The 54612-nt window shown below is 54.4% G+C and carries 62 protein-coding genes and 1 pseudogene (2 of these 63 only partly in view); 20 read left to right on the top strand and 43 right to left on the bottom strand.

Annotation, left to right across the window (positions count from 1 at the left end; genetic code table 11):
* The 13 genes from ACYQ04_RS05020 to ACYQ04_RS04960 form a co-directional block, all read right to left on the bottom strand.
* On the bottom strand, positions 1-136 hold the 5' portion of the coding sequence (locus tag ACYQ04_RS05020) for a hypothetical protein (protein ID WP_460127824.1). 107 nt of this gene lie to the left of the window's left edge; only the first 136 of its 243 coding nucleotides appear in the window; the start codon lies at positions 134-136; its stop codon lies off the left edge, out of view.
* The gene (locus tag ACYQ04_RS05015) at positions 114-293 is read right to left on the bottom strand and encodes a hypothetical protein (RefSeq protein ID WP_460127822.1); all 180 of its coding nucleotides are present in this window, start codon (positions 291-293) and stop codon (positions 114-116) included. Before ACYQ04_RS05015 ends, ACYQ04_RS05020 begins: the two co-directional genes overlap by 23 nt.
* Positions 294-339: 46 nt before the next feature.
* Positions 340-3006 (bottom strand): valine--tRNA ligase, encoded by a 2667-nt coding sequence (locus ACYQ04_RS05010; RefSeq protein WP_460127820.1) that lies wholly within the window; start codon positions 3004-3006, stop codon positions 340-342.
* 4 nt (positions 3007-3010) lie between these two features.
* Positions 3011-4156 carry an MFS transporter gene (locus ACYQ04_RS05005; protein ID WP_460127818.1) on the bottom strand — a complete coding sequence of 382 codons (1146 nt, stop codon included), beginning with the start codon at positions 4154-4156 and terminating at the stop codon, positions 3011-3013.
* Positions 4157-4269: 113 nt separating this feature from the next.
* Entirely contained in the window at positions 4270-5016 is a 747-nt protein-coding gene (locus ACYQ04_RS05000) for a class I SAM-dependent methyltransferase (RefSeq protein WP_460127816.1), read from the bottom strand.
* 30 nt (positions 5017-5046) lie between these two features.
* Complete coding sequence (locus ACYQ04_RS04995) at positions 5047-6021, bottom strand: aminotransferase class I/II-fold pyridoxal phosphate-dependent enzyme (protein WP_460127814.1); 975 nt, start codon at positions 6019-6021, stop codon at positions 5047-5049.
* 113 nt (positions 6022-6134) lie between these two features.
* Complete coding sequence (locus tag ACYQ04_RS04990; protein ID WP_460127812.1) at positions 6135-6713, bottom strand: hypothetical protein; 579 nt, start codon at positions 6711-6713, stop codon at positions 6135-6137.
* Positions 6714-6718: 5 nt separating this feature from the next.
* Complete coding sequence (locus ACYQ04_RS04985; protein WP_460127810.1) at positions 6719-7423, bottom strand: hypothetical protein; 705 nt, start codon at positions 7421-7423, stop codon at positions 6719-6721.
* A gap of 216 nt (positions 7424-7639) precedes the next feature.
* Positions 7640-7924, bottom strand: a complete 285-nt coding sequence (locus ACYQ04_RS04980) for a hypothetical protein (RefSeq protein ID WP_460127808.1) — start codon at positions 7922-7924, stop codon at positions 7640-7642.
* Positions 7903-8088, bottom strand: coding sequence for a hypothetical protein (locus ACYQ04_RS04975; RefSeq protein ID WP_460127806.1), 186 nt, complete (start codon positions 8086-8088; stop codon positions 7903-7905). Before ACYQ04_RS04975 ends, ACYQ04_RS04980 begins: the two co-directional genes overlap by 22 nt.
* Positions 8055-8342 carry a hypothetical protein gene (locus ACYQ04_RS04970; RefSeq protein ID WP_460127804.1) on the bottom strand — a complete coding sequence of 96 codons (288 nt, stop codon included), beginning with the start codon at positions 8340-8342 and terminating at the stop codon, positions 8055-8057. Before ACYQ04_RS04970 ends, ACYQ04_RS04975 begins: the two co-directional genes overlap by 34 nt.
* A gap of 57 nt (positions 8343-8399) precedes the next feature.
* Positions 8400-9281 carry an adenosylcobinamide-phosphate synthase CbiB gene (gene cbiB / locus ACYQ04_RS04965; protein WP_460127802.1) on the bottom strand — a complete coding sequence of 294 codons (882 nt, stop codon included), beginning with the start codon at positions 9279-9281 and terminating at the stop codon, positions 8400-8402.
* Entirely contained in the window at positions 9269-10015 is a 747-nt protein-coding gene (locus tag ACYQ04_RS04960) for a uracil-DNA glycosylase family protein (RefSeq protein ID WP_460127800.1), read from the bottom strand. The genes cbiB and ACYQ04_RS04960 overlap by 13 nt, the downstream gene beginning before the upstream one ends.
* 42 nt (positions 10016-10057) lie before the next feature.
* Between ACYQ04_RS04960 and ACYQ04_RS04955 the strand changes: the two genes are divergently transcribed.
* Positions 10058-10711 carry a PAB0415 family putative ATP pyrophosphatase gene (locus ACYQ04_RS04955; RefSeq protein WP_460127798.1) on the top strand — a complete coding sequence of 218 codons (654 nt, stop codon included), beginning with the start codon at positions 10058-10060 and terminating at the stop codon, positions 10709-10711.
* On the opposite strand, the gene ACYQ04_RS04950 is transcribed toward ACYQ04_RS04955, so the two are convergent.
* The gene (locus ACYQ04_RS04950; RefSeq protein WP_460127796.1) at positions 10695-11681 is read right to left on the bottom strand and encodes a hypothetical protein; all 987 of its coding nucleotides are present in this window, start codon (positions 11679-11681) and stop codon (positions 10695-10697) included. The genes ACYQ04_RS04955 and ACYQ04_RS04950 overlap by 17 nt on opposite strands.
* Positions 11682-11719: 38 nt before the next feature.
* Between ACYQ04_RS04950 and cobZ the strand changes: the two genes are divergently transcribed.
* Together cobZ and cobS are read left to right on the top strand one after the other, a co-directional pair.
* The gene (cobZ, locus tag ACYQ04_RS04945) at positions 11720-12133 is read left to right on the top strand and encodes an alpha-ribazole phosphatase CobZ (protein WP_460127794.1); all 414 of its coding nucleotides are present in this window, start codon (positions 11720-11722) and stop codon (positions 12131-12133) included.
* A gap of 2 nt (positions 12134-12135) precedes the next feature.
* A complete protein-coding gene (gene cobS / locus ACYQ04_RS04940; protein ID WP_460127793.1) occupies positions 12136-12828 on the top strand; it encodes an adenosylcobinamide-GDP ribazoletransferase in 693 nt (230 codons plus the stop codon).
* A gap of 1 nt (position 12829) precedes the next feature.
* Here the strand turns inward: cobS and ACYQ04_RS04935 are convergent, their stop codons facing one another.
* Both ACYQ04_RS04935 and rlmD read right to left on the bottom strand, forming a co-directional pair.
* Positions 12830-13618 (bottom strand): hypothetical protein, encoded by a 789-nt coding sequence (locus tag ACYQ04_RS04935; protein WP_460127792.1) that lies wholly within the window; start codon positions 13616-13618, stop codon positions 12830-12832.
* Positions 13619-13658: 40 nt separating this feature from the next.
* Positions 13659-14921, bottom strand: a complete 1263-nt coding sequence (rlmD, locus tag ACYQ04_RS04930) for a 23S rRNA (uracil(1939)-C(5))-methyltransferase RlmD (protein WP_460127790.1) — start codon at positions 14919-14921, stop codon at positions 13659-13661.
* A gap of 123 nt (positions 14922-15044) precedes the next feature.
* On the opposite strand from rlmD, the gene glyA reads away from it, so the two are divergent.
* The 8 genes from glyA (at position 15045) to ACYQ04_RS04890 (ending at position 21766) form a co-directional block, all read left to right on the top strand.
* Positions 15045-16328 (top strand): serine hydroxymethyltransferase, encoded by a 1284-nt coding sequence (glyA, locus tag ACYQ04_RS04925; protein ID WP_460127789.1) that lies wholly within the window; start codon positions 15045-15047, stop codon positions 16326-16328.
* A gap of 279 nt (positions 16329-16607) precedes the next feature.
* On the top strand, positions 16608-17042 hold the full coding sequence (locus tag ACYQ04_RS04920) for an immunoglobulin-like domain-containing protein (protein ID WP_460127787.1): 435 nt from the start codon (positions 16608-16610) through the stop codon (positions 17040-17042).
* A gap of 92 nt (positions 17043-17134) precedes the next feature.
* Positions 17135-17467: a transcription factor S gene (locus tag ACYQ04_RS04915; protein WP_099210765.1), complete on the top strand. Its 333-nt coding sequence runs from the start codon at positions 17135-17137 to the stop codon at positions 17465-17467.
* On the top strand, positions 17464-17625 hold the full coding sequence (locus ACYQ04_RS04910; protein WP_167914929.1) for a hypothetical protein: 162 nt from the start codon (positions 17464-17466) through the stop codon (positions 17623-17625). Before ACYQ04_RS04915 ends, ACYQ04_RS04910 begins: the two co-directional genes overlap by 4 nt.
* 2 nt (positions 17626-17627) lie before the next feature.
* Positions 17628-18377, top strand: a complete 750-nt coding sequence (locus tag ACYQ04_RS04905) for a DNA polymerase sliding clamp (protein ID WP_042689803.1) — start codon at positions 17628-17630, stop codon at positions 18375-18377.
* A 30-nt stretch (positions 18378-18407) separates the two neighbouring features.
* Complete coding sequence (locus tag ACYQ04_RS04900) at positions 18408-18977, top strand: DNA replication complex subunit Gins51 (RefSeq protein WP_460127785.1); 570 nt, start codon at positions 18408-18410, stop codon at positions 18975-18977.
* A 5-nt stretch (positions 18978-18982) separates the two neighbouring features.
* Positions 18983-20902 carry a molybdopterin-dependent oxidoreductase gene (locus ACYQ04_RS04895; RefSeq protein ID WP_460129884.1) on the top strand — a complete coding sequence of 640 codons (1920 nt, stop codon included), beginning with the start codon at positions 18983-18985 and terminating at the stop codon, positions 20900-20902.
* A 213-nt stretch (positions 20903-21115) separates the two neighbouring features.
* Positions 21116-21766: a peroxiredoxin gene (locus tag ACYQ04_RS04890; RefSeq protein WP_460127783.1), complete on the top strand. Its 651-nt coding sequence runs from the start codon at positions 21116-21118 to the stop codon at positions 21764-21766.
* Positions 21767-21776: 10 nt separating this feature from the next.
* Here ACYQ04_RS04890 and ACYQ04_RS04885 read toward each other — a convergent pair whose 3' ends face one another.
* The 3 genes from ACYQ04_RS04885 to ACYQ04_RS04875 are packed head-to-tail and all read right to left on the bottom strand — an operon-like array spanning position 21777 to position 23896.
* Positions 21777-22382, bottom strand: a complete 606-nt coding sequence (locus ACYQ04_RS04885) for a hypothetical protein (protein WP_460127782.1) — start codon at positions 22380-22382, stop codon at positions 21777-21779.
* 10 nt (positions 22383-22392) lie between these two features.
* The gene (locus ACYQ04_RS04880) at positions 22393-23322 is read right to left on the bottom strand and encodes an ATP-dependent nuclease (RefSeq protein ID WP_460127780.1); all 930 of its coding nucleotides are present in this window, start codon (positions 23320-23322) and stop codon (positions 22393-22395) included.
* On the bottom strand, positions 23309-23896 hold the full coding sequence (locus ACYQ04_RS04875; protein ID WP_460127778.1) for a GNAT family N-acetyltransferase: 588 nt from the start codon (positions 23894-23896) through the stop codon (positions 23309-23311). Before ACYQ04_RS04875 ends, ACYQ04_RS04880 begins: the two co-directional genes overlap by 14 nt.
* A gap of 46 nt (positions 23897-23942) precedes the next feature.
* Here ACYQ04_RS04875 and ACYQ04_RS04870 point away from each other — a divergent pair, with 46 nt between their 5' ends.
* Complete coding sequence (locus ACYQ04_RS04870) at positions 23943-24899, top strand: transcriptional regulator (RefSeq protein ID WP_460127776.1); 957 nt, start codon at positions 23943-23945, stop codon at positions 24897-24899.
* Here the strand turns inward: ACYQ04_RS04870 and ACYQ04_RS04865 are convergent.
* The gene (locus ACYQ04_RS04865) at positions 24892-26139 is read right to left on the bottom strand and encodes an HD domain-containing protein (RefSeq protein ID WP_460129882.1); all 1248 of its coding nucleotides are present in this window, start codon (positions 26137-26139) and stop codon (positions 24892-24894) included. The two genes, ACYQ04_RS04870 and ACYQ04_RS04865, sit on opposite strands and share 8 nt — an antisense overlap.
* Before the next feature lie 79 nt (positions 26140-26218).
* Complete coding sequence (locus tag ACYQ04_RS04860; protein WP_460127774.1) at positions 26219-27499, bottom strand: phenylacetate--CoA ligase family protein; 1281 nt, start codon at positions 27497-27499, stop codon at positions 26219-26221.
* A 117-nt stretch (positions 27500-27616) separates the two neighbouring features.
* Here ACYQ04_RS04860 and ACYQ04_RS04855 point away from each other — a divergent pair, with 117 nt between their 5' ends.
* The 3 genes from ACYQ04_RS04855 (at position 27617) to ACYQ04_RS04845 (ending at position 30332) form a co-directional block, all read left to right on the top strand.
* Positions 27617-28669 (top strand): hypothetical protein, encoded by a 1053-nt coding sequence (locus tag ACYQ04_RS04855; protein ID WP_460127773.1) that lies wholly within the window; start codon positions 27617-27619, stop codon positions 28667-28669.
* Complete coding sequence (locus ACYQ04_RS04850) at positions 28656-29750, top strand: DUF835 domain-containing protein (protein WP_460127771.1); 1095 nt, start codon at positions 28656-28658, stop codon at positions 29748-29750. The genes ACYQ04_RS04855 and ACYQ04_RS04850 overlap by 14 nt, the downstream gene beginning before the upstream one ends.
* A 354-nt stretch (positions 29751-30104) precedes the next feature.
* Complete coding sequence (locus tag ACYQ04_RS04845) at positions 30105-30332, top strand: hypothetical protein (RefSeq protein WP_460127769.1); 228 nt, start codon at positions 30105-30107, stop codon at positions 30330-30332.
* Here the strand turns inward: ACYQ04_RS04845 and ACYQ04_RS04840 are convergent.
* The 8 genes from ACYQ04_RS04840 to cobB form a co-directional block, all read right to left on the bottom strand.
* Positions 30329-31519: a molybdopterin molybdotransferase MoeA gene (locus tag ACYQ04_RS04840; protein WP_460127768.1), complete on the bottom strand. Its 1191-nt coding sequence runs from the start codon at positions 31517-31519 to the stop codon at positions 30329-30331. The two genes, ACYQ04_RS04845 and ACYQ04_RS04840, sit on opposite strands and share 4 nt — an antisense overlap.
* A gap of 1 nt (position 31520) precedes the next feature.
* Positions 31521-32036: a MogA/MoaB family molybdenum cofactor biosynthesis protein gene (locus ACYQ04_RS04835; RefSeq protein ID WP_460127765.1), complete on the bottom strand. Its 516-nt coding sequence runs from the start codon at positions 32034-32036 to the stop codon at positions 31521-31523.
* 189 nt (positions 32037-32225) lie between these two features.
* Positions 32226-32687: a COG2426 family protein gene (locus ACYQ04_RS04830; protein WP_460127764.1), complete on the bottom strand. Its 462-nt coding sequence runs from the start codon at positions 32685-32687 to the stop codon at positions 32226-32228.
* Complete coding sequence (locus ACYQ04_RS04825) at positions 32680-33297, bottom strand: phosphatase PAP2 family protein (RefSeq protein WP_460127762.1); 618 nt, start codon at positions 33295-33297, stop codon at positions 32680-32682. The genes ACYQ04_RS04830 and ACYQ04_RS04825 overlap by 8 nt, the downstream gene beginning before the upstream one ends.
* A 34-nt stretch (positions 33298-33331) precedes the next feature.
* Complete coding sequence (locus ACYQ04_RS04820) at positions 33332-33913, bottom strand: ASCH domain-containing protein (protein ID WP_460127760.1); 582 nt, start codon at positions 33911-33913, stop codon at positions 33332-33334.
* Positions 33870-34598 carry a TIGR02253 family HAD-type hydrolase gene (locus ACYQ04_RS04815; protein WP_460127758.1) on the bottom strand — a complete coding sequence of 243 codons (729 nt, stop codon included), beginning with the start codon at positions 34596-34598 and terminating at the stop codon, positions 33870-33872. The genes ACYQ04_RS04820 and ACYQ04_RS04815 overlap by 44 nt, the downstream gene beginning before the upstream one ends.
* Before the next feature lie 31 nt (positions 34599-34629).
* Positions 34630-35031 (bottom strand): DUF3783 domain-containing protein, encoded by a 402-nt coding sequence (locus ACYQ04_RS04810; RefSeq protein WP_460127756.1) that lies wholly within the window; start codon positions 35029-35031, stop codon positions 34630-34632.
* Entirely contained in the window at positions 35028-35780 is a 753-nt protein-coding gene (gene cobB, locus ACYQ04_RS04805; protein WP_460127755.1) for an NAD-dependent protein deacetylase, read from the bottom strand. Before cobB ends, ACYQ04_RS04810 begins: the two co-directional genes overlap by 4 nt.
* A 149-nt stretch (positions 35781-35929) precedes the next feature.
* Here cobB and ACYQ04_RS04800 point away from each other — a divergent pair, with 149 nt between their 5' ends.
* Together ACYQ04_RS04800 and gyaR are read left to right on the top strand one after the other, a co-directional pair.
* Complete coding sequence (locus ACYQ04_RS04800; RefSeq protein ID WP_099210804.1) at positions 35930-37117, top strand: aromatic amino acid transport family protein; 1188 nt, start codon at positions 35930-35932, stop codon at positions 37115-37117.
* Positions 37118-37151: 34 nt separating this feature from the next.
* Entirely contained in the window at positions 37152-38153 is a 1002-nt protein-coding gene (gyaR, locus tag ACYQ04_RS04795; RefSeq protein WP_460129880.1) for a glyoxylate reductase, read from the top strand.
* On the opposite strand, the gene ACYQ04_RS04790 is transcribed toward gyaR, so the two are convergent.
* The 6 genes from ACYQ04_RS04790 to ACYQ04_RS04765 form a co-directional block, all read right to left on the bottom strand.
* Positions 38150-38563 carry a type II toxin-antitoxin system VapC family toxin gene (locus tag ACYQ04_RS04790; protein WP_460127753.1) on the bottom strand — a complete coding sequence of 138 codons (414 nt, stop codon included), beginning with the start codon at positions 38561-38563 and terminating at the stop codon, positions 38150-38152. The genes gyaR and ACYQ04_RS04790 overlap by 4 nt on opposite strands.
* The gene (gene vapB / locus ACYQ04_RS04785; protein WP_460129878.1) at positions 38550-38777 is read right to left on the bottom strand and encodes a type II toxin-antitoxin system VapB family antitoxin; all 228 of its coding nucleotides are present in this window, start codon (positions 38775-38777) and stop codon (positions 38550-38552) included. Before vapB ends, ACYQ04_RS04790 begins: the two co-directional genes overlap by 14 nt.
* Positions 38778-38811: 34 nt before the next feature.
* Entirely contained in the window at positions 38812-39597 is a 786-nt protein-coding gene (locus ACYQ04_RS04780; protein WP_460127751.1) for a presenilin family intramembrane aspartyl protease, read from the bottom strand.
* Positions 39564-41426: a hypothetical protein gene (locus tag ACYQ04_RS04775; RefSeq protein WP_460127749.1), complete on the bottom strand. Its 1863-nt coding sequence runs from the start codon at positions 41424-41426 to the stop codon at positions 39564-39566. Before ACYQ04_RS04775 ends, ACYQ04_RS04780 begins: the two co-directional genes overlap by 34 nt.
* A gap of 95 nt (positions 41427-41521) precedes the next feature.
* Positions 41522-41728 (bottom strand): hypothetical protein, encoded by a 207-nt coding sequence (locus tag ACYQ04_RS04770; protein ID WP_460127747.1) that lies wholly within the window; start codon positions 41726-41728, stop codon positions 41522-41524.
* Positions 41729-41743: 15 nt separating this feature from the next.
* A complete protein-coding gene (locus tag ACYQ04_RS04765; RefSeq protein WP_460127746.1) occupies positions 41744-43213 on the bottom strand; it encodes a hypothetical protein in 1470 nt (489 codons plus the stop codon).
* A gap of 204 nt (positions 43214-43417) precedes the next feature.
* On the opposite strand from ACYQ04_RS04765, the gene ACYQ04_RS04760 reads away from it, so the two are divergent.
* The 3 genes from ACYQ04_RS04760 to ACYQ04_RS04750 all read left to right on the top strand — a co-directional run bounded on the left by ACYQ04_RS04760 (position 43418) and on the right by ACYQ04_RS04750 (position 45154).
* Entirely contained in the window at positions 43418-43621 is a 204-nt protein-coding gene (locus ACYQ04_RS04760) for a DUF8150 family protein (protein ID WP_460127744.1), read from the top strand.
* Positions 43622-43841: 220 nt separating this feature from the next.
* Positions 43842-44075 carry a hypothetical protein gene (locus tag ACYQ04_RS04755; RefSeq protein ID WP_460127742.1) on the top strand — a complete coding sequence of 78 codons (234 nt, stop codon included), beginning with the start codon at positions 43842-43844 and terminating at the stop codon, positions 44073-44075.
* A 17-nt stretch (positions 44076-44092) separates the two neighbouring features.
* Positions 44093-45154: a potassium channel family protein gene (locus ACYQ04_RS04750; protein WP_460127740.1), complete on the top strand. Its 1062-nt coding sequence runs from the start codon at positions 44093-44095 to the stop codon at positions 45152-45154.
* Here the strand turns inward: ACYQ04_RS04750 and ACYQ04_RS04745 are convergent.
* The 8 genes and pseudogenes from ACYQ04_RS04745 to ACYQ04_RS04710 form a co-directional block, all read right to left on the bottom strand.
* Positions 45116-46546, bottom strand: coding sequence for an ATP-binding protein (locus ACYQ04_RS04745; RefSeq protein ID WP_460127738.1), 1431 nt, complete (start codon positions 46544-46546; stop codon positions 45116-45118). The genes ACYQ04_RS04750 and ACYQ04_RS04745 overlap by 39 nt on opposite strands.
* Before the next feature lie 115 nt (positions 46547-46661).
* Entirely contained in the window at positions 46662-47114 is a 453-nt protein-coding gene (locus ACYQ04_RS04740) for a PIN domain-containing protein (protein ID WP_460127736.1), read from the bottom strand.
* Complete coding sequence (locus ACYQ04_RS04735) at positions 47111-47287, bottom strand: hypothetical protein (protein WP_285518849.1); 177 nt, start codon at positions 47285-47287, stop codon at positions 47111-47113. The genes ACYQ04_RS04740 and ACYQ04_RS04735 overlap by 4 nt, the downstream gene beginning before the upstream one ends.
* 51 nt (positions 47288-47338) lie before the next feature.
* A pseudogene (locus ACYQ04_RS04730) lies at positions 47339-48061 on the bottom strand (DUF72 domain-containing protein).
* Positions 48062-48066: 5 nt separating this feature from the next.
* Positions 48067-49305: a DNA double-strand break repair nuclease NurA gene (locus ACYQ04_RS04725; protein WP_460127735.1), complete on the bottom strand. Its 1239-nt coding sequence runs from the start codon at positions 49303-49305 to the stop codon at positions 48067-48069.
* Positions 49292-51949: a DNA double-strand break repair ATPase Rad50 gene (gene rad50 / locus ACYQ04_RS04720; protein ID WP_460127733.1), complete on the bottom strand. Its 2658-nt coding sequence runs from the start codon at positions 51947-51949 to the stop codon at positions 49292-49294. Before rad50 ends, ACYQ04_RS04725 begins: the two co-directional genes overlap by 14 nt.
* Positions 51946-53346: a metallophosphoesterase family protein gene (locus ACYQ04_RS04715; RefSeq protein ID WP_460127731.1), complete on the bottom strand. Its 1401-nt coding sequence runs from the start codon at positions 53344-53346 to the stop codon at positions 51946-51948. Before ACYQ04_RS04715 ends, rad50 begins: the two co-directional genes overlap by 4 nt.
* Positions 53347-53355: 9 nt before the next feature.
* A protein-coding gene (locus ACYQ04_RS04710) for a helicase HerA-like domain-containing protein (RefSeq protein ID WP_460127729.1) crosses the window boundary here: on the bottom strand, positions 53356-54612 show its 3' portion. 411 nt of this gene lie beyond the right edge of the window; only the last 1257 of its 1668 coding nucleotides appear in the window; its start codon lies beyond the right edge, outside the window — the gene reads right to left on this strand; it ends in the stop codon at positions 53356-53358.

Raw genomic sequence — 54612 nt, 5'->3', positions numbered from 1 at the left:
TGTTCTCGGCTATGTATCCGGCCAGTTTGATTGCAAGGGTTCTGTTCTCGTTGAAGAGCTCGTACATCTTGTAGTTGAGCACCGCCTCCTTCTTCGAGAGCTCGAGCAGTCTGTCACGGAGTTTCTCCTCTTCCATCTCCCTCACCCTTTAAATTCTCGTTTTCCCTTTGGAGCTCCCCAAGGGCTTTCCTCAGAAGCTCGTTGTCCCGCTTCATCTCGGCGTATTTGAGTTCCATAAGCTCAAGGAGCTTCTCCATCTCCTCGATTCGCTTCTTCAGCTCCCCTTCCCTCAAGGTTCTCCACCGGGTAAGAATAGAAGGGGAGGCGTAAAAACCTAACTCAGAAGAACACTATAACCGCGTCCCCAACTACTGCCGTCTCGACCTCTTCTCCTTCGCTGAACACCGCCTTCCTGATGACCACGTCGTCCTTGCCGAGCTCGACCTTTTCTCCATCGACCTCGAACTCAACCTTTCCGGTCTCCTTGAGCGCCTTGGCAACCTCTTCCGCGTGCTCCTTGAGGTAGGCGGTAATCTTCGGCACGAGCTTTCCGTAGCGCGGACCGACGGTTCTGAAGTTGGGCTTTATCTCGGTTATGCGCTCTTCCAAAGCCGGCTCGCCCCTGATTATCTCGAGTCTCTCGATGTTCATCGTTCCGGCTATGTCCCTCTCGATGGCCCTGAGCTTCTCGTAGGAATCGGTTGCATAGATGGCCACGTGCTTGAGCTTGGCGTTGAGGGCGAGGCCGTGAGAGTTCTTGTAGCGCCTTATCGCGCCGACTATTTCTCTCGCCAGCTCACCGAGCTTCTCGGCCTCTTCGTCGATTCTGTCCTCTCTGAACTTCGGCCATTCAAGGAGGTGAACGCTTTTAGCGCCAACCCGCTCGCGGAAGAGGTTCTGGTAAAGCTCCTCGGTGATGTGCGGGACGAACGGAGCGAGCAGGAGCATCAGGTTGTAGAGGAGCTCGTAGAGCGCCGTCTTAGCCTTCAGCTTGCTCTCCTCGTCGTCGCCGTAGAGGCGGTACTTAATCATCTCGATGTAATCATCTGCCACCTCGTGCCAGACGAAGGTTATCAGCTCCCTCGTCAGAAGGTTGAAGCGGTAGCGCTCCATCTCCTCGGTGGCGAACTTGATGAGCCTGTGGAGCCTTGAGAGAATCCAGCGGTCGAGCGGTTCGAGCTCCCCGGGCGCTTTGGCCGGGTCGAAGTCGGCCAAATGACGCTCGGCGAAGCGGTAGATGTTCCAGACCTTCTGCAGGAAGCGGAAGTTGTAGTCAACGGTCTCCCACTTGAACGGGTGGTCCTCTCCGGGCGGTGCTAAAGCGGTCCAGAGGCGGAGCGCATCGGCGCCGTACTTCGGAATGACCTCATCAGGGGCAACAACGTTGCCGTAGCTCTTGCTCATCTTCCTGCCGTCGGGCCCGGCGACCATTCCGTTGATGAGGACGTCGCGCCAAGGCTTCTGGCCGGTGAGCATGTAGGTCCTGAATATCGTGTAGAATGCCCACGTCCTTATGATGTCGGTTCCCTGGGGCCTGAGCGCGGTCGGGAAGTTGTGCTCGAACCAGCGCTTCGCCTCCTCGTCGCCCTTGATGGCCTCGTGCCACTTGGTTATTATCAGCGGGGTTATGCTCGAGTCGACCCAGCAGTCGAGGACGTCCGTTACGGGCTTCGGCTCGCTCCCGTCGGAGCACTTCCTTGGAGGCTTGTCAAAGCGCGGGTCAACCGGGAGCTCATCCTCGTCGGGCAGTATTATCTCGCCGTTATCGCAGACCCAGAAGGGAATCGGCGTTCCGAAAACCCTCTGCCTGCTTATGACCCAGTCCCAGTCCATTGACTCGGCCCAGTCCTTGAGGCGGAGGAACATGTCCTCGGGATACCAGTTTATCTCCTTCGCGACCTTCACTATTTCGTCCGTGAAGTCCTTGACCTTTATGAACCACTGCTTCTTGGGGAGTAGCTCAATCGGGGCCATACAGGAGCTCCTCTCGGTGTGTCTGAGAACGCGGTGCCTTATCTTCTCCTTCTTGTAGAGGAGGCCCATCTTCTCAAGGTCTTCCGCAATCTTCTTCCTCGCTTCCTCGGTCTTGAGGCCGGCGTAGGGTCCGGCGTTCTCGTTCATCGTTCCATCCTCGTTGATGGCTATGATGACCGGCAGGTTGTAGCGCTTCTGCCAGACGACGTCCTGTTCGTCGCCGTAGGTACAGTTGTAGACCGCTCCGGTTCCAAAGCTCGGGTCAACGTCCTCGTCCGCGAGAACCGGTACTTCTCTCTCGAATATTGGCAGTTTAACCTTCTTGCCAACGACGTCTTTGTAGCGCTCGTCCTCGGGGTGGACGAAAACTGCCACACAGGCGGGCATGAGCTCGGGCCTCGTGGTGGCTATCGGAACGTGGCCGGAACCATCGGCAAGCGGGAGCTTGATGTAGTAGAGGAAGCCGTCCTCCTCGACGTAGCCGACCTCGGCTTTAGCTAAGCTCGTCCTACAGCGCGGGCACCAGTAAACGGGGTGCTCGGCCTGGTAAAGCAGGCCTTTCTTGTAGAACTCGATGAGGGACTTCTGGACTGCCGCCTTGTACCAGTCGTCCATCGTGTGGTACTCCAGGTCCCAGTCCGCTGAATAGCCTATCCTGATGAACTGGTTGCGCATTGCCTCGATGGCCTGCCAAGTCCACTCAACGCACTTCTGGAGGAACTTCTCCGGCTGGTCCTTGCTGATTCCGAACTCCTTCTCGACCTTAAGCTCGGTAGGGAGCCCGTGGTTGTCGAAGCCCTGCGGGAAGAGCACGTTGTAGCCGGTCATTCTCTTATAGCGCGCGATGATGTCAATCCACGTGTGGCTGAGCACGTGACCGAGGTGGAGCGTTCCACTCGTGAACGGGGGCGGAGTGTCAATCGCGTAGCTCGGCCTCTTCTCGTCGAGCTCGTACTTGTAGATTTTCTCATCGAGCCAGAACTTCTGCCACTTGGGCTCAATCTCGTTCGGGTCGTAGTTCTTCGGGAGCATATTATCACCTTCCACCGGGTTTTTCCGGGATGTTACCCCCTTCACCGGGGGCGCTTAAAAAGGTTAATCCCCAGATTGGCAGGGCCGAGAGGGCCCCGGTCAGGCCGGCCGCGAGGTAGGCCGTGCCGAGTCCGGACTTTCCGGCGAGCAGGCCTACCGCGACGTTTGCAATCGCCGTAAACCCACTTCCTAAGGTGCTCAGCGTCGAGCTGACCGTCGAGCGGACTTCCGAGGGAATGAGGTCGTTCCTGAGGACTGCCATCAGCGGTCCCCTCGCCCCGAGGGTAACCTCTACCGCGAAGAGGAGAGCCACGCTCTCCCAGAGGCCGGGGGCGATGCCGAGGAGGGCAATCTCAACGCCGAGCAGGGCAGACGTTAGGGCAACTGTTTTCGGAGACGGTTCGAGCTTTTTCGCAAGTAGCGCGCCGAGGGAAGTGGAGAGCAACATCGTCGCGAAGAGCGGTCCGAGGGCCTCGTCCGGCAGTCCCTTAGCTTTCAGCAGGAGCATCCAGAACGTGAAGAACGCCCGCCCCGTGAAGCTCAGCAGGAACGAAGAGAGGAGGAGCAGGTGCAGTCCCCTATTTTCAAGGACCACATGCAGGCCCCTGCGCAGTATCCCCGAGTATCCGAGTTCCGCCTTACCCCTGTTGTCGGGCAGGAGGAGGAAGGCCATAAGGCCGGAGGCCATCGCGAGAACTCCGGCGGTAACCACCGGGGCGTTCGGAGCGAAGCCGGCGAGTGCACCGCCGAGGAAGCCACCAGCAAACCTGGCTGGCCCGGAGAGGGCCTTCAGCCTGCTCAGGACCTCCTTTACCCGCTTTCTATCGCCAAGGGCATCGTAGAGCCAGGGAACCATCGTTCCGCTGACGAGGGCGCTTCCGAGGCCGGAAAGCGACGCACCCGCGAGGATGCCCCAGAGCCCTCTTGAAAGGCCTATGACAACCAGTCCGAGGCCGAAGAGGGAGCTTCCGATTGCGTAAACCCTGACCCTGCCGTGTCTGTCCGCGAGACCGCCGGTCGGGAAGTCCGTGAGAAGCTGGGCAAGCTCCGAAACGCCCTGAACCAATCCAATCTCAGAAAAGCTCAGGCCAACCGACTTAAGCCAGAGGCTCAGGTAAGGCCCAAGAACCGCGGAGCTCAGCGAGCCCACTAAAGCCGTCGCCGTGTAGCGCCATTTCAGACCACGCTCCCGTCTTCCAGTGGACGATAGGCATCACCCGTGCACTGAAATGGGGAGGGGTTTAAAAGTTTTTGCATTGTCCCTTATTTCACTGCCACCAGCCAGTACCTTCTGTCGTTAGGCCTCAGCTCGTGGAGGTTTCCGTAGATTTTAACCTTCCTGAAGTGCCTCCCGGCCAAAAGCCTCATCTCCCTCGGCGTGTAGATGTTGAGTTCGTCGTCCACCATAAAAGCCCTAACGCTCCCGTCGGGCTTAACTACCTGCACGAGCCTCTTGAAGTGGAGTTTCTGAAAAGCCGGCTCCACCTCGCGCCAGTCGGTTATGACGAGCCTTTCTTCACCCTTTCGCTCGTCCCATACTATCGGACCGTCCCTTCCGCCGTAGAACCAGCAGGGGAAGTCCGCTATGAAGACCCCGCCCTCTTTCAGCGCCCATTTTACAGAATCAAATAATTCTTGAATTGCAGAATCATCGAAATACATAATGGATGAGAAGAACATGGTTACCGCGTCGAATTCCTCCTCAAAGTCGAGCTCAAGCGCGTTTCCTCGAATGAACTCGACATTAAGCCTTCTCTCTTCGGCCTTTCTTCTTGCAACTGCCAACATCTCCTCGTGGAGGTCGAGACCCGTAACCTCGTAACCGCGCCTCGCGAGTTCAAGCGTCGGAATCCCCGTTCCGCAGGCGATGTCGAGGATTTTTGTTACTTCCCTTTCGGCCTCTTTCTGGAACAGTTCCTCCACGAAGTCAATCTCCTTACCAACCCGCTCGGCCCTTCGCCTGTAAATCGAGTCGTAGTACTCGGCCAGAACGGTGTAGAGCTCGTGCATGACATCACCGAAGTGAAATCAGCTTCAAGCTTAAAATATTTCTCCCCCTCCCAGCTCCCTGAACGCCTCGATAAGCCTCTCGTTCTCCTCCGGCTTCCTCACCGAAAAGCGCGCGTATTCCGGCAGTCCGAAGCTCGCACAGCTCCTCACGAGGATTCCGCGCTTCTTCATGGCTTCAACGAACCTCCCAGCGTTTCCGACGCGCTTGATGAAGAAGTTTGCATCGCTTTTAACCTTCAGGACCCTTTCAAGCCTCTCCTTCTCGCGCCAGATTAGGGGCATCGTTTTCCTCAGGTGGTCGAAGCCGTCTTCAATGAGGAATTCGAGAAAGGCAACCCCAGTCGAGCCTATGCTCCACGGCATTCTAACGCTTTTGAACGCCTCTTCAAAGCCGAGGACGTAGCCGACCCTTATTCCCGGTAAACCGTAGCTCTTGGTAAAGGTCCTGAGCTTCACTATGTTTTCTCCCTCCGGACTCTCCGGCTTTTTCACGAAGTCTATGAAGGCCTCGTCGAGGACGAGGAGCGCCCTCTTCTCTTCCACCGCATCAATGAGCGGCTTGAGCTCCCCAACGCGGTAGAACCTTCCGTCCGGGTTGTTGGGGTTGCAGAAGAAGACGACCGAGTCTCTCTCGACGAGCTCCGCTATTTTTTCCGGTTCGTTCGGGCCTTTGACGACTCTCGCTCCAAAAATTCTCGCTGTTCTCTCGTACTCGCCGTAGGTGTGCTCCGGTATTATCGCCTTCTTCCCGCGGAGCGCGAGGATTCCGAGGAGGTAGAGCGCCTCGGTGATGCCGGCCGTTACGGTTAGAGGCTCGCCGACGAGCCCTTCCAGCTCCTCCTCAAGCCTCTCGTAGTAGGGGTAGCGGTCGCTTATCTCCTTTGCGCGTTTGAACATCTCGTCGAGCCACTCCGGCGGGTAGGGGTTCAGCGACGCCGAGAAGTCGAGCAGACCTTCCTCCCTCGCGCCTCCGTGATGGGTCGAGAACTTCACGGGCTCGAGCATTGCAGGGGTACATACCCGCTAAGCATTTTTAATGCTATCCCCTGCATAATTCCACGGCTGAGAAGCCTTCCACTTCCGTAGCAGTGATCAAAATTGAAACCAAAGGCTGTGAGTCACTGCTCCAGCACCAGCCACAGGTTTCCGGCGTCGCTGTGCACAAACACGAAGATCAGCGTGTTGTTGTCTTTGAGGGTCACCGTCTTGGATGTTATCGCGAGGCAGTAGGAGTCCATCTGAACCGGGACGTACCAGTACGTAAGCGAACCAACGAGACCGCCGTCTTTGTAAATCTTGAAGTCAATTCTCTGCCCGCCGGTCGTTGTGATGTTCCTCGGCTGCCCCCAGACGATTGTGTACTTCCCTATCCTGGCCTTTCCGGAGAAGCTGACGTTTCCAATTCCCAAAACAACGTATCGGTACTTCTTTCCTCCCACCTCGGCCGTCGTGCTGTTCAACACGCTCATGTTCAAGTACTTCAGGCCCTCTCCCTGCGCTAAAATCCCCTTTGAACCCGTACCGCATTTCTCAAGACGTTCCCTGGCACTGGTGAGGAATGCCGTGATGTCCTTGGGAGAAGAAGACTGCGTGTGGCTGAACCCCGGAGTTGAACTTTTTGATGGAGAACCGCTTATGCACAGCGAAGAAAAGAGCAGCAGGGAAATCAAAAGGATCAGCAGGGGGACTCGCTTCATTTTTGTCACCATAACCGGTAATCATTTGGGTAATGCTGACCGCCGATGTCGTAGCCGATGTACATGTTCCCTGGACCCAGTAGCTTAATCTGGATGCCATTGGGTGTGGTTTCATATCCACTGCCCTTGGCCTCATACACGTACCCATGGGGCCAGCAGGTAGACACCCACGGTTCTATAAGCCAATTGGTGTTTATTATTCTAAATGCGTTACTTCCCCCCAACTTATCAAGCTCTGAGGGATTTGTGGTATACGCCTCTAAAATCCCTCCAATTGGCGTTGATACTTCACCGGAGTCTTTTAGGATGAAAATGTCGTATAACGTGTGCGTGCTCCAGTCAACAAAGTATAGATGCACTTCATTAGTTGAGTCCCGAGGTATAAGCCGGATACCCAGTTCATAAACTGTGCTTGGCTTGGGTCTAAAAACTTCCCCATTCAACTTGAAGGGGGGGCAAGCCAAATCACATTCAAGTTGGGGATTTGTAGAACCTGCCGAAATATGCCAGCCCCAATCGGGGTGGAAGCCTAGAGAGGTTTGATAAAAGTAGCCTTTGCTTGTCGATAGCGATGCCCAGATAACTATCAAACACTCCAAATCCTCGGGCAGTCTTGGTGGTGTTTTTACCTGGATAAATCCCCCATAGATTTTGTTTGAGGGGGTTGGGCTTCTTACTCCATATTGCCAGGAATGTTCGGTGCAAGACATAACATCACCTCGTGATAAATATATTGCTATTTACTTAAAAATTTTTCCATTAAAATAACTTGACATCGAAGATGTGGGCTTTATTGAGACATAATGTTACAATAACGTGTCTTATAATGGTTCCCAATTACCTTTCCTCAGTTCCACTAAGTTCCAATTGGGGAGCGTAGCCGCAACGGATTTTCAGAGCACTGCGGGTCTCAGCATGGACACACCTCACAGGGCCATCATCCTCTCAAACAGGGCCCGAAGGTCGTGGTAAAGGTGGGGTTCGGCCTTGCAGAGCCACTCAATGAGTCTCGCACCGCCCTCGTAGAACGTAACCCTTGAGAACGGCCTTTCCCTTCCGGCGTGGTTCTCGGGGAGCCCAAAGAGCGCCCGCAGACGGTTCTCAATGAGCCTCGCAAACCCCTCCTTCCACTCCTCCCAGACCATGTACTCGAAGTCCTTCTCCGAAAGAACCTCCCGGAGGCCCGCCCTTATCTCAGGGATTCTTTCCAATTCTCCGCCGAGCAGGCCGAGTAGAGCTCCACAAACCGCCCGTCTTCGTAGGGGAAGGGATGCTCGAGCTCCCACGGGTAGTCACCCCGCTCCCAGTACTCCCTCGCGATTCTGAGCCCCTTCTTGAGCTCTATCTCGCAGCACTCCGCCTGGTAGCAGTGCACGAACTCGTGGAGGATGAAGACGACCCCTCCTCCGATGAGAGGGCGCGGCGTGACACGACCGCGGCGGTTTTCCACCCGGTCTCCTTCAGGGGAAACGCGGCGAATATCTCCTCGGGGAGTTCCGCCGGAAAACTGCCGGAGTAGCGGTAAGAATCTCCCTCCGGCTCGAAGACAAGGAGCTCTCCTCCGCTGAACACCGCCAGTGAGTAAACTCCCCTGAACAGTGGGTGCACCTCCACGGCCTTCTTTTTCATTTCAAGAGCTTTGAGAGCCCGCTTTCAACGTCTTCCGGAGGTAACATTGCTATCACCTCATATCATATTTAGCGGACGAAACTTAAAGGTTGCGGCAATGGTTATGGCCACCCATTCGGCAACGACGAACCAGTAGACCTTTAGGGCCCGTTTTATGTCCTCGTTTTTCGGCGCCCTCCCTGGGAAGCGGTAAACGCCGGGCTTCTCGAGCCAGACACCGAGGACGGCGCTCATGGCTGACATCGGCTTGTCGGAGTTTATCTTGAACTTTGCAAGGCGGTAGTACCTGAGAACCTTCCCGCCGCCGAGCGGGAGGTAGAGGAGAACGGTCAAGCGGGCGGGAATGAAGTTAAGGACGTCGTCTAATCTGGCGGAAAACTTGCCGAAGAACTCGTAGCGCTCGCTCCGGTAACCGAGCATTGCATCGAGCGTGTTCACCGCGCGGTAGAACAGGGCTCCAGGGAGGCCGAAGAGGAGGAAGTAGAACAGCGGAGCGATTACGGAGTCGTTGAGGTTTTCAGCCAAGCTCTCTATCGAGGCGGAGTTTAGATGGGCCTCGTCGAGGTTTTTAACGTCCCTGCTCACTATCATCGAGACGGCCCTTCTCTTTGCTTCGATGTCCTCGGTTACCGTCCTCGCTATGTGCTCGTGGAGGCTCCTTACCGCGAAGGAGCTTTTCAGGAGGTAAACTGCCAGAACGTAGTTCAGCGGGGAGGGGAGGTAGCAGGGAAGGAGCGAGAGGGCTAACGCGAAGGCAATGACGAGCAGAGCCGTTAAAGCTCCCGCGAGGAAATCCGGAAGGGGACCCCTTCGCTTCCACTTCCCGTCGAGAAAGCCCGCTATCTTCCCGAACCAGACTACGGGGTGGAGCTTAGCCGGTGGTTCTCCAAGGAGGAGGTCCCAGAGAAGCGCGAGGAGAGAAACGATTAGGGCGTCCATTCCCCAAAGGCCTCCCCGATTTTAGCGTACTCGGCGAGCATCTCATCATTCGGCTCGCGGACTCCGCGACGCACGTACCAGGCCGGATGTCTCAGGTACTCCACCTCAAAGCCGAGCTCCCCCAGGGCCCTTTCGGCGGTTCTGCCGAGGGCAAAGACGGCTTCCGGCTCGAGGATTTCAAGCTCCCTCGCGAGGAGCTCGTAGGCGCCTTCCGGAACGCGGGACAGCCTGTTGTTCGGAGGGTTGCACTTCACGACGTTGGTTATGTACACGAAGTCCGGGTTGATGCCGAGGTGGAAGAGAACCTTCCTGAGTAAGCTCCCGGAGGCGTCGCGGTAGAAGCACACGCCGGTTTTTCCGCAACCTCTCCTTCCCGGCGCTTCGCCCACGAGGACGACCTTAGAGCCCGCCCAGCCGTTGGCGAAGGGCAGTCCCTCGAACTCGCCGACCTGGAGCTGGTAGCGCAGGTTCTCTCTACCACAGAAGTACTCGGGGTCCGTCAGAAGGGAGCAGTAGAGGGCAGAAAGCTCTATCGCCCGGGCCTCGGAGGACTCATCGGTCACCAAAAACCTTTCCTTCGGGTTGTAAATCGTCCGGGCGTAGGTTCCGTAAGTTCTCTCGTCCAGATTCATGAAATCGCGCCATGTTTTCAGTGAAAGTGGTCTGGTCAGAAGGTTTCGCGGATTAACGTAGACGTCGCCGACCCGCTGAAGTTCATCAATCCGAATCAGCATAATGGATAAAAGCTCCAAACCCTTTATAGGCTTGGTGGTTGAATGAAGGGAGTCGCCTTTTTCTCGGGTGGCAAGGACGGCCTCTACGCGGTTCACCTTGCTGAGAGGAACGGAATCGAGGTCCCCTACCTCCTCACGTTCAAAACGACTATAGGCCTCTCTCCCCACTGGGAGAACCTCCCTGCCCTCAAAACGCTCGCCGGCGCGATGGGGAAGGAACTGCTAACCTTCGACATGAGCCGGGGGAGCAGGGCTTTGGCGGAGTTCATAGCTTCGCTGGACGTTGACTACTTGATAGCGGGCGATGTTCTCTTAGAAGACCACTTAAAGTGGATTGAGCGCCTCGCTGAAGAGGCTGGAGTCAAGCCCCTCGAACCGCTCTGGGGACGGGATACGAGGGAACTCACCGGGAAAATCCTGAAAGCCGGCTTCGAGTACGCGATAATAGCCGTGAACAAGGAGAAGCTCGGCAAAGAGTGGCTCGGCTACACCTTCCGCTCGGTCGCCGACCTGGGGCTCTTCCTCGAAAGGAACCCCGGCGTTGACCCGGTCGGCGAGTTTGCGGAGTTTCACACCGTTGTTTTAGCGTCTCCGCTCTTTGAAGGGCGCTTCACCCTTGAAATCCTCTCAACCGAGGAGAGCGAGAGGTATCACTGGGTCAGGTTCGGGCTGGTAGGATCTATAAAAAGTCCTTGAATTTAAGCCATTCAATGTGTTTCCAGGGGATGAAAAATTTGGTAGTGCTGTCCTCTGGATCAATCATTACAAGATAAGTCTTGTCAGTAAACGGATTAAATATAAGCCCCTCAACACTATCGCCATTGGATAAACTCAACTTAGCATAGGGAAGTTTTCGTATTTCAAGTAATGTAACCAACCGATTAGTTAGTATACGATGAGATATCATCTGCTCCGAGGTTCTAAATATCAACACCCAAAGCACAATTATAAACACCACTAATATAACGCTCCAAATTAAATCTAGATGACTTTCGTCATTCACAGAAGCAGCTTTTATTACTGCATCTCCTACAAAAAGAATCACTAGTAACTGAATTGCCCCCAAAATATTGACAAACAATACCAGATAGCTATAAATACGGAGTTTTCTAAACTGACCCTCAGTTGAGATTAAAGGAAAAAGATTATGTGGGTAGTTATAAAAGATCGAAGCTACTATAGCTCTACGATGAGATATTAGCAGGAGTGCGACGAAAAATATCAAAAGAAAGATATTAACAACGTCATTAAAAATAAACACTAAATAATCGATATGAGATAAGTTACTGTTTTGAGATAGATAATGCTCAAGTCCAATGCGTATAATAAATTCATTTAGCATTGGGAGTACATATATCGCGACTATGGAAAAACCCAAAAAGATAGCTAGATCCAATAATTCATCTTTTATTGTGGGATTTTTTCCTAAATAGTACATAGTGTTTCTTTTTATTTTATTTATATTTTGATTAAGTTCTTGAAATATATGAACGTTAGTAACTATAACATTCTGAATTTTCTTTTGATTTGTTGGCTCATTATTTCTTTTGAACATATCTAGAATAAACTCTAAAATTTTTGGTATAGATAGTAACACTAACGTGGCAATGATATCCCTTAAAGATAGACCCTGATATAAAGGAACGTTAACGCTGATATCTATCATTTCAACAAGTTTATAATTAAGAGATACTTAAAATTATTATGGTCTCACAAAACGAATTACTAAAAAACCTAAACAGCAAAGGTATAACGCTCGAAAAGATGCTCGACACCGCGTTAGAGCTCTACATCGGCGACGAGCGCGAGAAAGTCAGGGAAAGGCTGAGAGGGCTGATGCTGAGGTATCTCCAGGATATCAACGTCCAGGCCCTGCTCCTCTCTGCTCTTCTCCTCGAGGAGAACTTCAAAGTTGAGGGCGACCCCGTGAATCTGGTCGCGGACGAGCTCATCGGCATAAACATCGCCGAGCTCATAGGCGGAAAGATGGCGCTGTTTAACTTCTTCTACTACGACACTAAGAAGCCCGGAATTTTAGCCGAGCTTCCGCCTTTCCTCGACGACGCGATAGGCGGCTTTATAGCGGGCTGTATGACGAGGCTGTTCGAGGAGGTGTAGCGGTGCGGAATCTTTTACCCTTCTTCACGCGGATTCCGGTCAAAGGCGACTTCGAGCGTGTCAGGAATGAGCTCTGGGCGCTTCCCCTGCTCGCGCCCCTAACTTCTGCCTTAGCAACGCTCGTCCTTTACCTGAAGCTCCCACTAAACAACGTCCTCGCCGTTCTCGCGCTCTACCTCACGATAGGCCTCCTCCACCTCGACGGCTTAGCTGATTGGGCCGACGGGATTATGGTCAAGGGCGACCGTGAGAGGAAGATTAAGGCGATGAAGGACCTCAATACGGGCATAGCCGGGGTTTTTGCCGTCGTTATGGTTCTCCTCCTGCAGGTTTATTCTCTCCCCTTCCTCCCGTTCTACGCACTCTACTTAGCTGAGCTGAACTCCAAGTTTGCCATGCTCCTCGCCCTCGCAACGAAGAAGCCCCTCGGTCGGGGCCTTGGGGCGTACTTCATGGACGGGATGAACCGGGGGCAACTGGCCATCGGAACGGCCTTCTACCTCCTCCTGCTCCTTCCAGTCATTTACCTCGAGCCTCGCTCCATATCTTCCCTTCTTGGCCTCCTGGCTGGAGCATACGTCGTTCACCTCTCGCTAAAGAACTTCGGAGGACTTAACGGGGACTGCATCGGGGCTGTGGCGGAGATAACGAGAGCCGGGACGCTCTTAGGAATGGCACTGGCTTTGGGAGGCTAATTCAGAGCCCGCCCTGAAGCCATCCGGCGAGCTTCAGGCTCGTGCCCTTCTCAATTTCTCCCTTCAGGTTCTCCTTCAGCGCGAAGGCCCTGACCTTTCCGATGGGCTCGTTGCTGAGGAGCATCATGTAGCCGGCCCCGCAGGGCGTTTCGACTTCCTCAAACTCAAGGACATGAGCGGTCATGACGTAGTCGTCTATGAACGCACCCTGAACGCTTACCGCCGCTGGGAGGAGTATCTCGGCCTCGTTGAGGTCAATGACGACCTCTTTACCGTCGGGCAGTTTCGTGGTTTCCCTCTTGAGTTCCTCCGCCGTTCCCGTGTACACAAAGAAAGCCAGCTTAACGTTGAGCCTCTCCGAGGTCAGGTAAGCTTCCTTTCTCTCGATGTAGTCGGTTGCGTAGAAGGTAACCGCGGGGGAATATTCGCTTAAAACCGCCCCCGAGACGTTAGCTTCGGGCCACTTCTTCCACTCAAGGAATTCTTTAACCTCGAACTCAACCGTTACTCCCTCAAGAACAGGAAAAGCAGTGACCGGGTTCATGTCACGCTTTACGACTCTGAGAACCAGGCCGCGGGCTAGGGGGACGTCCACAACTTCATAGGAGAGCTTTTCCCTTCCGAGGAGCTTCTTCTTCTCGAACTCAACGCTCCTGGCCGGGTACTTCCCGAGAACGGCATCCTCGATAAGATTCAACCCCGCCCTCTGGGAGGTGCAGACGGTGTCGAGGTGACTCCCGTGATGGATTCCGTTTATGAATTTTAACTTCTTCCTCCCACCCAAAACCATAGAATCCCACCGTTGTTAGTACAAAATGGGATTTAAAAACCTAACGTTTCCGGATGAGTTCAACAACCGCCTCGACGTGGGGCGTGTGCGGGAACATGTCCACGAGAACCGCCCGCTCCACACGGTAAGCCTTTTTCAGGTGGTTCTCATAGTCGAGCCTGAACGCCTTTGGATTGCAGGAGACGTAAACGACCCTTTCAGCTCCACTTTTCACCAGCAGTTCCCCGGCTTCTTTCAGGCCCCTCCGGGGTGGGTCCACTATCACGGTGTCGTAGTTGCCTATCGGAGTCTCCTCAGCCCTCCCAACGCGGAATAAGGCGTTTGCCCCGTTCAGCTCGGCGTTTCTGTTGGCTATTTCGACCGCGAAGGGATTAACCTCGATTCCCTCGACGGCAAAGCCCCTCTTGGCCAGCCAGACCCCGAATGTGCCGACGCCCGAGTAGAGGTCGAGAACCCTCTCACCCTCGGTGAAGTTCTCAACGGCCCTGAGGAGAAGCTCAAGGGCGTAGCTGTTGGTCTGGAAGAAGCTGTTGGGGTGAATGAGATACGTTACGTCACCGATTCTCTCCCGTATGAATGGGTTTCCATCGACGAGCTCCGGCTCCCCGCGCGGGTCGTCTCTGTCGTCAGCCTTTAGACTCCAGTAGAGCGAGTCCGCGAAGGAGAAGTAGTCCCTAAAAGCTTCGGCCGTTTCTTCAGCGGGCCTGCGATGGGCTATGAGGTTCACCATGACCTCTCCAGTGAACTTGCTCTCCCTGACCTGAAGGTAGTGAACGTCGCCAGTTTTTCGCTTCAGACTCCACGGCCTAAGCCCCGTTTCCGCCAGAAAATCGCGGAGGGCGCGCAGGTATTCGGGGGTTCTCTTCGAGAAGACCGAGCACTCCGAAAGGTCCACAACGCCAATGGGGTTTCCGTATTCCTTGAGGCCAGTGCCGTTGGTCGTCACGATGAAGTTGCTGACGTTGCGAAACCCCCAGATTTTTGGCGAGCCCTTAATCTCGGCCCTTATTCCGGTGATTCGCTCGAAGAGTTCAGCCTTGAGTTCGAGCTGGGTCCTGTATTTTAATCCCTGCCAGAGACAGCCACCGCACTTCCCGAAGTACCGGCACCTCGGAAGAACCCTCAGCGGGGAAGGCTCAAGAAGCTCGAAATCCCTCGCGATTAACCTGCCGAAGCGCCTTCTCGTTGATTTGACCCTAACCATGTCGCCGGGGTAAGCGAAGGGGACGTAAACGGTTTTGTTCCCGGCTTGAAGAACCCCGAGGCCGTCGTCGCTGAGTTCGCGGATTCTTCCGTTTACCATAGGGGAGGATTTGCCCGGTCGCTTAAGAACCCTTCGAAGCCGGTAATGCACAACTCTGCACGTGTGAACAGGTGTGGTAAGGTTTATATCCCCGTCGTTCGAAGCACAACCGAGGTGTCCGCGATGAGCTACCGTGAATACCGCGATAAGGTTTTGGAGTTTATTGAGGACCACGAGAACTGGAGGGCCCACACGATAAACCTCATAGCGAGCGAAAACGTGACTTCTCCGACGGTTACAAGGGCCGTTGCAAGCGGTTTCATGCACAAGTACGCCGAGGGCTGGCCGAAGCAGAGGTACTATCAGGGTTGTAAGTACGTTGACGAGGTCGAGCTCATCGGCGTCGAGCTCTTCACCAAGCTCTTCGGGAGCGACTTCGCCGACCTCAGGCCGATTTCCGGAACCAACGCTAACCAGGCGGTCTTCTTCGGCCTCACCCAGCCGGGCGACAAGGCGATAGTTCTCCACACCAGCCACGGTGGTCACATAAGCCACATGCCCTTCGGAGCGGCTGGAATGAGAGGATTGGAAGTCCACACCTGGCCCTTCGACAACGATGAGTTCAACATCGACGTTGACAAGGCCGAGAAGCTCATCCGCGAGCTCGAGCCCAAGATAGTCGTCTTCGGTGGCTCGCTCTTCCCGTTCCCGCACCCGGTCAAGGAGCTCGCGCCCGTAGCTAAAGAGGTCGGCGCCTACGTCATGTACGACGGCGCCCACGTCCTCGGACTCATCGCAGGAAAGCAGTTCCAGGACCCGCTCCGCGAGGGTGCCGACATAATCACCGCCTCGACCCACAAGACCTTCCCCGGGCCGCAGGGAGGAATAATCCTCTACAAGAGGTTTGGAGAAACCGAGGAGATAGCCAAGCTTCAGTGGGCCATCTTCCCCGGAGTTCTTAGCAACCACCACCTCCACCACATGGCCGGAAAGACCCTCACCGCGGCCGAGATGCTCGAGTACGGTGAGAAGTACGCCGCCCAGGTCGTTAAGAACGCGAAGGCCCTCGCCGAGGCCTTAGCGGAGGAGGGCTTCAAGGTCATCGGCGAGGACAAGGGCTACACCGAGAGCCACCAGGTCATCGTTGACGTCAGCGACCTCCACCCCGCTGCCGGAGGCTGGGCGGCACCGCTCCTTGAGGAGGCCGGCATAATCCTCAACAAGAACCTCCTGCCCTGGGACCCGCTTGAGAAGGTCAACGAGCCGAGCGGTCTGCGCATAGGCGTCCAGGAGATGACCCGCGTGGGAATGTTCGAGGACGACATGAAGGAGATTGCCAGGTTTATCCGCCGCGTCCTCATCGACAAGGAGGACCCGGCCAAGGTCAGGCGCGACGTCTACGGCTTCCGCGCCGAGTTCCAGAAGGTCCACTACTCCTTCGACCACGGGCTCCCGCTCAGGGAGTGATTGGGCTCCCTCCAGTTTTTCCATTCTTACTTTGGTTTCTCCCCAAAGTTTCTCCAGCGACTTCGGATTTTCTTGAAGAAAAAGTTATAAGCTCCCTTCTCGAGGCGTTTCCAGCGGTGCCTGGCCTTCATTCACCGCGCACCCCCGCCAGGCACCGTAACCGTGCGCGTAAAATCAGGGGTTCGAATAAGGGGCTCAAATCACAGTTAAAATCAAACCCTTTCAAATCATTTTGAAACGAACGAAAGCGTTAATTACTCTTGTGGTGAGTTTATCTTGGTGGTGTCCGTGAAAAGGGCAGTCCTTGTGGTTTTAATAATCGTCGGATTGGTGGCGGGTTATTTCCTCATTGGTTCCAACGGCTCGGCCAAGGCCTCCCCCGATGAAAAGGCCCCCGTTACCATCTCCCTCGACAGGGAACGCTACTCACCGACGGATACGATGGTCATAACGGTAACCAACGACGGCAATGAGACCGTTACCGTTGGCTATCCCTTCGAGCTCTATCGCGAGGAGAACGGGGAATGGGTCAAGGTAAACGTTGACCTCATGTTCATCCAGTCGGTTGTTCAGCTGGAACCGGGAAAGAGCTGGACTCAGAAGGTCAGCCTCTCCCAGCTGAAACTTTCGCCAGGCCACTACAAGATTGAAAAGAAAGTCTCAACGCCAACCAGAACCTTTAGCGTGAGTGCCGAGTTCTACGTCGAAGGCTGATACCCCCTTAATTTTTCCTGTCTTCAGAGTTTCTGGCAAAACTTTTTATTCTCCACCCACATACCCAACCCCCGGCTAGAGGGGTGATGCTCATGAAGTTCTGTCCGAAGTGCGGTAACCTCATGCTCCCTGACCGGAAGAAGAAGGTCTGGGTCTGTCGCGTCTGTGGCTACGAGGAGCCCTTTGACGAGGAGAAGGACAGGGCTAAAACCAGAATAACGCAGAAGGTCGAGCACAAGCCCGACGAGGAGATAGTCGTCATCGAGCAGGACGTCAAGACCCTGCCGACCACCAAGGTCACCTGTCCCAAGTGCGGCAACGACACGGCCTACTGGTGGGAGATGCAGACGAGGGCCGGCGACGAGCCGAGCACGATATTCTACAAGTGCACCAAGTGTGGCTACGTATGGAGGGCCTACGAGTGAACGAGCTCGAGCGCGAAACCCTCGTCAGGCTCGCGAGGAAGGCCCTGAAGGAGCTTGAGGAAGCCTACCGCAGGGTTCCCGATACCGACAACGGAAAAGCTTATTTATTCCGCGGAAAAGAAAGGGTTAGGCTCATGCTTAAAATACTGGAGGGATGAAGATGCCGTTCGAGGTCGTTTTTGACGGTGCCAAGGAGTTTGCAGACCTTATCGCGACAGCGAGCAACCTGATAGACGAGGCCGCCTTCAAGTTCACCGAGGAAGGCATAAGCATGCGCGCGATGGACCCGAGCAGGGTCGTTCTCATTGACCTCAACCTCCCGGAGAGCATATTCTCCAAGTACGAGGTCGAGGAGCCCGAAACCGTTGGAATCAACATGGACCAGTTCAAGAAGATACTCAAGCGCGGAAAGGCCAAGGACACCCTCATCCTCAGAAAGGGCGACGAGAACTTCCTCGAGATAACCTTCGAGGGAACGGCAAAGAGAACGTTCCGCCTTCCGCTCATAGACGTTGAGGAGCTTGAGCTCGACCTTCCGGAGCTCCCGTTCACGGCCAAGGTTGTCGTCCTCGGCGAGGTTCTCAAGGAGGCCGTTAAAGATGCCTCCCTCGTCAGCGACGCCATAAAGTTCATCGCCACCGAGAGCGAGTTCGTCATGAAGGCCGAGGGCGAGACCAACGAGGTTGAGATTAAGCTCACCCTTGAGGACGAGGGTCTGCTTGACCTCGAGGTCGAGGAGGAAACCAAGAGCGCCTACGGAATCAGCTACCTCAGCGACATGATAAAGGGCATCGGCAAGGCCGACGAGGTAATCCTCCGCTTCGGCAACGAGATGCCCCTCCAGATGGAGTACATGATTAGGGACGAAGGAAGGCTCGTGTTCCTCCTCGCCCCGCGCGTTGAGGAGTGATTCCCCTTTCCTTTTCTCTGAGGTGGTGGCATGGACATCGTCAAGCTCAGGGAACTGCTTGAGCAAGAGCTTTCCAGCGTCGAACTGACGGAGTTAGACGAGGACTTTTACAGGGAGTTTGACAGCCTAATCAAGGCCCTCAAACTGAGCGCCGAGAGCTCCCGCGAGAGGGGCGAAAGCGTCGAGGAGAGACTTTACCTGGCCCAGCTCAAGATAGCGGAGGAGCTGATGAAGGAGATAATCAAGCTCCGCCTCCACAAGATTGTTGACCTCGCCGTCGAGGGAACGATAGCGGAGATGACCGATGAAGAGAGGAGGATTTTCAGGGTTCTCAGGGCCTTCGTCGAGCGCGAGGAGCTTCCGGATGTCGGGGAAGATGTTGAAGTCAAGGTCGAACCCGAGCCGGGCGAGGCTGAAACACCAACTAAACGGCCACTGCGGGAAGCCTACATCGTCACCGCCGAGCTTCCAGCGATTCTCGGGCCCGACCTGAGGGAGTACGGCCCGTTTAAGGCCTGGGACATGGCGGTTCTGCCCGAGGAGATAGGAAAGGTTCTCGTCGAGAGGGACGTTGCCTTCAAGGTCAAGATTTCCCCGTGATTGCCATGCCCTTCTCCGTCTGCATGCGGGACTGCTACGACACCTGCTCGATGGTGAGCGAGCTCAGGGACGGAAGGCTCAGGGTTAGGGGCAATCCGGAGCACCCGATAACGGCCGGCTTTCTATGTCCCAAGGGTGCCCTGCTTCCAAAGTGGTTCCACTCGGAGGACAGGCTAAAGAAACCGCTAATCCGAACCGGCGGGAGGGGGAGCGGCTCCTTCAGAGAAGCGAGCTGGGAAGAGGCGATAAGGCTCGTAGCGAAGAAGCTGAAGGAGACCATCGGGAAGCACGGGAGCGAGAGCGTTCTCGTTTACCAGTATGCAGGAGATAGGGGGGTCGTGAACTACGCGTTCCCGCTGAGGCTCTTCCACTACCTCAACACCGCCGTGCTCGACTACGGAATCTGCGACAGGGCCGGGCAGGAGGCACTTAAAGACGTCTATGGAACCGCCGTTGGACTCGACCCGGAGGAGCTTAAAAACCAGCGGTTAATTGTCTACTGGGGAATAAACGCATTCTGGACGAACCTTCACGGCTTCGCCCTTGCCAAAAGGCACGGCCTTGAAATCTGGACGGTTGACGTCGTCAGGACCGAAACGGCCAGGAGAAGCGACAGATTCTTTCAGGTGAGGCCGGACACGGACGTTCTGTTCGCTTTGGGGGTTGCGAAGCTCATCATCGAGGAGGGGCTTTATGATAGGGCCTTCGTCCGCGAGAACGTTTACGGTTTTGAAGAATTCAGGAATTATGTAAAAACGTTATCGCTTGATTATGTAAGCAACGAAACCGGGCTGAGCGTCGAGGAGATAGAGACCTTCGCGCGGGAGTTCGCTGAAAAGAGGGGGGTAATCCACATCGGCTACGGCTTCCAGCGCTCCTTAGGTGGAGGGGAAGCGGTAAGGGCGATAGCAATCCTTCCCGCCCTCGTCGGCCACCGCTTCGGCTTCATCTACGACATGAAAACGATAGACAAGTCCTACGCAGAAGGCGCCTTCCTGAGGACGAAGCCGGCAAAGAGAATTCCGCAGATGAAGCTGGCGGAATACATTGAACGGGGCGAGATTAAGTTCCTCTACGTCTACAACTCCAACCCCCTCGCGAGCCTTCCGAACCAGAACAGGCTGAGAAAAGCCCTAAGCGAGAGCGACGTCTTCGTCGTTACGCACGACATCTTTCTCACAGACACGGCCCTCTACTCGGACGTCGTTTTGCCGGCAAACACATTCTTCGAGAGGCTTGACATAGCGGATTCCTACTACCACCGCTACGTTGCTCTGAACGAGCCGGTCGCGAGGCTGTACGGCAAGAGCAACAGCGAGGTGACGAGGCTTCTCGCGAAGGCCCTCGGGATAGAGAATCCCCACCTCTACGAGAGCGACGAGGGGGTAATTCGAAAGGTTCTCGAACTCAACGGCCTGAGCTGGGAGGAGCTGAAGGCGAAGGGCTTCGTCAAAATTCCGGAAAAGCCGAGGAAATGGGAGACACCGAGCGGAAAAATCGAGTTCTTATCGCGTAGGGCGGTTGAAAGGGGCTTAAATCCGTTTCCCCAATACAGGAAGTTTGAAGGGAAGTACCCGCTTCGCCTGCTCACGCCAACCTACAGAATGACGATAACGAGCCAGTACCACAACACCTACGGAATGGTCGACCCCAGTCTATACATAAACCCTGCGGACGCCGATGAGCGGGGAATCCGGGACGGCGAGACGGTCGAGGTCTTCAATGACTACGGCAGGATAAAAACCCTTGCAAAGCTCAGCGACGACGTTCCGAGGGGAGTTGTCCTGCTCTACAAGGCCTTCTGGGTCAGGCTCCTCGGCTGGAACGCCAACTTCCTGACGACTGATGAGACGGTCGAGGATTACGGGAACGGCTCGGCGTACCATTCAACGTGGGTCGAGGTTAGGAAGCTTAAAGGCGAATGAATATTACAATGACCCCAATTTTGACAATGGAAATTTGTGTCAGTTTACACAATGACAACCATTTTTAAGCGGGTCTGGACTTCTCCTCACTGGGTTTAAAAGGCCTTTGTTTATCCGCCAAGTTTTTGCCCAAAAACGAACCGAAAGACTTATATATTCGAACCTCTGAGGTTTATAGTGAAGACGACACACAAAAAGAAGAGGTGATGAAAAATGGTCGTCATAGGAGAAAAGTTCCCAGAGGTTGAGGTCAAGACCACCCACGGAGTGATAAAGCTCCCGGACTACTTCGCCGAGAAGGGCAAGTGGTTCATACTCTTCAGCCACCCGGCCGATTTCACCCCGGTCTGTACGACCGAGTTCTACGCCATGCAGAAGAGGCTCGACAAGTTCAGGGAGCTCGGCGTCGAGCCGATTGGACTCAGCGTTGACCAGGTCTTCAGCCACATCAAGTGGATGGAGTGGATTAAGGAGAACCTCGGCGTCGAGATTGAGTTCCCGGTCATCGCCGACGACCGCGGTGAGCTCGCCGACAAGCTCGGCATGATTCCGAGCGGAGCAACGATAACCGCCAGGGCTGTCTTCATCGTCGACGACAAGGGCGTCATAAGGGCCATCGTCTACTACCCGGCCGAGGTCGGCAGGGACTGGGACGAGATACTCAGGCTCGTCAAGGCCCTCAAGGTCAGCGACGAGAAGGGAGTTGCCCTTCCGCACAAGTGGCCCGAGAACGAGCTCATCGGCGACAAGGTCATCATCCCGCCGGCCAGCACCATCGAGGAGAAGAAGGCCAGGGAAGAGGCCAAGGCCAAGGGCGAAATCGAGTGCTACGACTGGTGGTTCTGCTACAAGAAGCTCGAGTGAGCTTCTTTCCCTATTCTTCAATCCCTTCCAGGTATTTTAGTGTATCAACAAGCGGTTTAAACGCGGTTTCTAAGTTCTCCAATTTACACGATAGGATAAATTTTGTGAGCGTTTTGTATCCATACGTGCGGATGACGGTCATTATCTGACTTTTCAAACTTTTAACATCTGAGTGTTCGAGCTCAACTTCCTCCCTTCCAAGCTCAAGGTTAATAAGTTTTCCAACCCATTCTTCAACAGCAAACTTCTCTCCCTGCACAACAATATGAACTTCAAGAGTGTTCGTACGAACAACATAAGGATTTGACCCAGTAATGACATAGTCTTTAAAGAGGTCCTTGCATATCTCGTCAAGTTTCTTCAAGTCAAAATGCTCCTTATCAATCAGAATAATGTATCGTGTGTGTCCCGTAAGTTCGTAGACTTCAGGAACCGATTTAATAACGTTCAGGCCGGTTTTCCTAGATAACGGCCTTTTTGGAAAAAGAAGGATTTTGTCTCTGCCGTTGTATCTCTTCGCAATTGCTGGAAGTACCTTCTCCTCGGTACGACCGTCTCCTGTCAAAACGAGGGCGATAATATCAGCGCCCGTGGGAGACTGTGTGAGAACCCTCACGGAAGACACCTCAAATTTTAAGCTCTGCCGCGATGAGTCTTGGGTCTATATTTGACTCTAAGAGAGTTTCTATTTCGTCTGGACTGAGCTCACGGTGATAGAGAGTGTCTTGTGAGTCCTTTCTGAGGAGGATGACCTGTCCATTAAATTCCTCAATTTCTTCACTTAGGTCATTGAAGTAATACAGGACGTCTATGCTGTGAGTTGAGAGAACCACCTGCCATGGGCCAAGGGCAAGCCATCTCATGAGCTCATACAACATTCCGGGATGGAGGGCTGTGTCAAAATCATCCCATAAGACCAGTTTTGGTCGTAGGAGCTCAAGGAGCATCATGACCTTTACGCTCTTTTTAACACCGTCTCCAGCGTCCTCTATGTGAATATAGCTGGCATCACTCCTCCTGAGGTACCAGCCGTCTCTTTTGAGGACTATCTCAGTGAACTCTTCGTCAAGAACCTCGCTTATTCTCCTCGCAGTTTTAGTGTGTATTTCCTTCTTCACAATTTCGGGTTCCTTATCCTCAAGAAACTTGTTGATATGTTTCATGAAATTCGTGTCGTATGGAAGGAAAATTACTGGAGATGTCTTATGGAGGTCAATCTGAACATGTTTGTTCCCACGTAAAAACTCCCCATTATCTGCCAGCGCGTGGGTGATTGTTCCTTTTTCGGTTTCGCATGTTATCTTGGCTCGTCCTGCATACTTATAGATGAGCCTGTGTGCCCCATTGTGCCGGTCTCTAATGAATTCAAGCACACTCCTTCCGGTAATTGGCTCCTTATACTCTGGAACCGTTCCAAGAAGTATTGCCTCCATTAGTGTTGATTTCCCTGCGTTGTTCTTTCCGATTAGTATGTTGAACTTTTTGAATGGAATCGGGCTTGAAAGCTTTTTTATTCCCCGAAACTCTGAAATTTCTTTTATCTCACGGATGAACATGATTGCTCCCTCTATTCTCACGTATCCGGTTAGAACTTAAAAAATCATCCCTAAACCTCTCGAAAATCAGCTCGTCCACGTATCCATAGCCCGGAACGTGGTGGTGTTTTCTCAGCCTCCCAACGAGCTCGAAGCCGTTCTTCTCGAGGACCTTTATCGAGGCAACGTTCGGCTCGTAAACCCTCGCGTAGACCTTCCTGAGGTTGAGCCAGTTGAATGCGTAATCGAGGGCCAACTTCACAGCCTCGCTCCCGTAGCCCCTTTCCCAGTGCTCCCTTCCGAGGAAGTAGCCGAGCTCCGCCCTTCCGTCGCGGTGGTCTATCCTGTGGAGCCCTATGAAACCGACGAGGGAAGAGGTTGAGTTCTCCACTATTGAGAAGACCTTCTCGCGCTCCTTTGCCTTCCTAATCCTCTCGTACCACTCCATCTCGTCCTCAAAGAAGAAGACTTCCTCCGGGGCCGTTAAGAAGAGCCTCACGCTCCTGTCGTTGAACCAGAGCCACGCTTTCCTTACGTCGTCCCTCAGCGGAACGGCGAGCGAAACGAGGTTGCCTTTGAGAACGACCGGCCTCATCGGGCGCACCTTAACTTTATTAAGCGGTTATGAGTATTTAAACCCGATGGAGAGGGAGAAACTCATCAAAACCGTTGAGGCGATACTCAGGAGCGCGGGCTACAAAACGGCCCGCCTCGAGTTTAGAGGTTCCTGCTTCGACATAGTAGCGAGCCGGTTAGTGGTTCTTCTCTTCCTCAAGGTCGTCGCGAACATAGACACCGTTACCGAGGAGCAGGCAGAGGATTTGAAGAGGCTCGCGAAGTTCTTCAACGCCTCCCCGCTTATAGTGGGCCTCCGCTCAAAGAACGCGGAGCTTGAGGAGGGAGTTGTTTACGAGCGCTTCGGAATCTACGCTTTGAGGCCGGAAACGCTCTACGACGTCCTCACCAACAACGAGCTACCGGCCATCTTCGCGGAGCGCGGTGGGCTCTACGTCCGGATAAACGGCGAACTCCTTAGGGAGCTTCGCGAGAGGCACGGTTACTCGGTCAACGAGCTCGCTCAGCTCCTCGGGGTTTCGAGGAAGACCCTCCTCAACTACGAGCGCGGTGAGGGGGCCGTTTCCCTTGAGGTGGCGATTAGGCTTGAAGAGCTCTTCGACGAGGCTTTAGCCGAGCCGATTGATGTTCTGAACGCGAGGGTCGAGGCGAAGCTCGACGTTAAGCCCGAGAGCCCCCTCGAAAAAGAGGTCTTCGAGAGGCTGAAGCGCCTTGGCCTCGGTCTTGTGAAGGTTAAGAAGGCCCCGTTCAACGCAGTTTCAAAGGGCGACGAGTTCAGAATCCTGACCGGGATAGACGAAAGGAAGACCCGCTCGACGGTGAAGAGAGCCGAGATGGTGGCAGAGGTTGGCCGGATAATCAACTCCGACGGCGTGTTTATCCTTGAGAAGACCAAGACCGAGGTCGTCAAGGAGGTCCCCATAATCCCGAAGGAGAGCCTCAGAGAAGTTAAGGACGCCGACGAGCTCATCGAGATGATTGAGGAGCTCAAAAAGGAGATAAAGGCGAAGCTCTTCAGCTGAAGAGCACCTTTCTCCAGCTCTCGCGGAGCTTTCCGACGTACTTCTCCGGCGAGGCTATGAGAACGGCCCACCTCGGAGTCTGGCGCCTCTTGAGGGCGTTCGCCAGGGGCGTTACCTTTGAGAGGGGCTGAACCTCGCCGTTTTCGAGAAGCACCTTTATCCCGGTCTCCTTCAGCCTCGGCTCGCTGAGCATCAGGTCTGCTATGCTAAACTCGAGGATTACCTCTCCCTCGCTTGCACCAACGGCCTCCGCCAGGGCTCTCTCAAGCTCCTGCCTTCTCTTGACGTTTCTGTAAGCTGACAACAGCTCTCTCTTCTCCTCCTGGCTGAGCTCCTCCGCGCTCGCGAGAACCGCGGCCTTGTAGAGCTTCCTGTAAAGAACGCGCCTCGTGAGCTCCGCCGGGAGGCCTTCTAAATCCTCGAGTTCAACTAAAACCCGGCAGTCGGTCATCTTCCAGAAGTCCCAGAGGTGGTCTTCCTCGAGGGCGAACTCCAGGGCTCTTGTCAGCATACCTTCGGCAATCTTCACCGTGTGGTGGAAGTAAACGCGCGAGTACATCAGCGAGCGCGCCACCATCATTCCCTCGACGGCTTCAACCCCCTTCTCATCGACGACGAGCTCGTCATCGTGGATTTCGAGCACCTTGAGGAGCCTCTCAAGGTCAATTATTCCGTGCGCGACGCCGGTGTAGTGGGCGTCTCTGATGAGGTAGTCGAGCTGGTCAACGTCAACTCCTCCGTGAAGCATCTGGCCGAGGTAAGGCTTCTTCGCCCTGCCGAGGATTAGGTCCGCCACTTCCCTCGGCTCAATTCCGTGGCTTTCCAGTATCTCCGGAATCTTTCCGCCGTCCTCGTCGCCGGTTATGTTTATCCGCCCCATTATGATGTCCTGGCCGAGGCGCATGTGGTCGCGCTCCTTCACGTAATGGCGATAGATTCCCTCGAAGGTGTGGCTTAGGGGCCCGTGCCCGATGTCGTGAAGCAGAGCGCCGACCTGGAGGAGCAGGCTCTCGTCCTCGTCGAGCCCGACCTCGTCGGAGAGGCGCTTCGCAATGTGCCATGTTCCAAGGGAGTGCTCGAAGCGCGAGTGATTGGCACCGGGGTAGACGAGGTAAGCCAGACCGAGCTGTCTTATGTGCCTGAGCCTCTGGAACTCGGGCGTTTTGACGAGTTCGAGGATTACCCCCGTGACCTCCATGCTACCGTGAATTCCGTCGTGGATAATCTTCGCTTTTGCCATTCCCACCACCGGCTGGAAATCTGAGAAGGGCCTTAAATAACTTTTCGGCATTATGACAAGAAAGTTAAAGGTAAGAAAATCAGAAGTCCTTTCCAGCGACGTATATTCTCTTGGTCTTCCCAGGCCTGACTGTGAGGCCCTCGTGGAGCTTTTCCAGCGGGACTGCCTCGATTATGAGCTCCGAGCTCTTCGCTTCCTCGACCTCGTAGCGAACCGGATTGTTGGCCTCGTAGATGAGCTCCCTCACCTCGTCCTCTATTCCGGCTGGTTTTTCACCCTCGTAGGCGACCCTAATTATAACCCTTGGCCTCGGGTTGTCCGGCGAGAGCGGATGATAGAGTATCACGAAGTCCTTGAGCTTGGGATGGCCGTAGACTATCTCCATTACCTGGTCTATGTGAAGCTTTGCACCGGAGAGAACGACGACGTCCTTAACGCGGATTATACTGACGACTTCGCCGTTTTCGAGCCTCACCAAATCGCCGATGTCGTAGTTGAAGAGAGGTAACCCCGTCAGCTCACCCTCGCTCATGACCTTTGTGATGTAGAGCCTCTTGTATTCCGGATAATCCTCGTCGCCTGTATCTTCGAGGACTATTACGGACTCACCGAAGTGGAACGGTGTTGCGCCTTTCTTTGTAACTATCCTGAAGCCGGTAACGTCGTCCTCCGTCGAGCCGAAGTTGTCTATGACGACGGCGTTCGGGAACAGTTCAAGGGTGGCCTTGGCCAGCTCCGGAGTCAGCGTCTCTCCGCCGACGACTATCGTTTTAACATCCTCTCTGAGCTTCTCCGGCAGGATGAGGCCGAGGTTGTAGGCTGTGGCAGTTAGGGCCCATATCGAGGTTGGCTTTATGTCCTCAAGCTCCTTGAGAAGGAGTTCCCTGTTCTGGAGGTAGGTAATCGGCACTTGGAAGTACGCAGCCTCGGCGTTGTTACCCTCAAGCCCGCTCAGCGCGAAGGTGCCCGATGAAGAGGGTAGCGGCGGGAAGAAAGAGGCAACTCTCTCGCCCTTCTCGAAGTACTCGTTGACCCAGGGTGCCATCTGGCGTGCGGTCCTTTTTCTGTCATCTGGAGTGAATGGCACCCTCTTAGGCTGGCCGGTCGTTCCGCTGGTTCGCATAACCGCGTGGAAGAGACGGCCCTCCCGTATGTAGTCCGGCCAGACGCGGGCCCTCCCGTAAAGGTCGTGGGGCTTGATGGTTACCCTGGCCGTTAGTTCACTGAGGGTTTCTGGAGAAATCCCTTCTAGGTCAAGACCCTCGAATTTCTCTTTCCAGAACGGAGTCGTTTCCACGGCCTTGCTCAGGGTGTATTTAAACCCATCCAGCAGGGTTTTGCGATATATAACGGTGGGCATGGCGTCACCCATCAACATTGGGCGTTGGTTTATTTAATCCTATGGGTTCAAAATGCAACTCTCGTTTAGAAAGACGTTTAAGAAAGGCTTATATTCTCCTGTGAACAATTACATGCTATGACGTACGAAGATGTTCCGGAAAGTCTAATTGAGGAACCCCTTAAAGTCGAAGAAGACGAAGTTCTAAGCCACCTCGAAAGGGTCATTGAATTCCATCTTGAGAAATCCCCATACTGGAGGAAGTTCTCCTTCGGTGTTGAGGAGCTACTCGGGGACACGGTGGTAGAGACCGTCGAGAACCTGCTCAACAGGGGCTTTCTTGTCAAAGAGGACTACCTGCGTGCCAACTGGCTCGATTTTCTGCCTGAGGGCTACCGGGGCATGGTTCGCTTTTATCAGTCCTCAGGAACTACGCGCGAGAGGGCCATCGGCCACTGGGACCGGGAATACGTGAGATACCTCGTCTCGTACCTTAAATCTGCCCTCGACGAACTTTACGGCCTGAACGAAACGTTTCCCCCGGGCAGGATGCGCACCCTTGCGCACGGGCCCTACGGCTGGTATCAGGACGAGATAAGCGAGCTCGTGTGGAGCTACGGTGGCTACCTGTACTTCATAGGAATGGAAACCGACGGGCTGAAGAGGGTTTTGGAGGAGAAAGGAGTTGAGGAGGTCCTGAGAATTCTCAACCCTCTCGTCCGCTACACCGAGCGCGTGCTTAGGAGGGACAGGATAAACCTCGCGAGGACCGCACCACCTTTAATCGGGCTCTTTGAAAGCGTATCGGAGGATATAGAAGCAGTTATCCTGAGTGGCGTTGGAACTGACGTCGCTTTTCTCAAGGAAGTTGAGGAGAAGTTTCCAAATGCCCGGGCAGTCCCGCTCTACGGCTACTACCTCTTCGGCGACCTCGTAGGTATTCCGGGGAAACGGGAAATAGCCTACTATCCCAACTGGCCATTCACGCTGGTTCTTCCGGTCAAAAAAACCGAGGATGGATACCGCGTGGTGGACTACGGGGAAAGGGGTTTGCTGGCCGTGGTTATAGCCAGACCGGAGGTGCTCGTCGTGAAGGTTGAAGACGAGACCGCCATTCGGGCTCCGCCGGCCGGACCGTTTAGATGGGACGGCTTCGCTGACCCGAGGAGGGTTGTTCATGACCTCCGCTGATTTTATCCCCTACATCAGCGGATTTCTCGTGATACTTGCTGACCTGACGGCCGCCTTCTTAATCCTCCGCGTATACTTGAGGAGGCGTAGAAGGTCTGCCCTATTCTTTTCCGCCGCATGGTTTGCCGATATGCTGATGGTTGTTCTTTCAATGTCGATGAATCCCCTGGTACGGATGATTGCTGAATTTTCACTGACTATCTTTGCCATGCTGGTTTTTATGGGGTCCGTGAGACTACTCGATGAAGAGTTGATTCCGGTCCCCCACTATATTCTCCAAAGGATGGCACTTATGGCACCGATTTTTTATATCTTCGTTGCCTCGGTGTATCACTTCACAGGAAATGCCGACTGGGCCCTCACCGCAGGGGTCTCCCTGGGAATAAGTGGGGCTTTTGTGTTTGCCAGCGGTGTCCTTCTGAGGCCCCTTGAGACGGTTTACAAAAAGCCTGCGAAGGTTCTATACCTCAGCGTTCTACTGTTTGGTCTTCACTTGGTTCCAGCGGCACTTTTCGGTCTCTACGAGTGGTACCTTCCCATTGGCTTTACTCTCTCAACGACGCTCACGATAATGATGGCATATTCAATGCTCAGGTTAACCTCTACAAGGGAATTCCTTGAGGGGAGAGGCGAGGTTAAGGTTCCTGAAATTCATAGCGGAACAATTATACTCCAGCCGGAAGATTTCGAGGAGGTTCTTCCAAAGCTTCGAGAAGCGCCAGTGCTTGCATTTCTTCGCGACTTAAAGTACTCCCAGAAAAGCTGGAAAACCTACTTTATAACTGCAGTCCCGTTTCGGAAGGAGGGAATCTCGGGAACGATAAACCCCACAGAACTCGCCAAGATGACGGAAATCGTCTACCAGTACCTAGAGGAAACCAAACGGATGGGTTTACCCGGGGTTGTTGTTATGGATTGTCTGGAGTACCTCAGCATGTACAACCATTGGGATTCGCTTATGAAGTTTCTGTCCAAGCTTAGAGACTTAGTGCTGGTTAGGGGTGGAACGCTCATCATCGTCGTAGACAGAAACAGCGTGGAAGAACGGCTCTTCAACCAGCTAAGAAAACTCCTCGAGTGAGGGTTTATAAACCGCGCCCCCTACCTAACAATGCCCCCGCGCGAGGACCCCGGGGAGAATGAACCGGGGGGCGATGCGGGGGCTACAGCCCGGCCTCAGCGAGGTCCCCGCGGGAGGGCCTTCCGCGTCCCGGAGCACGATGACCGCGGGAAACCCAGGCCGGGCACAGTTCTTGCCCGCCTGGGTTAACCCGCCTGAGTGTGGCGTTGCCTTCGATGAGGGCGGGCGTTACGGGCGGGCGACATCTACCAGCTGTTCTCTGGGTTGATAATGTTCCTTTTAGTTATATATTGTCACACTGTTGAACGGACGATAGAAAGGGTTATTAACCCGAAACGCATAATGAATAATGCCATGACTGAGAGTGGTCTTATGAAACCTCCGGAGCAGAATGTTAAAGAACTTATACCCTGGCTTAAGGATAATCCAGTCTACGAAGTATTAGAACAAAGAAAACGCGAGGCCATGGAGATAATTCAGGATATTACCCAAAAAGAGTTGGAAATTATTGAAGAACTTCCAGATGACGTTAGAGAAATTATAAAGGTCCCAGACAGCGGGGCCTTAATTAGGGACCTTTAGTATAATGTCACCCATACCTCTTCTCCCTCAAGGTACCCCTCACTGTCTTCAGGGATTTCCACGTAACCGTTACTCTCCACGAGCGAGCTTATTATTCCGCTTCCCTTCTTCTTGATGGGTTTTGCCTTCCCGTTCTCGTACCAGACCTTGACGAACTCGTATCTACCGAGCTGGCTCGGAACCCTATCGGTTAGCGTTGCCTTAGCCCGTACCTCGTAGTTTCTGGCTCCAACCAGCTTGGCCAAGGCATGCTTGACGTACAGGTGGAACTGCGCGAAGACGGCCACGGGGTAACCGCTCATTATGAAGACCCTCTCGCCGTAGCCTATTGGCCGGCCCGGCTTTATCGTCGTCCCGTGGAAGAGCAGGTTAACGAACCGGTGGGCGAAGTCCCTGTCGCCAAAGGCCGACCCGCCGGTGACGAGCACGAGGTCGTTCTCGGCCTTTGCCCTTTCAATTGCCCCCTTTATGGCTTCTTCATTGTCGGGAACGATGCCGTAGAAGACGGGCTCGCCGAAATACTCCTCCACGAGGCCCTTCAGCATGAGGGAGTTGCTCTCAAGGATTTTGCCGGCTTTCAACGCTTCCTCGTCGAATTCCTCAATCAGCTCGTCGCCGGTTACGATTATCCCAACCCTGGGCTTCCTCATGACCTTGACGGTTTTGAAGCCCACGCTTTTGAGGAGGGCCAAGTCCTGAGGCCTGAGCACCTGCCCCTTTCTCAGGATTACCTCTCCCTTCTTCACGTCCTCGCCGGCGAAGGCGACGTTCTGACCCGGAGCAACGGGGCGGAGAACCCTTATCACATCTCCCTCGCGCTCGGCCATCTCCTGCATCAGAACGGCGTTCGCTCCTTCTGGTATCTTCGAGCCTGTCATGAGCTTTACCGCCGTCCCAGGTTCCACTTTCGCTTTACTCTCCTCTCCAGCGACAATCTCATCAACGACCTTCAGCTCGACCGGGCTGTATTCCCTCGCGGGGAAGGTGTCCTCAGCCCTCAAAGCGTAGCCATCAACCGCCGAACGGTCAAAGGGCGGGCTGTCTATCGGCGAAACGACGTCCTCAGCTAAAACTCTGCCGGGGGCATCCTCGAGCGGAACTTCTTCGGTTTCCCCAATCTCATTCAGGTCGTCGAGGAGTAACTTCAGTGCCTCCCGGTATGGCGTGAGGCGCTTGAACTCTTTCATGTCATTCCCTCCCGTGCTTGAGGACGTGGCCAGCCTCCTTGAGGATAATCTTTATCCCCGTCTTCGCGGCCCCAAGGCTTCCCGGGAGGCAGAAGACCGCCATCGCCCTTCCCGAGCTCCTGATGACGCCGGCAGTTGCTCTCGTCATTATCGCCGCCGTGTCTATCTCCTCGTAGCTCATCAGCCTGAAGATTTCACCAAAGCCCGTGAGCTCCTTGTCGAAGAGAGGTCTCAGGCTCTCTATCGTCACGTCCCTGCTCGCTATTCCAGTCCCGCCGGAGGTAACGACGACCTCGGCTCCCTTCTCGAAGGCCTTAACGACCGCTCCAATTATCGCCATTTTCTCGTCGGGCACGACTTCGTAGAGAACCCTCTCGTGTCCTGCCCTTTCCAGCTCCTCGATGAGGAACTTCCCGCTTGCATCTTCCTTCTCGCCCCTGCTCGCGGTGTCGCTGACCGTTATGACCGCAAATCGAAACTTCCTGGGTGCCTTCCTCTTGTGCTCCTCAACGCCCATGTTACCACCGGGGTAAAATCTTCGCCTGGCTTAATAACCTTTCAGCAAACGGAAGCGTTTAACGGGGATACATTTTCTCTTGAAAGCCTCGCCCGTTAGGGCAGGGAGGAGGTCAGCGCAATGTTTCCGAGGAATCCCACGTAGGTAAGGGTGAAAAGGAGCTTGAAGCGCCTAAGCCAGCCCATATCATCACCCTAACAGCCCCAGTGCAGGTAGAACCGTTATCGCCATGCTTAGAAGCCCGCCGAGGATTAAAGCCGGGACCGTCTGCTTTTTCTCAATTCCGAGGAGGTAAGCCGCCAAAGCTCCGGTCCATATCCCCGTCCCGGGCAGTGGGATAGCAACGAACACCGTGAGGCCGATGAAGCCCCATCTCTCCACGTAGGGGTGCGCCTTTTTCCTGACCCTCTCGACGTAATAGAGGTAGAGGTGTGCCACCTTTCTGAGGGGCGTTTTTTCGAGCCAGAGCATTATTCGGTCTATCAGTGGAAGCGCCAAAGGCAGGAGGAGCGAGAGGGTGAGCACGCCAAGGGAAGCACTCAGGAGGGTTTCCCAGAGGGAGTAGCCCCGCCCTATGCCGTAGACTATCGCGTAGCGCCCCTCAAAGGTCGGCACGAGGGAGAGCAGGAAGACCTCGAGGAAGCTATTCAACGTCGAGCACCCCCAGGCCAAGCCTTGAGATTATCCGCCTGTAGAGCGGAATCCACGAGTCCTGGGTGGCCTTGACGATGCTGTAGACCCAGGGAGCGAGGAGCAGGCTGAAGAGGACGTCGCCGAACCAGTGGACATGGAGGAGCAACCGCGTCATCGCAACTCCGACCGCGAAGAGAACCGCAAGGGGAGTTGCCCGCTTCCAGCGGTTCGAGGCGTAGACCGCGATTATTGCCCCGCGATAGGTGTGGCCCGAGGGGAAGGAGTAACCTCCGTGGTTGCGGGGCCTCGGCTCGTTGATTGCGACCTTGAGGACCCCGACTATGACGAGGCCGACGACTGCTGAAACGAGAAAAACGAGCGTCTCCCTCGAGAGCTTTCCCGAGTTCCTGATGTCGAGGTAGATAACAGCGATTGCGAAGGGAACTAGGAACAGGTCGCTTCCGAAGGCCGTCAGAACGTTCATTAGGCCTGGGTTCGGTGATGGGAGGAGCGCATCAACCCGAGAGTTTATGCCCGCCATTAAACCCGTGAGCTGAAGGACAAGAACGAGAACCAGCAACGCCGTGTTCAGCAGGAACTTCCAGTTCTTGAGGGATTCGCTGGACATGGATTGGAGAAAGAGTTTGAGCTAAAAAGCTTTTCTAAATCAGCCCCTCGTTGTAGAGTCCGTGGTAAACCTTGAGGAGAGCCTGCTGAACCCTCTTCGGTCCGAAGGTTCTGACGGCCTTTCCGAGGCCCTCGTTGTATATACGGCGCATTATGAAGTCCGTTTCGCGGTTGAAGTTAAGCCTGTCCTGGTTTTCGAGGTAGAGGCGCGCTATCTCCTCCGGCTCGCGGTAGTTGAGGCCCTTGAGCCACTTGAGAGGGATTCCGTCCTTGAAAGTCTTGACGACCTCGAAGCCTATCACCGTGACCTCGTCGTCCCCGTAGAGCTCGCCATAGATTTTGTTCAGCTCGCGGAGGAGCTCCTTAACGTCGGAGAAGCCGTCGAGCTTGGCGTCTTCGTTGGTGAGCTCTCTAACCTTCTTCCGCTCGACCTTCGTGATTCTGACCTTCGCTATTGCCGTGTCGCTCGGCGTTATCACGAGATAAACCTCGCTTCCAGGTTTCGCCTCGTAGCTACCGTAGCGTATCGTCGTGACTTTGTCTCCCCTCAGGATTCTTGACTTGTATGAGCTGTCAATCAGCATGAACTTCCGAATCTGAACGCTCTTCTTCCTCATCGTTGAGTCCCCTCACAATCCTCGGAACCTCTTCAAGGTCCTCAATTGTGAAGTCGGCGTAATCGAGGTAGTCGAGCTCCCTGTCGCGGTATTTTCCATAGCGGAACCAGACGGTTCTCATTCCCACCTGCTTGGCCCCGTAGATGTCCGAGTAAAGCCTGTCGCCGACCATCAGGGCCTCTTCGGGCCTGACGCCGAGCTTCCTGAGGGCCCGCTTAAAAATCTTTGGATGAGGCTTCTTGACGCCGAGGTAGTCCGAGATAAACACCTCGTCAAAGAACTCGTCGAGTTCGAGGCGGAGTATCTTCTCCCACTGCTTTATCGGGTCGCCGTCGGTGATTATCGCGAGGATATAACCGTCCTTCTTGAGCTCGAGGAGGACCTTTCTGGCCCCTCTAACGCTCTTCAGGTAGGCGAACTTCGTGTTGTGGTAGGCTATAACACCGGAGGCAATCCACTTGGGGTTGTTGGGGAGCTCAAGACGCCTGAGGAGGTAATCAAAGTGCCTGTTGAAGTTGCTGCCGTACTCAGCTATCAGCTCAAGAAGCTCGCTGTAGGCGGTTTCGAAGTCAACGGGGAGGCCGTGGCGTATCATGTTCTCTATCGCGTTTCGACGTGCCATCTCAGCTAAGCGGGTGGTGTCGACAATTGTGTCGTCAAGGTCGAACAGGACTGCCCTAATCATACCCCGACCCCTTGGTTTCTTCTCCTCACGACTATTTAACGTTGCCGATGTCAAGGAAGAGTCCTCTCTTCCCTTTGGCCTGTTTTTTCGCCTCCTTCACAGCCCTGAAGTACTCGTCTTCTCTTCTCAACTCTTCGAGGAGCTCCTCCAGCGTCCATTTGAGGTTCGTCTCAGTCGTCGTCGCGAAGATTACCCTTCCTTCGGCCAGCTTCCTGACCTCACCTATGACCCTCCTGATACCCTCGTTGTCGAGGCCGTGCATGATGACGAACCTTCCACCGGCCCAGTCAAGGTTCCCGCCCTCAGGGGTTCTTTCGAGTATCTCCACCAGGGTGAGCTTCCTGAAGTGCTCGGGAACCGGCAGAATCGGGTAGCCGAGCTTTGCAATCCCCTCGATTTCATCCTCGGCAAAACCTATCAGGAGCAGCTTCATCTCAACCCCCTCACGAGCTCAACGAGCTTTGGAAGCACTTCGGCCGCCTTCCCGCGCAGGAAAACGTCCGCAATAGGCGTTATTCCGCTCCTCTCGACGTTCACCTCTATGACCCTGCCGCCGTGCTCCTTGACGATGTACGGTATGTACGCGGCGGGATACACTACGCCGCTCGTCCCGACGACGATGACCGTATCTGCCTTCTCCGCCAGCCGAAAGGCCGCTTCCAGAGCATCCCTCGGCAGGGCCTCTCCGAACCAGACCACGTCGGGCCTGAGGAGGGAACCACAGCGGGGGCATCTCGGGAGGTCTCTTGACTCCACGAACTCATGAACCCGGCCGCTCTCCTTCAGGTTCTCCCTGTAATCGCAGGAAGTACAGCGAACCCGGAAGATGTTTCCGTGGAGCTCTATCAGGTTCCTTGTCCCTGCCTCGCGGTGCAGGTCGTCAACGTTCTGAGTTATCACCGCCCTGAGGACTCCCATCCGTTCAAGCTCCGCCAGAGCATAGTGGGCGGGGTTCGGCTTCGCATCCAGAATCTTGTGCATCCTCCATCTGTAGAACTCCCAGACGAGGCGAGGGTCCCGGTCGAAGGCCTCTGGCGTTGCGAGCTCTTCTGGACGATAGCGCTTCCACAGGCCGTTGGAGCCTCTGAACGTTGGAACACCGCTCTCGGCACTGATTCCCGCACCGGTAAAGGCTATGGCAAAGCGGGACCTTGCCAGGATTTTAGCGGCGTGTCCCTTCATGCCATCCCCTAATCAAGTGGAATTTAAAAACCCTACTAAAGGTTAAGCTCTATAAACAAAAACATCGAAGGATATTAGAAGCAACCTTCAGCCTTCCGAGCGAGGGTTTAAATTGTGTTCATCGGTGCATTGGACGGAGGTGATGCGAGATGCCGATTACCGATGGAACCCCGAGGAGCAAGGTCACTACCTCACACGGCCGTTACTACTCGGAGAGACTGGCGGCTCAGAGGCGGAAAAAGCTCATCCTGATTCAGAACCTCAGGAAGAGGAAAGCGGTGAGGGGGCTTAGGGTAAGCACGATTCGCGTTGAGAAGAAGCGCATAACAAAGGGAGAAGCTCTGGCAATCCTCGTTGGGACCCAGATAGGCGCCGGAGTGCTCGGCTTGCCCTACGCCGCCAGCAAAGTCGGTCTGATTCCGGCCATGCTTGTCCTCTTCGGCGTTATGGTGCTCATGCTGGCGACTGGCTTCATAGTCCTCAAGTTCTCGGCAGGAATGGGCGGGGCGCAGATGAGCACCATAGCCCAGCGCGTCCTCGGAAAAGCTGGTGGCTGGCTGATGTACGTCAGCATATTCATCATGAGCTTTGGAGCTATCTTAGCTTACATAGCGGGAATGGGAAGCGTTTTCGCAAGCCTCTTCGGGATAAGTGAAACTGCAGGAGCGTTCATCTTTTGGGTTCTCGCCTCGATAGTCGTTTACCGCGGTCTTGAGGCGAGCGGAAAGACCGAACTGGCCATGAGCTACATAATGCTTGCCCTCTTCATAGCGGTCACCGTGATGCTCGTTCCCCATGCGAAGCTGAGCAACGGCCTCTATACCGACCTCTCGGGAATCCTAAGCATAACGGGTGTTGCCATCTTCGCCCTCGGCTGTCACACGGTGATTCCCGACGTCTACAAGGGCCTCGGAAGCTACGAGGAGACCAAGAAGGTTCTCGTCTGGGCCTTCATCATACCGACTGCAATTTACGCCATATTTATGGCGGCGTTCCTGCTGGCCTTCGGAAAGAACACGCCACAGATTGCCACCCAGGGGCTCCAGTGGCTCTATGGAAGGCTTGGAAAGATAATCGGCAACCTCATTCCCCTACTTGCCATAACGACGAGCTACATAGGAATAGCCCTGGCACAGCAGAGCAACAACGAGGAGTTCGTCAAGCTCAAGAGGCCCGTTGCGTGGGCCCTAACCGTTATCCCGCCAGCGGCAGTGTACTTCGCAGGAATCAAGAACTTCGCAGACGTCCTGGCCTTCGCCGGCGACACGGGAGACATGATGGCCTTTATAATCCTGCCGATACTCATCTGGCTCGTTGACAAGCTGAGAAAACGCTAAAAGCGCCCCCTCTTTTCTTTATCCGGTGGTGGTCATGCCGAAGGTCTTCATCACGCGCGCGATTCCCGAGAACGGCATCGAGATGCTGAAGAAGCACTTCGATGTCGAAGTCTGGCCGGAGGAACGGGAAATTCCCCGAGAGGTTCTCCTCGAGAAGGTCCGCGATGCTGATGCCCTCGTTACGATGCTCAGCGAGAGGATTGACAGGGAGGTCTTCGACAACGCGCCAAGGTTAAGAATCGTCGCGAACTACGCTGTGGGCTACGACAACATAGACGTCGAAGAGGCAACGCGGAGGGGAATCTACGTAACGAACACTCCAGACGTTCTCACCGACGCGACAGCGGACTTCGCGTGGACGCTTTTGCTTGCAACGGCGAGGGGGCTAATAGAGGCCGATAACTTCACGCGCTCCGGCGAGTGGAAGAAGCGCGGTATTGCCTGGCACCCGCGCTGGTTCTTGGGCTACGACGTTTATGGCAAAACCATCGGAATCGTTGGTTTTGGCAGAATCGGGCAGGCGGTGGCGAGAAGGGCTAAGGGCTTCGGCATGAGAATCCTCTACTACTCCCGCACGAGGAAGCCAGAAGCAGAGAAGGAACTCAACGTGGAGTTCAAACCCCTTGATGAGCTCCTGAGCGAGAGCGACTTCGTGGTTCTGGCGGTTCCTCTAACGAGGGAGACCTACCACATGATAGGCGAGCGGGAGCTCAAGCTCATGAAGGAAACGGCAATTCTCGTGAACATAGCGCGCGGAAAGGTCGTTGACACGGAAGCGCTCATCAAGGCCCTAAAAGAGGGCTGGATTGCCGGGGCCGGTCTCGACGTCTACGAGGAGGAGCCGTACTACAACGAAGAGCTCTCCAGCCTGAGGAACGTGGTTTTGGCGCCCCACATCGGTAGCGCGACCTTTGGGGCGAGGGAAGGAATGGCCGAGCTCGTGGCGAGGAATCTCATCGCATTCAAGAACGGCGAAATCCCGCCGACGCTCGTGAACAGAGAAGTGGTGAAGGTCAGGAAGCCGGGGTTTGATTAAAGGAGAGTCACTTTCACTCCGATTTTCTTTGCAATCTTCCCCTGTTTCTCATCGCAGGTAACGAGAGTTGCGTTGAGTTCCTCGGCCTGCGCTATGAAGAGGGCATCGTAGACCGCTATGCCATGCTCAACGCTCAGCTCGAAGGCTCTCCTCAGGTATTTTCGGTTTTCTTCAATCGTTATCAGGCCTTTATCAACGAGGAGCTCCAGCGCTCCGAGAAGCTTCTCCCCTTCTTCCCTGCCAAGGGTTTTGTATACCCTAACGTTCTTCCAGATGACGTTGACGCACTCCGTGAGCAACATCTCAACCGTCTGAGCCTCGCTCTCGGGCTGCAGGTGGGGAATTACACTCCCCCAGCCTTCCTCCTTCAGGAGGAACTTGCAGAGGGCGGAGGTGTCAATGACTCTCACGGTCCTCCCTCACGAGCCGTTTTGCGGTCCCTTCAGGGACTCCGGGAAGTGACTCGACTAGTTCTATGACCTCCTGAAGGGCCCGTTTTTTCTCTTCCTCCTCTATCCTCCGCTTTATGAACTCCCTTATCTCCTCGCTCCAGTTGATGTCGTACTTCTTCATCTCCCGCTTGAGCTCAGGGGAAATCCTTATGCTCATCACGGTGGAGCCCATGTAATTCACCAGAACTCGTTTTGTACTACGAACTTTAAACTTTTTCGAAATACGATTCGAAATACGAAAGCCCTTGATGGCATGACCCTGCCGGCTGAAGTAAAAGAACGCAGGCAAGGAGCTCTGGGAAAGCTATGAAAGGCAGCGCTGGAAGCATCTCTGGGCGTTTTCTGGAGTAGAGTATCAGAAGGCAGAGACCGAAGAGAGCTGAAAGAGTCATTGCTATTCCATATTTCGGTGATACTTTTGCCATCGCCGATACCAGAATGGCAGGGATGGCAACGTCCCCAGAATCAATGGAGTACCTTCCCGTAGGAACTCCTACAGAGGAGTCCATGAGACCTGGCACCATCGCCCTTGCGAGTGATTTCATGTGCCCAGTACCAAAAACGGCCACGTAGTCATAAACCGCCATGATAAGAAGGAACAATGCTGCATCGCTTGGATTCATAGATTTTCCGACCATTCCAGCGGCGACTCCACTAATGAATGCCGTTGATGCGTTGAGGGCTTTCTCTTTCAGAACAAGCCTTAACATAGGCGCGAGAACCGCTGGATAAACCGGCATATTGAATGCCTCAAGAATGTAAGCGGCGGATGTTCCGAGGAATAGGAGCTCAAGGCCGAATAGAAACTTCCTGAGAATCTGGGTTCCAAACAGCCTGTAAAACATCAACAGTAAACCCGTTGCAAGGATAACAAGGACAAAAAGAAAGAGTGGGCTGGAGCTCTCTCCCGTGCCCTTCACGGGTATCGCAAGGAGCAATGCTACTGCGTACCATGCCGCTATTTCCCAGGCCTTTCCTTTGAAGTTGAGCACCCCTCACACCCTTCGAGCGTTTTCCTGACCCTTTCCCTTCCAGCGGGTTCCAGAGGTTCGGCGGGTATTCCAGGCATGTCCCAGAACGCCAGATGCCTCAAGAGGTCGTCGTGAATTCTCTCGTTGGAAGCTCCCTTCCTCAGCTCCTTAAGCTTGAGCTCGATGCTGGTAAACCTCCGCAGGCTCTCATAGGAAACCCTTGCGAGCAGTTCCTCGGCACTCTCGCCCCTTCTCCTCAGCTCTGCGGCGACAGCCGGTGCAATCATTGCACCGAGTAGTCTATCGGCTTCGTCTCCAACGTATTCCCTTAGTTCTTTGCGGAGATTCTCCCCGTAGTGAAGGATTTCCCTGAGTTCACCCCTGCCCTCGATGAATTCAACGACCATTGCCGCCATTACCTCGACTTTCTCTCTCGGGGACTTTTCCCGCTTGAAGAGGCCTATCTTTCTGCCCTGTTCGGGGAGTTTGTTCACAATGGGCTCCAGTTCACGCTCGATCTCCTCTATGTGTCTTGGGTCCTTCAGGTGGGCAATTATGTGCGCCAGCTGGTCTATGTTCCTGTTCATGTACTCGATGCCCTGCCTTCTCCTGTCTTCGTTAACACCCATTCTCTGGAGCACTGCCTCTGATGCGATCCTTGCCGGTTCCCTGAGGCTTTTGAGGAGCGTTTCAATGTCCTTGCCCCTCTCGGGAAGGGGCGCACCTGCCAACGAGTGGAGTGTTGTAAACACGTGCTTCCCGTATGTGGCCATTGCGAGGTAGCGGTCAACATCCTCCTTTCTCACATGTCCTGAGCGCACCTTCCTCAGCAGATCCAGCCAGTAGGACGGCACTGGGGGTGTGCTTATGCCCGTTTCCTCGATCTTGCGCATTGCTTCAAGGGTTGCCTTCGCCAGCTCGGGGTGCCGTTCGAAGAGTGTTATGAGGTCTATCTTGCCGAAGTTCTTGCTCCACCTTTCGGATAGCTCTTCTGGCGTGTAGTGGCCCTGCAATAGGTAGTAAAGCTCACGTATCGTGTGCTTGCTTCCCAACGCCTTTTCCAGCGCTTTTGCCAGCGCAGGATCTTCCGACTTCGCCCTCTGACGGACTTCCTCCAGCGCGGCGAGTATCTTGGATACCGGCTTCACATGTTCTAGTCCTACACCCTCCTCTGCTGCCCATTTCAGCACAGCTCCTGCTGCGTTTCCGTGCCTTGCCAGCAGTTCGTGCATCTTTTCCGTCGGCTTTACCTTTATCTTGCCCCCTTCCTGCTCAACGGTTATCAGCCCTTTGTTTACCAGCCACGCATATATCTTTGCCTTCCTCTCCGCCACGTTTCCTGTCTCTAACTTCAGATCCACTCCCAAATTCTTCAGCGTTTTGAACGTTTCCTCCACTTCGGATGGTTCCTTCTCTGTGATGGGTTTGGTGGCAGCCTTCGTTGCAGGAGTTCCAGTGGTGGGTGGTCGGAGCCCCTTTGGCTTTATGTACTTGTGCATAACCTGTCGCAGTTCTTCCAAGTATTGGAATGTTTTTTCTGGATCTTTGGCGTATTTCTTGATGAACTCTTCAAGATCGTCCATGTTTGAGCCGCGTTCTAGCCAGATCTGTGCGTGATTTATATTATCTGGGCCCCACGCATCAACGAATTTGGCAATGACCTTCGCGACTTCTTCTAATTTCTTTAATTCTTCGTCGGTTATTTTTCTACCAATGTATTTCTCGGCGTGTTTGCTGTTTTTTAGGGCGTCACGAATAAAACTCCAGTTTATTCCAAGCGGATCTTCGCTGTGGTGCTGCCATTGAGTAAAGTGATCGGGCACATCTTCGAGTTGAATAACTGTAAACACTTTGTGTGGAGTTGTACCCAGAATGCTTGCCGCTGCCTCGCCGAATATTTTGAGCCAGAGGGATAGTTTTGTGGCTTCTGCAAGATCGTGACCAACTATGGGCCTTGCAGCACCCGTTTCTGCCCCGAATACTCTCTCTCAAAGTCCCTATATTTTTCCAGCGCCTTTCCACCTTCTGGGTGGATATACTCTATGAGCTGCCGCCACATCTTGGCAGTTTTTTCGTTTGCGCTGAAGAATTTGTTCAGAAAGCCCCGTTCCCACTTGGCATTCCCCTTATGTCTTGTGGCGTACACGATCATGATCTCTCACCCAAATCAATCTCCTTCGGGTTCACCGTGGATTGGCATAGCTGCGGATATATTTCCTATATTCATGGTTATGGTCGGCGTTGATATTGTGCTCGTCGAAGCGACCAGGGAATAATAACTTAGTGTACCGGCAACCGCTCCGGCAGCTCCACATACGAAGCTCGCTTTCATCTCCTTCTTGAGGAGTTCGCGCAGTGTCTCATCCATTCCTTTAAATGCTTCATCCGCTGCTTTAGCGAGCCCTTTACTTCGTAACTCGGATGTAATCCTATCTATCAACAGTTCTGGCTTACTCTCTGCGAGTTCTTCAGCTCCTTCTATTCCTAGTTTGCTGCCAATTTCTGCGAGGGTTGTTGGCTTATGGTCTTTGCCATACTGCGCAAGGAGCCTAAGTAGATCGTCGGCCTCTTTGTTTTTTATGAATTCGTCACTAGTAACTGCTAGATATCTAGGGAATTTCTTAGCTATGCTATCAAATTGCTGCGCGGATTCTGTGTATCTGGTTCCCAGTTTCACGAAGTCATCGAACGTTGCCTCCGCGCTTCCCGCAGCTTTTACTAGTTCCGATGCTTGGCTAATACTTCTTTGGAGACGGTATATCTGAACAGTGGGTAAGAGCGCTTTCTTGACTCCCATGATAGTTGCTGTCCCAAGTATTTGGCTGCCTCCAAACAATGCTTGCGCCTTTAGTTTGCTCTCCTCTATCTGCTGGCTTGCAAGCCAACCAGTTAATGCCGGTGCAATTGCGCAGGCCCCCATATCTTTTATCCATTTGCCCCATGATAGCGCACCAGCGATTCCTCCTGTCCCTGCAGTCATTGCTGCATAGCATACTGAGGTTGTAGTACCGCAGGCGACCGTATATGCGAGCATCCCCATTGGGTTCTTCCGCGGGTTCATCATGTTCTGCCAGTGTTCAATGTATGCTTTACCATACCCACTCAGTCCCTCGCACTCTGATCCGCCGAACTTCACTGTCAGCAGATACGTTGAGTACTTCTGTGGGTCGTATGTGCTGGAAACGAGCTGCTGGATCGGCTGGCAGTTGGGCTTGCAGACTGTTACGCCGTTTGTTACTCCTGCAAAGTTGTCGTATATCGATTCTTGCGTGCAAGTTGACTTGAGCTTGTTCGCCCACTCCTTTGCATCCTTCACCCAGACGGGCCAGCCCGTGCTCGAGCAGAGCTTCCACTCCCAGTTGTCCACGCTGGGGGAGTAGAAGCAGTAGTCGGTTCCGTTGAACTTGGCGACTGCCTTTACGCCATTTCCGAGATCAACGGGTGTGCTTCCGGTGTTGCTGGGCTGTGCCTGTGACCAGTCTGAGATATCGCCAGCAATTGCTTTCAGGAGGAGATCCCCGACCTCCGTGGCGAGGGACGTCTTGTTGTTGATGTTGCTGAAGTGCGGGTTCGTCACCACAAAGGATATTGAAGCACCCTCACTCAGTTCCAGCGTCGTGCCGCACACAGCTTCCAACAACTTACACCCCCAGTAATCTGGCAGATAACTACAACGTTGAGTCAAATAAAACTTTCGGAAGATATGATTGCCGAAGATACCTGCGGAGAGTGTCATTTCAAAAGGGCTAAATACCGTGCTCTCCAAAGTTTGGTGGGAGAGCCATAGGAATGAAGATGCCTTTTCCTCTACGAGCTGTTTAAAGAGAGAATCGACGGGAGGGTGCTCAATGACTACGCGAGGGAACTTGCGTTGAAGTTCCGTTCTAAGCGCGATTTGGAAGAGAGGCTCGCCTTCATCCGGCTTTACGTGAAGAGGCTGAAGGAGAACCCAGATGAAGTCTTCAAACAGCAGGTGAGGCTTGTGAATTCGTTCCTTGCCTCCGCCAAGAAATTTCCCCTGAGCAGGAAGAGTACCTGCAAATGAAGGGAGAACTGCGGAAAGGATTAGAAAAACCTAAAGGCTCTTCAACCTCTTATGGCTTCTTGAGGTTTTGGTCAAGCTACCGGAAGTTCTTTCCAGAAGTTTCGCCGTCTTTTTAATCTCCACGGGCATCTTAGGTTCATTATTTTGGCTAATTTAACTAATTTTGAGAGCTTTAAGAGCCAAAAAAGTATTTTTATAGTGCTGAGAAAGTTCTAATTCGGTGGGGAGCGTGTGCGAGTACACGTATTCGGATGGAAGCAAGTGCTGTGAAAAGCCGCTCGAGGGCTCGAAGTACTGCGCGCTCCACATAGGCTTTGAGGAGGGCGAAAGGTTCTTCGGACGCGAGAAGCTTGAGGAGCTCAAACTCAACGCAGTTGCAGAAAAGCTCCGGCGGCGAGACTTCAACTTCGAGGGGGTCGCCTTTACAAACTGCCCATCACAGGGGAAGTCCTAGAAGCTACTGGCATCGAGGTGGTTGGTGACATCAACCTGAGCTCTTCAAAAATCGGCGAGGTAATAGTTAAGGGGAGCGAGGAGAAGCCCCTAAAGTTTGGAAACATGCTTCTCTATGGTGCTGAAATCTCCGGGCTGTACGTCACGAGCTCCGAGTTTCAGAAAATCTCCACAGCTCCCCCGACGTTTCATGGAGAGACCAATGAAAGGGCCGAGAGGATTTCAAAGGGGTTGGAGTCTTTCGATGTAAGCCCCGAGCTCATAAGGGTGGATGAAATTAAAATGCTCAAGGAATCCAAGGCGTCCGTAGACGCTCTGTGGATAATAGCGTGCCGAGGGAAAGAGCTTTTCCTGAACGGTCTGCAGTGTTCAAACCTATTAATCGCCGAGTCCTCCCTTGGTGAGATTTGGATGGACTTCTCTGAGTTGGGGCAGATTGTCCTAAAAGGCGTTAAGGTAGGCGAAGACTTTCACCTGAAGTTCTCGAAGATTGAAACGGGCAAACTCCTTCAGCCCGTAGAGATTGGGGGACGGCTCTATCCAAATCATGCCAAAATATCTTCAAATCGCTTCGCGGTTGAGCTGTTCAAGCTGGCAAGGCAGCTCTTCAAGAGAGAAGAACTGCTAGAAGATTTGGACAACGCTGAGTACTGCTTCTACAGAGGAATGGTGGCGAGGAGAAAATGGAGAGTGGAGCTTGCCAGGGATGAAGCGAAAATAGTTGGCGGACTACGGGGAAGGTTGAAAGTCTTAACTGCCCAGATTGGGAGCCTTGCGGAGTACCTCTTCCTCGATATTACAACGAAATACGGCACGAGCTGGAAGAGGCTCGTCTCAATCTGGCTTCCAATGGTTCTGCTTATCTTTCCAGCGCTCTACTACTTCACAAACAGCGTTCCGGGAATTGAGTCCTATTGGAAGGCCGTTTACTTCAGCGTCGTGACCGCAACGACCCTAGGCTACGGCGACTACCATCCGGTGGGGATTGGAACTCTCATTGCATCGTTAGAGGCGATATTGGGGACGTTTATGTGGGCCCTGTTAATCACCGTCCTTGGTAGGAAGTACCTCAATCCATGAGAGTTCAGCGTTTTTGCCCTCTCCCTTTCTCCTCATAAAGTCCTCCAAGTCCCAGACGAGCCAGCCTTTTTTCCTCAGCTCCTCTTTCCCTTCAACTCTCTTGGCAACCAGTCCATAGCTTTTCTCCCAGCCGTTCAGTCCCACAAGCTCGGCCTTCCGCTCCAAGTCCTTTAAGATTCCCCGCGCTTCCCTCTCGCTCAAATCCTTCCACTTCACCTCAACGAAAAGCGCCCGCCTTTCCCGCTCGTCCAAGGCAACTAAGTCAATCTCCTCACCCTTACGCCACCAGCGGCCGAGCTTTGTGAAGCGGAACGGAAGCGTCTCGGCTTTGTTCAGCTCGATGAGGAACTGCTTGGCAACATCCTCGAAAACGAAGCCGAGGTACTCGTTGAAATTCCGCTTAATGTCGTTAACCACGTCAATCCCCATCTCGATTTCGCTTCTCCGAGGGTAGACGAAGCGGAACCAGAAGCTGAAGAGGTTGTCCGCTATGTGGTAGCGCCCCCGCTTTCCTCCAGTTACGGGCAGTTCCTCGGTAACGTAGCCCATCTCCTGGAGGACGAGCAGATACTTGCCGAGCGAGTTCTTCTCTATCCTTGCCCTGTCCGCTATCTCTCCGAAGCGGGTGTAGCCGAGCGCTATCGCTCTGAGGATTGAGAAGTAGCGCGAGACGTCGCGGAGCTCCTCCTTGAGGAGGTACTTCGGCTCGTCGTAGTACTTGGCGCCCTTCGAGAGGAGCAGAACTCTGAGGTTGTCCCAGAAGTCAAGCTCGGGATTGTAGTCCGCCCAGTACTGGGGGACGCCACCGAAGACGGAATAGACGTAAACCGCCTCCTCCGTGCTCAACGGGTGGAACCGCCTGACCTTAAAAAAGCTCATCTCCTCGACCTTCCACGCCCCGGTTCTCCGCCCGTATATCGGGGATTTGGCTGAGAGAACGCCCTCCATGAAGGAAACCAGCGAGCCGCAGAGAACGAGCATTATCTTCGTCTTCGAAAGGTGCAAATCCCAGTACTTCTGGAGGACGCTGAGGAATTCCCTGTGGGCTTTGGCCACGTACTGAACCTCGTCTATGACCACGACGAGCCTCTCCCCGCTTTTTCCCGCGAGGTAGGTGAAAAACGCTCTCCAGCTCTGGAGCGGGTTCTCCCTCAGAAACGGGTCGTTGAAGTAGTTCGCCAATCTCTCCGAGAAATCCTCTAAGATGGTCTCGCTCTCCTCCGCGAGGAGATAAATTCCCCCGACCTCCGAGAGGAACCTTTGAAGGAGGTACGTCTTGCCTATCCTCCTCCGGCCGTAGAGGATTATCAGCTCGGGTTTCCCCGAGGCGTACCTCGACCTCAGGAACTCAAGCTCGCTTTCGCGGTCAATGAACTTACTCATGAGTATCATACTTGTGAGTACGTTTCATGGCTTATAAAGTTTTTGAAGTTAAGGGTTTTTAGTTTCGGTGGCGATGATGACGACACCCTCGGCTGACGGTGATGAGCTGGACCCGTGCCTGAGCCTATCGAATAACAGAGAGCTCATCAACGTCATCGAAGTCGTTGTCAAAGGTTGCTATTTTCTTTATCCCATTTAGAAGGCAGGTGGCGACAATCTGGGCATCTCTCGGCATCAAACCGTATTTGACGGCATAGCTTTGGACAAGCCCCGGACTCGTTGCGTCCTCAACGAGTTCAACGTCATATTGAAAAATCAATGCAAGTACCGATGTAAAAGCCTCGTCTATCAACGCCCTGCCCTCACGCGTCTTCAGGTATCTTTTTGCATCGTATCTGTTGCGAATTCCAGCTTTTTCCGAGAGCAACTTTCTTAAAATGACGTACGTTGCTTCTTCCACCGTTGAAAAGGACGGGGCCAGCATTCCTCGGTTTTTCCCAAGAACTTGGAACGCCCGCTCCGTTAGGGAAGTCTCAAAGAGGTAGTTGTAAAACACGTTGGAATCAACGTAAATCACCGGCCTACCTCCCCGGCGTACTCCTCAAGCTCCTCGGCGCTTGCCCTTCCAAGCATTCCGGGACGGACTTTCTTTTTCATTGCCTTTGCGAGAAACTCTGCGTCAGCTTCAAGGAATTTTTTGAGCCGTTCAATGTTAACTCCCGCCGGAACCTTTATCGTTATCTCCTCCATGCTCCCACCTAATGAGAATTCGATGGAGTTGTATAAATCCCTATCGAAGTTTCACCCTTCCCATATAATTGCCTTGAACCTCTTCGCGTCCCTGCACATGTCGGTGTTGTTGAAGAAAACGAAGCTCTCGTCCCTGTTCCAGCCGAGGACGCGCTCTCGAACTTTTTGCAGTTCCTCGTCGCTGTAGGAGTGCCGGTAGATTATCCTCCCGTTCTCGTAGCGCCCGTGAAGGCGGTAGTAGCTCGTCTCACCGCTGTGGAGCGGAATCCTCACGAGCGGGTCGGTAACGTCTATGACGTCGAAGGCCCTAACAAAGCGCTTAACGCCCTTCTCGCTCCAGCCCCTCAGCTCAACGGCTATCTCGAAGTTTCCCCTGTCAATCATCTCGAAGAACCTTTCCGCGTTGGCGAAGCTCTCCTCGCCCTCCCTGAAGCTCTTCGGCAACTGAATTAGAATGAAACGCGCGCCAAGGGTTTCGGCCTCCTTCAGCGTCAGGCGCTAGAAGTGAAGGACGTCGCTCGTTGGCCTGAGAAGGCCGACGTTTTTACTTGGCTTCACGTTGCTCCTCCGCCACGTCGGGCTGTTTGGAGGGTGCGTTACGCCCTGAAATGCCTTCATCGCAAAGGCGAAGCCCTCGGGAGCTTCCTTCCTCCAGTGCTCAAGGGTTTTCTCCTGGAGAATTCGGTAAAACGTCTGCTGGACCTCAACGGCGTCGAAGTCCCGGAAATACTTCGCCCTTGCCTCGCAGAAGCCACACGTTCCGACCCTAATCATCTCCATCACTCCAGAGGTTCCCTTCCATAGCGCAGGAAGTTCAGGTAAGCCTCGTCCTCGCCAACTATCGCACTCAGGATTGCGTCAACGTAGGCGTCGAACTCCCTCTTCTTGATTACAACCGAGTGGTGCGCGTACTCGAGCGGAATCACGTATTCGTCTTCTGCTACAGAGAGGATTTTTGCCAGCGTTTCCTCAAAGTCCTGCTTCTCCGGAACTTCGAGGAGGTAAATCAGCCCGCCATCGGCGAAGCGGACGTATGCCGGCCATATTCTCGCGCCCTCTATCTTCCTTCCGTCGAGGACGAGAATCTCGCGAAGGTTCTCGAAAAAGCCGTGCTCCATGAGGTCGAGGATTAGTTGAGCGAGAGCCTCTTTCTTGCCGACCTTCGACGAGAAGCGCAGGTAACCGCTCCTATCGGTCAGCGAAGCAACGACCGGCGTGTCCACCATTATCGGGACCTTCTTCAGTTTCTCCCTCTCGGCTACCGTCCCTATGACGTCGGAGCGGTAGAAGGTCTTCGCTATTGAGGCTATCTCGTTTCCCAAAAGCCTGTCGAGGGCGTGGAGGTACTCGAGATACTCAAAGAGGACTATCAGGTTTTCGGCATCCACAACCCACCATATTTTTCCGCGAATGCTCCTCGAACCCTTCTCCTCCAGTATCTTGAAGATTGACTTTCCCTCCCTCCCGCGGGCGAGCAGAGATGGGCCAGAGATGACGCCCTTCTTGAGCTCCCGTTTCCACTCCTTCCACTTAATGTTTAGGGCATCGAGGAAGTCCAGCGAGGCCTCCAGAAGCGTCCTCCCGTGCCTCTCATAGAGCTGGTTCGTGGTTGAGTTCGCGTAGCTCGGCGGTCTTATGAGGGCCCCGCTTATCGTGCCGTCCATGAGCACGAGGTCCGACATTTCCCCAACGAGGGCGCCCATTCTCTTCTCCAGGGTATCCATGTGAACCCTTATTCTATCGTCGGCGTTGCTGTAGGGGAAGAGCGCCCCGATGTCGTTCCAGTAGTAGAGGTCGTCGCCGACAGCCGAAGCTGAAACGGCGTAGATTATCGCCCCGCTGAGCCTCTTGGCCATCCTACTACCGTCAACGGCGTAAACCTTAGCTTTTTTCGGCTCGGGTAAGCTCTCCCAGCGGTAGTGCTTCCTCACGAGGGGAACGAGCTTTCCGAGCTCTTTCCTGCTCTCCCTGAGGAAGTGCCTGATTTCCTCGAGGTGCCGGTCGTCAATACGCTCCAAGGCTCTCCACCTCCACCCTCGCTTCACCGGCGTTGGTAACCCTTATCACGTAGTCGGCCGCGTCCTTCAGCTCCTCGTCGTGCGAGACGATGATTACCTGCGGTATCTTCCTCAGCTGGCTCGATATAATCTCCACGAGCTTCTTCCTCCTCTCCTCGTCCAGGAAGGGCGTCGGCTCGTCCAATATGAGCAGTTCAAGGTTGCCCACCTTGTAGAGCGAGAGGGCCAGCCTAAAGGCCAGACCGAGCGCTATCCTCTCCCCACCGCTGAGGAAGTCTATTCCCACCTCGTTGCCCGCGTATAAAACCTTGAGCTCAATCCTCTCCTTCCCATAGCGTTTCTCGCGCCTCAGTCTTATCCCCTGATACTTGCCCTCGGTCATCTCCGAGAACAGCTCTCCGGCCAGCTTCTGCACCTCTTCAAGGCCCCTGAGCTCCTCCTCCGCTTTCAGCCGGGCTACCTTCCCCCTGAAGGCCGTTATGTCCGCGAGGGCCTTCTCGACGAGCTCGAGCTCCCTCTCGGCCCTTTCAATCTCCCCGAGGTTTGCCTTCAGATCGTCTATTAGGCGAGCTATCTCGTCCCTCAGGCTTTCCGCCCCCTCCCGCTCGGCCCTCGCCCTCTCAAGGGCTCTCGACTTCTCAAGGTATTCCCTCTCGGCCCTCTCAAAATCCTCCTCCGAGAAGTCCTTTCTGGCTTCCTCCAGCTCTTTTCTCACTTTTTCAAGCTCGGCCTTCAGGCGCTTCATGTTCTCCCTCGACTCCTGCTCCTTCCTCCGCTCGATGTCAAGCTTCTTCTTGAGGGCTTCAATCCTCCTCGGGACGTCCTTCAGCGAGAGGAACTCCCGGTAGGGCTTCTCGAGCTCCTTAATTTTGTCTTCCACTTCCTCGAAGGACTTAAACCCCCTCTCGGAGAGCCTCTTCAGAATGCCGGCCTTTTTCTCCTCGAGGGCCTGGAGTTCATTCTTTACTTCTTCCGTTTCCTTCTCAATGCCCTCGAGCTCCTCAAGCCTCTCCCTCACACCCCGGATTTCCTTCTTGAGGCCGATGAGCTTCTCCTTCGTTTCCTCGAAGAGTTGGGAGTCCTTTTCGAGCTCCTCAACACCGAGCTCCTCAAGCTTTTTCTCAGCTTCTCTGAGCAAATCGGCCGTCTTCTTGAGGCGAATCAGCTTTGTTTCCTTCGCGAGGAGCTTCCTGAGCTCGAGTTCGCGCTTTCTCAGCCCTTCGAGTTCCTTCTCAAGGGCCTTGATTTCCTCCTCGATTTTAGATATCTCTGCCCTGTATTCGGCCAGAATTTCGCCTTCCTCGTGCTCGTCTATGGGTCTCCTACAGAGGGGGCAGATTTTGGCCCCTTCCAGCCTCTCCATGTTGGCCCTGAGCTCCGCCTTTTTCCCCTTCAGCGAGGCTATTTTCTCCCTGACCTTTGAAATCTCCTCGCTCAGTTTTTCGAGTTCTTCCCTGGCTTTCTCGACTTTTTTGAGTTCCCTCTCAAGCTTCTCGACGGTGTAGCCGGCCCTCTCGAGTTCCTTCCTGTGCTTCTCGGCCTCGCCGAGGATTGAGAGGGCGCGCTGATAGAGCCTGTGCCTCTCCTTAAGCCTCTCGTATTCCCTCCTCGTCTCGGCCTCTTTCTTCTTCAGTTCCTCAAGTTTCCTTTCCAGCTCAGCACGCTTTGCGGTTTCCCTCTCGAGTGAGCGGAGCTTTTCCCTCAGCGAGGAGAGCCGGACCTCAACCTTCGAGAGCTCGTCCTTCAGCTTCAGCAGTTTACCGAGCTCGGTATACTCCTCTGCGAGAGGCCTCAGCTCCTCGAGTCTCGCCTTCTTCTCCTCCAGCTCCTCGAGCTCGAGCTTCAGCTCCTCAATCCTCTTCTCCCGCTCTTTCAAAAGTTTCTCCTCGCTCGCTAGAGATTTTTCGAGGAGCGCTATCCTCTTCTCGAGGCCGGCTATCAGCTCTTTCCTTTCTTTCATCTCGCGGTAGAGCTTGGAAAGCTTCTCCACCTCAGCCGAAAGCTCCCTTTCCCTCTTCCTCAGCTCGCTAATCTTTCTCAGCGTCTCGGCGAACCTCTTCTCGGCCTCGCGGAGGTTCTCCTCGATTTCGGCTTTCCTCTCGATGAGTCTCTTGAGGTTCTCCTTCCTCCTCTTCAGCTCGCGGATTACATCGGCCGAGTTCCTCTCGGCGTTCTCGTAGTCCTCTATGCCGAGAACCTTGCGCAGAACCTTCTCCATGACCTCGCGGTTGGTGATTATGCCCTCAATCTCGCCCTGCCTGATGTAGAGCGCGTTCGTGTAGACCTGCAGGGGGTAAACGTTTCGCTCAATCCAGCGCGCTATATCGGAGCTCTTCTCCGCTATGAGCCTTCCGTTCTCGAGGAGCTCGCTCTTCTTCGTGGTTCTGGTTATGCGGTAGGTTTTGCCGTTGTGCTCGAACTCCAGGCTCAGGGAAAGCTCCCCTGTTCCGACGCGGGCGTTGGCCTTCAGGTAACCCTTCGGGAAGCTTGGGTGTCCGAGGTAAAGCGAGGCGAAGATGGCCTCAAGGATTGAGCTCTTTCCGACCCCGTTCTGGCCGATTATCAGGTTTATTCCGTCGCTGAACTCGACAACGCTTTTCCTGTGGGCCCTGAAGTTCCGAATCTCGATTTTCCTGACCCTCATAGCTTACCACCCCTGAGCCACGCGTCGAGGCTCGACGGCTTTGCCGGCTTCGGTTTCTTTCCGGTCTTCTTCTCGGGTTTTGGCTTTTCCTGTTTCTCCCTCTTCGGAGTTGCCTTCACGTGCTTTTCCTCTTTCGGCGGTTTCTTTTCAACGTTTTCCGGTTTCCTCGGCTCTTCCGCTGGTTTGCGGGCCCTTGCGCTCATCTCCGCCGGAACGCCGAGGCGATACTTTTCAAGGAGCCAGTCCATGAACTCGTCGAGCGGGAACTCCTTCGGTTCGCTCCTCATGTGGAGGAAGAGCTCCCTCTCCCACTCGGTCAGTATCTCCTCGCCCACACGCTCCTTCGAGATTATCGCCTCGCCCGTGACCCTGCTCCTGAAGGCGTAGTAGGCTATGCCCAAATCCTTCAGCAGGTCGTTGAACTCCGCCAAACTAACGCCACCCTTCACAGTTCCCTCGAGGTAGATGATTGCCACGGCCTCTTTCGGAATCAGTCCCGCCACCTCCTCGACCTTCCGCCTGAGCTCGGCCTTTGAGTTTCCGGAAATTGTAACGCGGTAGAAGGGCCTCGTCTCGACCTCAACGAACTCCGGCTTGAAGTCCTCGACGATGTAGAAGCCCTTCGGCTGGTTGTTCTCCCTGACCTTCGGCTTTCTGTCCTTCTCGCCGTAGATTATCAGATGGCTCGCCTCCCTCACGTCCGTCCTCTCGAGCGAACCTGGGTAAACGATTGGCCCGTTCAAGCCGGTCTGCTCCGGCTCCGCAACCTTCCTCACGTGTATGTGTCCAAGGGCGTAGTAGGAGAAATTCTCGGGGAGTTCGCTCAGCTTTAGGTCGAAGGCGTCCTGATAGGGGGTGTCCTTCGCGAGGTAGTCAACGGCCTGGTGAAGCATCAAGATGTCCCCCTTCTTGAAGAGGGCCTTCAGGACGTTGGTGTTGCCCCTTATGAGTTGCCAGCGCGTGTGATGCCTTAGGCCGTAGATTTTAAAGCCATTAACCTCGGCCCAGACGAGGTAGCGGTCCGCTATCTTTTTGCTCCGCAGGAACTCGTCTTTCTTTTCTCCCCTCCTGAGGCCAAGGGTCCTTAGAAGGCCGAGGTGCTCGAGCAGGTCAAAGACTGAGGCTTCCCTAATCGTCTTGTCGTGGTTGCCCTCGATGGCGAAGACCGGGATTTCCTTCTTCCTCGGGATTTCGAGTATTTCAACCGCATCGCGCAGGGCCTTCGGCGACGGCCTGCTCACGTGGAAGAGGTCTCCGGCGATGAGTATGAAGTCTACTCTGGCCTTAACGGCCTTCTCAACTGCCTCGCGGAAGGCCCTAACGTAGTCCTCGTAGCGGAAGGGCTGGTTGAACTGCTCCCTGCCGAGATGGGCATCGGCTATGTGCGCGAACCTCATCTTAACACCTCACAGCGGGAGGGCGCTTATGGCCTCTTCCTCGCTAACCTCTTCCTCCTTCCCCTCGAGCCACTCCTCGACGATGTCTATGTCCCTTCCTCCATAGTGGCCGTTGAAGTCCTTCTCGAAGTTATAGATTTTCACCATCGCCGGAATCGTGATGGCGTAGCCGACTATAACCGCTTCACCGACGCCCAGGGAGGCTATATCGCTCAGCAAGTCCTCGCTTATCTGCTCGCTCGCCTGCTGGACGTAGCGCTGGTCGTTGGGCTCAACCAGCTTGAGGATTATCTTGGTGTTGGTCTGGCTGAGTATGTCGTCGTCCAGCTTCTTCGGCCTCTGTGACACTATTCCAAGGCCGACGCCGAACTTCCTGCCCTCTCGCGCTATCTTGCCGAGCCACAGGGTTGCGGGATTCTTCTCGCCCCTCGGCGCGAATATGTGTGCCTCCTCAACTATGACGAGGATTGGCTTTTTCACGGCCGGGTAAGCTTCCAGTATCTCCCTCGCGGTGAGCCTGTCGTTGGTTCTGACGGCTTTGATGTACTCGATGCGGTTCTTGAGTATGCCCCTCAGAACGAAGCTCGCGAGCGTTATCATCTGCTCCTCTTCCATTCCGCTGAGGTCTATGACGTTCACCATGCCGGGCCTTATCTCGCCGAGCACATCTACCGGACTTATGAACTCGCCGAAGTTGGCCTTCAGCTCGCCTATGTAGTCCTTCAGCCTTATCAGGGAGTCCAAATCCCTCGCCTGAATCTTCCTCGGCGTTTCAATGCCCTTCTCGTTGTAGTAGTAGATTACCTTGTCGTCGGTGTTCTCGTAAACCCTAATCCACTCCTCTATCTTGTCCTCCATCGCCTCGAGGAAGGGCAGACCACCGACGACCTTTCCGTCCCGTCTCATCTCCTCCTTGACGGTTCTGTAAACGAGCCCGAGGAAGCGCCTCTGGAGGCTCGCGTTTTCCGCTATTCCCAAAAGCGTTGCCAGCTCGCTCAGCCTTATTCTCCCGGGGTCTATCGTGGCTTTGATTGGATTAACACGCGCCCCGGGCCAGCTCAACCGCTGGTACTCGCCGTGGGGGTCGAGGATTACGACGGTGGCGTTCACGTTGTCCACAAGCTCCTTGGTGAGAACCGCTATGGTATTGGATTTACCGGCTCCGGTAACGGCCAGAACCGCGAAGTGCCTCGAAACGAGCCTGTTGGCGTCGAGGCGGACCTCTATGTTGCCCCTCGCGATGAGCTTTCCAATCCTGAGGTGGCC

Source organism: Thermococcus prieurii, from assembly GCF_054657655.1.
Note: the sequence above shows the minus strand (reverse complement) of the source record. Positions and strands in the feature narration are given on the sequence as shown.

Bases quoted from the DNA above. Each gene is read 5' to 3' on its own strand.
- ACYQ04_RS04995 (WP_460127814.1), bottom strand. From the start codon at position 6,021: ATGCTCGAGCCCGTGAAGTTCTCGACCCATCACGGAGGCGCGAGGGAG.
- ACYQ04_RS04835 (WP_460127765.1), bottom strand. From the start codon at position 32,036: ATGGGCGTTGAGGAGCACAAGAGGAAGGCACCCAGGAAGTTTCGATTT.
- ACYQ04_RS04905 (WP_042689803.1), top strand. From the start codon at position 17,628: ATGCCGTTCGAGGTCGTTTTTGACGGTGCCAAGGAGTTTGCAGACCTT.
- ACYQ04_RS04845 (WP_460127769.1), top strand. From the start codon at position 30,105: ATGACTGAGAGTGGTCTTATGAAACCTCCGGAGCAGAATGTTAAAGAA.
- ACYQ04_RS04810 (WP_460127756.1), bottom strand. From the start codon at position 35,031: ATGAAGCTGCTCCTGATAGGTTTTGCCGAGGATGAAATCGAGGGGATT.
- glyA (WP_460127789.1), top strand. From the start codon at position 15,045: ATGAGCTACCGTGAATACCGCGATAAGGTTTTGGAGTTTATTGAGGAC.
- ACYQ04_RS04890 (WP_460127783.1), top strand. From the start codon at position 21,116: ATGGTCGTCATAGGAGAAAAGTTCCCAGAGGTTGAGGTCAAGACCACC.
- ACYQ04_RS04840 (WP_460127768.1), bottom strand. From the start codon at position 31,519: ATGAAAGAGTTCAAGCGCCTCACGCCATACCGGGAGGCACTGAAGTTA.
- ACYQ04_RS04850 (WP_460127771.1), top strand. From the start codon at position 28,656: ATGACCTCCGCTGATTTTATCCCCTACATCAGCGGATTTCTCGTGATA.
- ACYQ04_RS04990 (WP_460127812.1), bottom strand. From the start codon at position 6,713: ATGAAGCGAGTCCCCCTGCTGATCCTTTTGATTTCCCTGCTGCTCTTT.
- ACYQ04_RS04870 (WP_460127776.1), top strand. From the start codon at position 23,943: ATGGAGAGGGAGAAACTCATCAAAACCGTTGAGGCGATACTCAGGAGC.
- ACYQ04_RS04900 (WP_460127785.1), top strand. From the start codon at position 18,408: ATGGACATCGTCAAGCTCAGGGAACTGCTTGAGCAAGAGCTTTCCAGC.
- ACYQ04_RS04895 (WP_460129884.1), top strand. From the start codon at position 18,983: ATGCCCTTCTCCGTCTGCATGCGGGACTGCTACGACACCTGCTCGATG.
- cobB (WP_460127755.1), bottom strand. From the start codon at position 35,780: ATGAAGGGACACGCCGCTAAAATCCTGGCAAGGTCCCGCTTTGCCATA.
- ACYQ04_RS04880 (WP_460127780.1), bottom strand. From the start codon at position 23,322: ATGTTCATCCGTGAGATAAAAGAAATTTCAGAGTTTCGGGGAATAAAA.
- ACYQ04_RS04855 (WP_460127773.1), top strand. From the start codon at position 27,617: ATGACGTACGAAGATGTTCCGGAAAGTCTAATTGAGGAACCCCTTAAA.
- rad50 (WP_460127733.1), bottom strand. From the start codon at position 51,949: ATGAGGGTCAGGAAAATCGAGATTCGGAACTTCAGGGCCCACAGGAAA.
- ACYQ04_RS04915 (WP_099210765.1), top strand. From the start codon at position 17,135: ATGAAGTTCTGTCCGAAGTGCGGTAACCTCATGCTCCCTGACCGGAAG.
- ACYQ04_RS04735 (WP_285518849.1), bottom strand. From the start codon at position 47,287: ATGGAGGAGATAACGATAAAGGTTCCGGCGGGAGTTAACATTGAACGG.
- ACYQ04_RS04815 (WP_460127758.1), bottom strand. From the start codon at position 34,598: ATGATTAGGGCAGTCCTGTTCGACCTTGACGACACAATTGTCGACACC.
- ACYQ04_RS04745 (WP_460127738.1), bottom strand. From the start codon at position 46,546: ATGATACTCATGAGTAAGTTCATTGACCGCGAAAGCGAGCTTGAGTTC.
- ACYQ04_RS04970 (WP_460127804.1), bottom strand. From the start codon at position 8,342: ATGAAAAAGAAGGCCGTGGAGGTGCACCCACTGTTCAGGGGAGTTTAC.
- ACYQ04_RS04985 (WP_460127810.1), bottom strand. From the start codon at position 7,423: ATGTCTTGCACCGAACATTCCTGGCAATATGGAGTAAGAAGCCCAACC.
- ACYQ04_RS04960 (WP_460127800.1), bottom strand. From the start codon at position 10,015: ATGCTGATTCGGATTGATGAACTTCAGCGGGTCGGCGACGTCTACGTT.
- ACYQ04_RS04950 (WP_460127796.1), bottom strand. From the start codon at position 11,681: ATGATAGATATCAGCGTTAACGTTCCTTTATATCAGGGTCTATCTTTA.
- ACYQ04_RS05010 (WP_460127820.1), bottom strand. From the start codon at position 3,006: ATGCTCCCGAAGAACTACGACCCGAACGAGATTGAGCCCAAGTGGCAG.
- cbiB (WP_460127802.1), bottom strand. From the start codon at position 9,281: ATGGACGCCCTAATCGTTTCTCTCCTCGCGCTTCTCTGGGACCTCCTC.
- ACYQ04_RS04955 (WP_460127798.1), top strand. From the start codon at position 10,058: ATGAAGGGAGTCGCCTTTTTCTCGGGTGGCAAGGACGGCCTCTACGCG.
- vapB (WP_460129878.1), bottom strand. From the start codon at position 38,777: ATGGGCTCCACCGTGATGAGCATAAGGATTTCCCCTGAGCTCAAGCGG.
- ACYQ04_RS04860 (WP_460127774.1), bottom strand. From the start codon at position 27,499: ATGCCCACCGTTATATATCGCAAAACCCTGCTGGATGGGTTTAAATAC.
- cobZ (WP_460127794.1), top strand. From the start codon at position 11,720: ATGGTCTCACAAAACGAATTACTAAAAAACCTAAACAGCAAAGGTATA.
- ACYQ04_RS04820 (WP_460127760.1), bottom strand. From the start codon at position 33,913: ATGAGGAAGAAGAGCGTTCAGATTCGGAAGTTCATGCTGATTGACAGC.
- ACYQ04_RS04800 (WP_099210804.1), top strand. From the start codon at position 35,930: ATGCCGATTACCGATGGAACCCCGAGGAGCAAGGTCACTACCTCACAC.
- ACYQ04_RS04825 (WP_460127762.1), bottom strand. From the start codon at position 33,297: ATGTCCAGCGAATCCCTCAAGAACTGGAAGTTCCTGCTGAACACGGCG.
- ACYQ04_RS04875 (WP_460127778.1), bottom strand. From the start codon at position 23,896: ATGAGGCCGGTCGTTCTCAAAGGCAACCTCGTTTCGCTCGCCGTTCCG.
- ACYQ04_RS05000 (WP_460127816.1), bottom strand. From the start codon at position 5,016: ATGCACGAGCTCTACACCGTTCTGGCCGAGTACTACGACTCGATTTAC.
- ACYQ04_RS04770 (WP_460127747.1), bottom strand. From the start codon at position 41,728: ATGATCGTGTACGCCACAAGACATAAGGGGAATGCCAAGTGGGAACGG.
- ACYQ04_RS04935 (WP_460127792.1), bottom strand. From the start codon at position 13,618: ATGGTTTTGGGTGGGAGGAAGAAGTTAAAATTCATAAACGGAATCCAT.
- gyaR (WP_460129880.1), top strand. From the start codon at position 37,152: ATGCCGAAGGTCTTCATCACGCGCGCGATTCCCGAGAACGGCATCGAG.
- ACYQ04_RS04865 (WP_460129882.1), bottom strand. From the start codon at position 26,139: ATGGCAAAAGCGAAGATTATCCACGACGGAATTCACGGTAGCATGGAG.
- rlmD (WP_460127790.1), bottom strand. From the start codon at position 14,921: ATGGTAAACGGAAGAATCCGCGAACTCAGCGACGACGGCCTCGGGGTT.
- ACYQ04_RS04715 (WP_460127731.1), bottom strand. From the start codon at position 53,346: ATGAGGTTCGCGCACATAGCCGATGCCCATCTCGGCAGGGAGCAGTTC.